Raw genomic sequence first — 57,023 nt, 5'->3', positions numbered from 1 at the left:
GGTGCTGTCGGTGACGCGGTAGTGGACGTCGAGGTCCGTGCCGGCGCCGGAGGCCCGAAGGTCGTAGGCCACATGGGCGGTGAAGGCGACGGTGCCGTCGGGAAGCAGCGGCGAGAGCCGGTAGACCAGGCGCTCACCGGGCCGCACCTCGTCGACGACGCCCTCGGCGCGTCCGGCGACCACGTCCGACGCGTCCGTGTCCTCGACGTCCCGGTACTCCTGGACGATCCGCGCACCGGGACGCGCGTCGAAGACGAGCTCGGAGACGCGGAGGTCCTCGGGCGTCCACCACTGCGCGAGCAGCGACGCCTCGGTCAGATGACGCCACACCAGGTCGGTGCCGCCTTCGAGCGACCGGAGGAACCGGAACGAACGGCCGTCGGCCCACCCTGGCTCCTCGGCGGCGAGCCGCTCGGCCTCGAGGGCGATGCCGTAGCGGTCGAACGTCGAACGCAGCCCCCCGATCGCATCGGCGGCGTCGGCGAGCCGGGTGAGCGCCGCCGCCAGGTCCCGGAGCGAATCGGGCCGGAGTGCGTAGATGCGGCGCTGGCCGGTGCGCTGGGAGACGGCGATCCCGGCGCGTTCGAGGTGCTGAAGGTGCTTGGTCGTCTGCGGCTGGCGCGCATCGGCGAGCCGGGCCAGGATGCCGACCGGGCGGGGCCGCTCGGCCAGGAGGTTCACGAGCCGCCAGCGGACCGGGTCGGCCAGCGCTGCGAGGATGTCGTCCATGACGAAAGTATTCCACGAGACGAATATTCGTGTCAAGGAATATGTGGCCGCGTTTTCTCCGGCTCGTTCTGCGATGGGAGGCTTGCGGCCTTGACCTGGGCTCACGCAGGTGCGGGCGGCCCTGCCGGATGCGGTCGGCGTCCTCCGCTGAACGGCGAAAGGCCCCCTCGCGATACGAGGGGGCCCTGTGTGTCGGACTCAGTGCGTGATCACTCGCCCGAGGGCGCCGCGATGACGACTCCGTTCGGCAGCGGGGTGCCGAAGTTCGGGGTGCCGTTCGGGTTCCAGGTGATGGGCTGGACGCGGGTCTCGCGGGTCGAACCGCAGCCTTGGCTGGAGGTCCGGTTGCCGTGGTAGACCAGCCATTCCTCGGTGCCGTCGGGGGAGGTGAAGAAGCCGTTGTGGCCGGGGCCGAAGACGCCGCCGCCCTGCTGGAGGACCGGCGTCGAGGTCTTGGTCCACGACGACGCCGACAGCGGGTTGGAGCCGGTCAGCTCCAGCAGCCCGAGCTTGTAGTCCGGGGTGTTGCAGGAGGAGGCGGAGTAGGTCACGAAGGTGCGGCCGTTGTGCTGGAGGACCGCCGGGGCCTCGTTCGTCCGGCCGCCCTGGATCTCCCAGCTGTAGGTGGGCCGGGAGATGGTGACGTGCGAGCCGGTCACGGTCCACGGGTTCGACATCGCGGCGATCCGGATCGACTGGTCGGCGCCGACCCACTCCGACCACATGAGGTACAGCTGGCCGTTGACCTGCAGGTACGAGCCGTCGATGTTCCACTGGTTGGGGAGCGGCGTCGCCATGAACTCGTACGGCCCCATCGGGGTCGAGGAGGTGGATCGGAGGACGTGGAGCTTCTGGCCGTCGAAGTTCGTCTGCGAGTTCCCCGAGGTGTACATGAGGTACCAGGTCCCGTTGATGCGGTGGAACTCCGGCGCCCAGTGCGAGCAGCAGCGGCTCGCGTTGCCGGCGTCGTTCCAGACCACGGTGTCCGAGGCCGTCTTGAGGCCGTTCAGCGTCGTCGAGCGGCGCATGATCACAGTGGAGTCCCACGTGGTGGTGGACATGTAGTAGTACCCGTTCCAGTACTCGATCCACGGGTCGGCGCCGTTGGAGCGCAGCGGGTTCGAGACCGTGGGCTCCCCGGAGGCGGGGACGGCGGCGAGGCGCCACTTCTGGGCGTTCAGGCCGTTGTAGGTGTACTGCGAGATGCGGGCGCCGGCGGTCGTGGACCACTCCCACAGGTCGAGCGCCTTGCCGGAGTGGCGGTTGATGAAGCTGAAGGTGCCGTCGGCGTGCTCGGTGACCGACCACTGCTGGTTGGTGCCGCCGAGGTCGGTCCACTGGGCGATCGTGGCGCCGTCGGCGGTGCTCCGCTCGTACACCTCGATGACCTGGTTCGAGTGGCGGGCCAGGATCTTGTAGTAGCCGCTCCCGACGGAGACGAACTGGAACTGCTGGCAGGTGCACTGGTTCGGCGTGTACTGGTTGAGCAGGGCGCCCGCGGTGGTCGAGGCGTTCTGGACGTCGAGCGCGAGGCCCGAGTGGGCGCTCGTGACGGTGAACCAGGTGCCGGTCGGGATCGCGGCCTTGGCGGGCTTCGCGGTCGCGATCGACAGTCCGAAGGCCGCGAGGGCGGCTATGAGGGCGAATGCGACGAACGCGCGTGCGCGTGTGAGGGTCGTGCTGGACATGGTGCGCTCCAAGCGGAGTGATGTTCGGTGTGAGGGAGGGGCGCACCGGTGGGGGTGCGCCCCGGATGCAGCCGGGGTCGGCTGCCGTTCAGGCGGGCGGCCGGGCCGCGACGGTGGTCGCGGCCCGGCGCCGGCTCCCGACTCCGGTCGAGTCCGGGTCTCCGGCTTTCGACCGCGGTCGGGATCGCGTCGGGGATCCTCAACCGCTGTCGAGTCCGGGCTTCCGGTGCTCGACCGCCGTCGAGGCCGTACGTCTGGTTCTCAACTGCCGTCGAGGACGGGCCAGCCCGACGAGTTCCATTGGATCTGTTCGATATCGAGGGCGAAGCCGCCGTTCGATCCGTAGGCGTGGTACGCCATCAATCCCCTGTGGATCGACTGGCCTCCGGCGGCGACGTTGCTGCCGTAGGCGCCGAGGACGACGGTGCCGCCGCCGTTGCGCATGTCCACGCCCGCGGCGTCGAGGAACGGACCGGTCGGCGAGGTCGAGCGGCCGACCGTGATCTTGTAGGTCGAGCTCGCCCCGGCGCAGCAGGTGCCGATCGAGGTGAACAGGTAGTAGTAGCCGTTGCGGTACATCATCGACGGGCCTTCGATGCCGCCGCCCTTGGTGGCCAGGCGGATCGGGGTCGCTCCGGCCTTGGGTTTGCCGGAGGGCCAGTCGAGTTCGATGGTGTGGATGCCCTGCTGCCAGGATCCGAAGACCATCCAGTGCCTGCCGGAGGCGTCGACGATGATGTTCGCGTCGATCGCGTTGTAGGCGTTGCCGTTGTAGGACTGGAGGACGACGCCCTTGTCGGTCCAGCCGAAGCCGGGCGCGGACGGGTCGAGGGTCGGGCTGGTGGCCAGGCCGATCGCCGAGCGCTGGGACCCGAACGTCGAGACCGAGTAATAGAGGTAGTACAGGCCCTGGCCGGCGTCGTAGTGGATCTCTGGCGCCCAGACGTTCTCGACTCCGGGGATCTGCTGCCTGGTCCATGCGGGCTTGGTGCTCCACATGTAGCCGGCGTGCTGCCAGGTCTGCCCGCCGTTGGTGGAGCGCAGGATCGGGACGTTGCCGTCGCTGAAGCGGATGTCGCCGGTGGCGTAGACGAACCACGGCTGGCCGGCGCATCCGGCCCACAGAGCCGGGTCGTGGGCGCCCAGGCTGCCGCTCAGGTTCGGCGGCTGGGCGGGGGTGCACTCCGACGGGTTGCCGGTGGTCGGCGGATCGGTCGGGTTCGCGCCGGCCGGCGTGAGGCGCCACTGCTGGTTCGCGGCGCCCGTGGGGTCGTACTGCGAGATGCGGGCGCCGGGCGAGGTCGAGTGCTCCCACACGTCGAGGCTCTTGGCGGAGAAGCGGTTCGTGAAGGTGTAGTAGTCGCCGCTCGCGGTCGCCTGCCACTGCTGGTTGGTGCCGTTCAGGTCTGTCCACTGCGCGATCGTGGCGCCGTTGTCGGCGTTCCACTCGTAGACGTCGAGCACGAGGTTCGAGTGGCGGGCCTGGATGCGGTAGTAGCCGCCGCCGGCGTCGATGAACCGGAACTGCTGGCTGGTCGCGCCCGTGGGGGTCTGCTGGACCAGCCGCGCGCCCGTCGCCGTGGAGGCGCCTTCGACGCCGAGCACGAGCCCGGAGTGGCGGGAGGTGATGGTGTACCAGGTGCCGGTCGTGATGGCGGCCTGGGCGTTCGCGGTGACGAGCATGAACGTCGCCGCCGTGGTCAGCGCCGCGACGAGCACGGCGAGCACCGCCGTGAGGCGGCGCCTCCTTCGCTTGCGGCCAAGGGTCTCGGATTGCATGGTCGGCCTCCTCTGCCCCTCCTCACTGAGGGGCGGTCGGGAGCCGAGAGCGGTGCCGGGTGCTCTCGGCGATCATGGACTGGTGAATCGGGATATTTGCGAATATCGATGGACTTGACACGTAGCCTAGCCGAGTATTACCGATAACACAACGGGGGATCACAACGTTGTAGAAAATTCCCCGCTCGCGCCGGTCCCCAGACGGTCGGCCCCGATGCGACGGCCGCCCGCCGAGTCGGCACTCGGCGGGCGGCAGCGTGTCAGGCGGCAGGTGGCAGGTGGCATGGTGTCGGACGGCCGGGGTCTCGGCGGTGGCGGGCCCACAGGTCGCGAAACGCGCCGGCCCCGGTGATCGCCGGCCGCCCGTGCGATCACGTAGAGCCGGCGGATGAGACGCCCGTCGCGGTGCGGGTGTCAGCGGAACGCGGCGGCGTTCCGCCTCGCCCAGTCCGCGAACGGGGTCGCGGGCCGGCCGAGGAGGCGTTCGACCTCGGGGCTGATCCGCTGCTCGGCCGCATTCGGGCTGCCCATGACGTCGAGGGAGCCCTCGACGACGTCGGCGGGCCAGAACGCGAGGAGCTGCTCGAACGCCTCTTCGCGGGTCTGCTCGACGAACGCGACCGGCTCGCCGATCGCCGCGCCGATCGCCGCGGCCTGCCCGCGCGGAGACACGAGTTCCGGCCCGCTCAGCATGTAGGCGCGGCCGTCGTGGCCGTCCTCGGTGAGCACTGCGGCGGCGACCTCGGCGATGTCGAGCGGGTCGATCAGCGGCAGCCCGACGTCGCCGAACGGCGCGGTGATCTCGCGCCGCTTCCGGACGGGGTCGGCCCACAGGAACGCGTTGCTGTCGAAGCCGCCGGGGCGAAGGATGGTCCAGTCGAACCCGCTTGCGGTGAGGGCGTTCTCGTACGCCTGGGTCTCGGGGCTCGGCCTGGTCGCGGCGCGCTCGGAGGAGAGGAGGACGACCCGGCCGATGCCGGCCGCCTCGGCGGCCTTGAGCACGGGCGCGATGTCGATCCCGTGGTCGCGGGTGAGCAGGAAGAGCCGGTCGGCGCCGGCGAAGGCGGCGTCGAGCGTCTCGGGCAGCGCGAGGTCGGCCCGGCGGTGGGCGACGCCGGCCGTGAAGCCGGCTTCGCCGCGGGATACGGCGGTCACCGGTGCTCCCTTGGCGACCAGCGCTTCGACGAGCGGGCGTCCGACGTTTCCCGTGGCTCCGGTGATGACGATCATTTCGGGTTCCTTTCGTGGTGGCGAGTGCAGAACCCAAGGTAGGAGCGAAACTTACTTCTGGGAAGGGCGTACCTCGAGGTAAGCTCATGACATGCCGGAAGGAAAACAGGCCGTCGTATGGGGACCGCCGGACGGGAGTGAGGTCTTTCACTCCAACTGCCCCGCAAGGCAGGTGCTCGACCACATCACCAGCCGCTGGGGCATCTGGGTCCTGCTCGCCCTGCGCGAGAGCGACCTCCGCTTCTTCGAACTGCGCGAGCGCATCGAGGGCATCAGCGAGAAGATGCTGTCCCAGACGCTGCGCACCCTCGTGCGCGACGGCCTCGTCTGGCGGCAGGTCGAACCGTCGACCCCGCCGAAGGTCACTTACGGCCTCAACGAGGTCGGACGCGGCACCAGCGAGCGCCTCGTGGACATGTTCGACTGGATCAAGCACAACGCCGAAGACATCTGCGTCAACCAGAACGAATTCGACGGCGCCGCCTGAGCCGCACTTTGGTCGGGAGTCGTTGCAGCGCACCATCTCGACCGTTCATAAGCGGCGCGCCGCGTCGAGCCGCCTGAGCGGCCGGACTAAGGGGAACCGACCACCCCAATGGCATCTGCCGCGTTTCGAGCCGAACGAGCCCGCTACGAGCGTGAACCGTTGCCTGCCCGAACCGGCCCCGGGCCCTCCTCCAAATCGCCCCGCGTGTGAACGTCCCGGCCCGCGAATCGGTCCTGCTCGGCGGCGGTGACGGCCCCGAGATCCAGGTCGCCCGCACTTGAGCGAGCCGGCTCAGAACCCGGCCTGTTCGAGCCGTAGAGCGCCCTTATTGTCGCCCGAACGGCACTGTTGACCCGGGGGCGCTCGGGAGCGCCGTCCCATGCGTCATGCCCGCGATTCGAGTCCCGCGCCCGACGAAAGTATCGGCTGGTCGATACCGGCGCCGCACTTCCGGATACCGGCGGCCGATGCGCCGCAACGGCATCCGCTCATACCGTCGGAACATGGACCACACCGCGCCCGCACCACCCGCTCCCCGGGCCGCCGTTCGCCGCCTCGCACCCGCGTTCGCCCTCGTGCTCCTCGCGCCCGTGTGCGCCGAGATGCTCTCCGGATACGACGTCACCACCGGCGACCCGGCCGGCATCCTCGCCACCATCCTCTTCGGAGCCGCCCTGTACGGCGCCCCGGCGCTCCTCATCCGGGAGACCGCCCGCCGCGCGGGCCTCGGATGGCCCGGGGTCCTGCTCCTCGCGGCCGCGCTCGGCATCGTCCAGGCCGGCATCATCGACCAGTCGCTGTTCTCCACCGGCTACCGCGGCATCGACTATTGGGACGACATGACCGTCCCCACCTGGATCGACCCGCTCGGCATCAGCGCCGCCGCGGCGCTGACCTTCGTCGGAGGGCACGTCCTGTGGAGCTTCACCGCCCCCATCGTCCTCGTCGAGGCGATCGACGCCCCTGGGAGGCAACGCCCCTGGCTCCGCGTCCCCGGCCTCGCAGCCACCTCGCTGCTCTACTTCGCCGCCGGCGCGATGGTCCTCAGGGACCATCTCAGGAGCGAAAGCGACCACGCCTCCCCGGCGCAGCTCGCCGGCGCCGCAGCCGCGGCCGCGGTCCTGATCGCCCTCGCGTTCATGTCGGCCCGTCGGCCGCCCCGCAGCACCGACCGGCGCGTACCGCCGCCCGCGGTCCTCATCCCCGCCACGGCCGCCGCCCTCTTCGCCGCGTCCGTGTCGCCCACCTGGACCGGGTTCGCCGTCGCCGCCGCGCTGGTCCTCGCCGGCGGGGCCGCGATCGCGCACTGGTCCCGCTCCCGGCGATGGAGCCGCCGCCACGACGTCGCGCTCGCCGCGGGCGCGCTTCTCGCCGTCGTCCTCCCCAGCTTCCTCACCGACCCCCTCGGGGAGACCGACCCGGTCGCGAAATACGGCCACAATCTCGCCATGACCGCACTCGTCGCCGCCCTCTCCTGGTGGGCGATGCGCCGTGCGGCGGCGCTCGCTCCACCGCGCTAGAGTCGGCCCGGAACCGACCGAAGGAGCACCGAATGGCACGCACCGCAGTGGTCAGCGGCGGCGGCACCGGCATCGGCCTCGCCGTCGCCGAACGCCTTGCCGCCCAAGGCGACGACGTGATCCTCGTCGGCCGCCGCGAGGACGTCCTCGCCGGCGCCGCGGAGCGGATCGGCGAGCGCGCCTCGTTCTGCGCCGCCGACCTCGAGACCGTCGAAGGCGCCCACGACGTCCTCCAGCACGCCTCCGAACGCGCCGGCCGCATCGACGTGATCGCCGCCGTCGCGGGCGGCAACGTCGCCGCCAAAGCCCCCGAGGACCTCCCCAAGGGACTCGAGCGCACCTCCTGGTCCTGGACCGCGAACCTGCGCCTCAACGTGATGACCGCCGTCCACCTCGTCGAGGGGCTCAAGCCGATCCTCAACGACGGCGGCCGCATCCTCCTGTTCAGCTCCATCGCCGCGTTCCGGGGCTCCGGCAGCGGCAGCTACGGCGCCTCCAAGGCCGCCATGCACCCGTACGCGGTCGACCTCTCCGCCGAGCTCGGCGCCCGGGGCATCACCGCGAACGTCATCGCGCCCGGGTACATCGAGGACACCGAGTTCTTCGGCACCGCGATGACCGAGCAGCGGCGCACCATGCTCATCGGCCAGACGCACAATCAGCGGCCCGGCAGGCCCGACGACGTCGCCGCCCTCGCGGCCTGGCTCGCCTCGCCCGAGGCCGGGCACGTCACCGCCCAGATCATCCAGGCCAACGGCGGCGCCCTGGCGGGGCGCTGACGTGGCCGCACTGTGGTCGATCGTCCCGGACATCGCGATCCCGGTCGGCTTCACCGTCCTGCACGCCTACCTGTGGCTGCGGCTGTTCCGCGACACCACCCGCCGGGGGTCGCCCTGGCGCCGCGTCGGCGCGGTGGTCCTCGCGGTCCTCGGCGCGGCCGGGATGCTCGCCCAGTGGTTCTCGCCGTCCGTCCACGCTCCATTGTGGTTCCAGGAGGCGGTCGGCTGGCCGGGCTGGATCTGGTTCGGCATCATGATGTACCTGTCGGGAGTCCTGATCCTGTCGGAGCCGGTGCGATGGTTCCTTCTGCGCCGCAAGAAGAGCGAGCGCGCCGAGCGCACGGAGCCGCGCGGGCCGTCCGACGCCGGCGATGCGCCTGCGGCGGCAGGGCCGGCCGGCTCCGGAAACGCGCCCGCGGCGGCAGGGTCGGCGCGGCCGGAGCAGGCCCCCAGGCAGGTCGAAGCCGCCGGAGCCGACGAGCGGAAGGGCGGCCTGGCCGGCAAGGCCGCCGGCCTCGCGCGCAGGGCGGTGGCCGAACCCGGCGACGGTGATATGTCACATGGCACGGGCCTGTCCCGCCGCATGGTCGTCTCGCGGGCGATCGGGCTCGGCGCGACGGCCGTCGCGCTCGGCACCGTCGGCCACGGCCTCTACGAGGGCTACCGCACGCCGCAGTTGAAGGCCGTGACCGTGACGCTGCCGCGCCTCGACCGCGCGTTCGACGGCTACCGCATCGCGATCGTCGGCGACACCCACTTCTCGGCGATCCGCGGCCGCGGCTACTGCGAGCGCGTCGTGGAGCGCATCAACGGCGCCCAGGCCGACCTCATCGCGTTCGTCGGCGACCTCGCGAGCAACGAGGCCGACCAGATCCGCGACGCCACCGACCCCCTCGCGTGCCTCGCCGCCCGCGACGGCGCGTTCTTCGTCGCCGGGAACGCCGAGCACTACGTGGGCGCCGACGCCTGGTACGAGCGCGTCGAGGAGCTCGGCATGACCGGCCTGCCGAACACGCGCGTCGAGCTCCCCGGCTTCGACCTCGCCGGCGTCAACGACCTCATCGTCGAGCAGCGCGACATGCACGACATCGAGACCGGCCCCGACTTCGAAGCGGCCCTGGGCGACCGCGACCCCTCCCGCCCGGTCGTCCTCCTCGCCCACCAGCCCGCCGCCGTCGACCGCATCGCCGGCTACGGCGTCGACCTCCAGCTCTCCGGCCACACCCACGGCGGCCAGATGTGGCCCGTCCACTACCTCTCCCGGCTCCGCAGCGGCCAGCTCGACGGCCTCGAGACCCACGGCGGCACCCAGGTGTACGTCACGAACGGTGCCGGCACCAACGGCCCCCCGATCCGGGTGGGCGCCGACGCCGACATCACCGTGATGACCCTCCGCGCCGCCTGAACCGGCGCCGTCTGAACCAGCGCGGTCTGAACCCGGCCGTTCGACCCGTGAACGCCGGCCGCGGCGGGTACGTTCGTCCGCGACGACGAAGGGATCAGTGTCATGTCGCAGAACACCGACACCGTCGACCGGTACCTGGACGGGTTCCGCAGGAGCGACCACGAGCAGATCCTCGCCTGCCTGACCGACGACATCGAGTGGACCGTCTACGGGGCCTTCCGCCTGACCGGCAAGTCCGCGTACGACGCCGCCATCGAGGGGCCCGGCTTCATCGGGCCGCCGCGGCTCGACGTGGTCCGCATGGTCGAGCAGGACGACGTGGTCATGGCCGAACTGACCGGCACCGCCACGCGCGACAACGGCGAGGAGATGCGCATGTCGATGGCCGAGGTCTTCGTGATGCGAGACGGCCTCATCTGCGAGCGCCGCGCGTGGGTCGTCGAGCTGAAGGAGAACGACTTCCGCTGACGACCGAACCGGTCCGGGCTGTCGGTCCCGGCCGCTAGGGTCTGGGGCATGGACATCATTCTCATCCCCGGATTCTGGCTCGACGCGTCCTCTTGGGACGACATCACTCCCGCGCTGGAGAAGGCCGGGCACCGGACCCACCCGCTGACGCTGCCCGGCATGGAGTCCGCCGACGCGGACCGCTCCGGCATCGGCCTGCGCGACCACATCGACTACGTGGTCGGGGAGGTCGACAAGCTCGACGGCCCGGTCGTCCTCGTCGGCCACTCCGGCGGCGGCGCGGTCGCCCACGCCGTCGCCGACGCCCGCCCCGACCGCATCGCCCGCGTCGTCTACGTCGACTCGGCCCCCCTCGGCCCCGGCGGCGTCATCAACGACGAGCTCCCGGTCGTCGACGGCGAGATCCCCCTGCCCGACTGGAACGTGTTCGAGGACGAGGACCTCGTCGACCTCACCCCAGAACTCCGCGACGCCTTCCGCGCCCGCGCCGTCCCCACCCCCAAGGGCGTCGCCTTCGACAAGCAGGTCCTCTCGGACGACCGCCGCTTCGACGTCCCCGTCACCGTCATCTGCTGCGAGTTCTCCAGCGCCATGGTCCGCGCCTGGGTCGAGCAGGACATCCCCTTCGCCAAGGAGCTCGCCGCCGTCAAGGACACCGCCTACATCGACCTCCCCACCGGCCACTGGCCCCAGCTCACCAAGCCGGCGGAGCTCGCGGACGCGATCGTCTCGGCGGTCGGCAAGGCCTGACGACAGCGACCGCGTTTCGGCGCCGGCGGCTCCTCCGCTGCCGGCGGCGCCGAGGTCACTCGCGCTGCTCCCCGAGCCTCGCGTCCCGGTACTCGGCGGCGATCCGCGAGAACGCCTCGAGCCCATCGACCTCGAGCCCGGGGCAGGCGGCGAGGAAGGACAGGTCCTCGATGAAGTCCAACGCCGCGGCGGCGGTCGGACCCGACAGCAGCACCGCATCGAGGGCGGTCGCCGCTTCCTCCGTCCGACCGAGCACCAGGAGGTAGACGACCAGGCTGAACCGATCCTGGACGTCCTCGGGATCAGACTCCGTCAGCGCGAGATCGACTGCGGCCAGCAGGTCGGCCATGCCCTCCGCTTCGCGCCGAACAGACTTGAGCACGATCGCCTTCAAGAACCGGTACCAGTGATTGGAGGGGTCCAGAGCCAGTGCCCGGTCGAGGTCGGCGATCGCCGCCTCCGCGTTCCCCATCAGGTGATGCACCGCGCTGCGCTGTGACAGGTTCCAGACGTCGTCGGGGGCGAGCGCGACGGCCCGATCGAGATCGGCGAGTGCGGGCTCGAGGTCGCCGAGCTGACGGTTGACCTCGCCGCGGTAGGCGAGGGCCGGCTCGTTGTCGGGGAGCAGCCGGACGGCGTTTCCGAACGCGGTCCGCGCCTCCTCGTAACGCCCCAGGCCACGTAGGGCTCTCCCGCGAAGCAGGTGCGTCCACGCGTCGTCGGAGTCGATGCGGACGGCTCGTTCGAAGTCGCGGAGGCCCAGGTCGTGCCGTTCCATCGCGATGTACGTCAAGCCTCGCTGGCACAGCGCCGCGTCCCGGTCGGGAGCCGAACCGATCGCGCGGTCGAGGTCGGCCAGGGCCTCCTCGTGGCGCCCCATGACCCTGAGCGTCGCTCCGCGCTCCATGAGGTCCCAGTACGGATCCGGCGCGAGCTCCAATGCGCGACCGAAGTCGGTTAGCGCCTCCTCGTAGCGCCCGAGGGAACGGTAGGCCAGCGCCCGCTGGGTGATCCTCCAGTCGTTCGCGGGGTCGAGTTCGATGGCGCGGTCGAAGTCGGCGAGTGCTTCTCGGTGGCGTCCGAGGACCTGGAGGGTCTTCGCCCGCTGCATGATCGTCCAGCCGTCCGCGGGATTGAGCTCGATCGCGCGGTCGAAGTCGGCGAGCGCCGCCTCCTGCCGGTCGGTGTCGCGGAGCACCGCCCCTCGCTGCGAGAGCGCCCACTGGTAGTCCGGGTCGAGCTCGATCGCACGACCGAAGCCGGCGATCGCCTGTTCATGCCTGTCCAACGCGCGACAGGTCGCCGCCCGCTCCGCGATCACCCACTCATTGTCGGGGTTGAGTTCGATCGCCCGGTCGAGGTCGGCGAGCGCTTCCTCGTACCGGCTCAGGGACCGGTATGCGCTCCCTCGCAGCGCATACGTCCATGACTGGTCGCCGTCGATCGCGATCGCCCGGCCGAAGTCGGCGAACGCCTCGTCGTGGCGTCCCATGAGGTGGCGGGTGTATCCGCGCTCCGCGAAACCGCCTTCGTCCGCCGGGTCGAGTTCGATGGCGCGGTCGAGGTCGGCGAGCGACTCCTCGTACCGCTCCGCGAGCTGGAAGGTGACTCCGCGCAGTCGGAAATTGGCGGCCTCGGCGGGGTCTAGCGCTATGGCGCGGCCGAGATCGGCGAGCGACTCCTCGTACCGTCCGGCGATCTGGTAGGTGATGCCGCGCTGTGCGTAGTACCAGTCGTTCTCGGGTTCGAGTTCGATGGCCCGGCCGAGGTCGGCGAAGGCTTCCTCGTCGCGGCCCATCAGCCGGTAGGTGACGCCCCGCTGCGCGAACGCCTGCGCCGAGGACTGGTCGAGATCGATCGATCGAGTGAGGTCGGCGACCGCGTCGTCGTACCGGCGCATGGCCTGGAAGGTGAGGCCCCGCCAACGATGGAACCGCGGCTGCTCCGGCCGCAGTTCCAGTGCCCGGTCGAGGTCGGCGATCGACTGCTCGTACCGTTTCCGGCTGCGATGCGAGTCCCCTCTCACCGCGAGGGCGTTCGCGAGGTGCTCGGAGCCGAGCTCGCCGCTGTCGATGAGCGCGGTGAGGAACGCCGAATCGTCGTCCTGGTCCTTCAGAAGATCGGTGAGTCGTCCTCCCCAGGAGCGCAGCCGCTCGGCGCCGGCGGCGCTTCCGGCTTCGCTGAGCATGGCCGACCACCGGCGAGCCAGGGCGACGCTCGCTTCGGCGGCCTCGACCGCCTTTTCGAGCGCGTGCGGCAGCGCGGCCCCCGGTGCGGCGCACAGCCGGTGGTACGTCTCCTCCAGGGCGAGCGCCTGCCAGTCCGGATCGGACCATCGCAGGCCGTCCGCGAGCCCGAGTGCGGCCTGCTCCGCGGCGAAGTGCGCGGCGAGCGCCAGGTGCTGGTCGCGCCACCGCTGGGGCGAGGTGATGCGGGCCAGCCGCAGCATCGGATCGCGGACGGCGTCGTGGTAGCGCCAGTGGTCGGTGGTGCGGGAGACGAACGGCAGGCGCCGGAGCCAGTCGAACAGCTCGTCGGCGTCGCTCGCGTCGGGCATGGCGCGCAAGACGTCGCGGTTGAACCGGCGGGGGAGGGCGGCGGCCTTCGCGAGGTCGCGCCGGTGATCGTCGGGCTCCCACTTGAGGAACCGCTCGACCGCGTCCTCGCTCGGGTCGGGGATCGCGCCCGGGTCCCGGGGGTTGCTCTCGGCGAGCGTCGCCAGCCACATGGGGACGCTCCCGGAGAGCGGCAGGATCACCTTGACGACCGCTTCGTCGGTGACGCCGCGCTGCGTGAGGAAGTCGCGGGCCTCCGCTTCTGTGAACGGTTCGAGCGGGTGGGATGCGATGAGACTGCGCAGCGGGGACCAGCGGTTGTCCGCGAGGGCGAGCTGACCGGCGATCGCGGTCACGACCTCGGCCGAGAGCCCGCCGAACTTGCCGGTGAAGAGGTCGAGGAGCCAGCTCTCCAGATACGGTGCGGTGCGCTCGAACGTGTCGAAGAACAGCACCACCGGCCGCTCCGCCGCGAGGCGGTCGACCGAACCGACGAACGAGCGGGTCAGGACCTCGATCGGCGCCAGCAGCAGATCGATGTCCGACTTCTTGCCGAACCGCTGCACCAAATAGGCGCGGAACCGGTTGGCCTGCGCCGCCACCGCGTCCGGGTCGACGAACTCGGCGACGGCGCCGGCGACCGGGACCGACTTCGCCAGCGCGACCCCCGCGCGGACCGTCGTCGTCGTGATCATGTCCCCAAGGGGCGCATTCGGGTCGCTCTCGAGCTCGCGGCGGCGCTGGCGGTAGGTCGCGAGCTGCGCCTCGAACTCGGTGAGGCGCGCGCCCTGCCCGCTGAGATCGGCGGCGAGCGCGGACATGGTCTCGACGATGTCGAAGTAGTCCTCGTTCACGAGCGCGCAGGCGGCGCCCTCGGCTTGCGCGATGCGCCGGAACTGCTGGAGGAGGAACGACTTGCCGACTCCCGCGATGCCGTGGATGTTCACGATGAAGCGGCGTCCGGGGTCCGTGGCCGGGAGGCGGAGGTTGTGCCTGAACTCCGCGATCCGCGAGTCCCGGCCCACGAACGTGTCCTGCTGCCGCAGCCGGAGGATGTCCTGCAGGCTCGGTGCCGCGCCGTCCAAGATGATCACTCCTGCGGGGCGATGGGGGACAGTGAAGGTCGCCTTCAAGAGTAGGGCGGCGCCGCCGCTCGGAGCCGCCTTCGAACAGGCGGCCGGGAGGGCGGAACTTGCCCGCTGAACTGCGGGAACCGGTGCCTCCGGAGGTCCCGGAAATGTCGTACCCAGCACATATGATCGAAGGGATCGGATCGCAGGACAGCCCTTGGAAGCCGCCAAGGGCGCACTCCCGAGAACGGAGCCGAACATGCTCGAATCCGCCCCCGTTCAGCAGCCCGCCGCCGCAGACGCGCGGGACGCCATGCCGCACCTCGGATACCGCGCCTGGCAGCGCTACCAGGACGCCGCGCAGACCGCCGTCGTCCTCCGCGGGATCGCCGCCGACGTCGCCGTCGCGCCCGTGCCGGTCGCCGACCCGGAAGACCTCGACGAGATCGAAGTGGCGCGCCGGTACCTGGCCGCGCTCGAAGCCAAGCGGCGCTTGCAGATCAAGCTCGCCGACCTCGCGCCGGCCGCCGCCTCGTGGGAGGTCCTCGCCTCCGGGCGCGGCGACTACTCGGTCGGTGACGCCGCGAAGATCCTCTCCCGGGACCCGTCGATCGAGATCGGACAGAACCGCCTCTTCGCCGCGCTCGCCGACATCGGCTGGACCTACCGCCAGCGGAGCGACAACGGCTGGCGCGTCTACCAGTCCGCGATCGCGGCCGGGCGCCTCTCCGAGATCCCCCAGTCCCACACGCACCCGCGGACGGGCGAGCGGATCGTCGATCCGCCGCAGATCCGCGTCACCGCGAAGGGCCTCGCAGAGCTGCGCGAACGGCTCGGCGGCGGCCGCACCGAAGTGCTCGTGGAACTCCCGCGCCGGGTCCCCGGTGCGGCGCTCGCGGAGATCGAGGCCGCCCGCGAGTGAACCCCGGTGCAGGGCGGCCGCGGAAGCGGCCGCCCTGACACGCGCTCCCGGGGAGCTCGGCGTCGGCGACGCGCCGAGATCGAAGCGGCGGCACCGGAACTCGCGATCCCGGCCGGGCACCGTCCCGGACGCCTCGCGGTAGGTGCAGCTCCACTTCTGCGAGTGCCGAGCACGGCCCTCGCCGAGATCAGCCCGTCCGCGTGCAACACGGGAACCGCGCCGGCAGACGCCGTGAGCGCCTTCGTGTCCGGCGGCTCAGGGGGACTGTCGTACCCGTCCGGCATCGTTGTCTCGGGGCGGCTCGTTCGCCCCGTCCTCCGCAGCCTGCCTGAGAACCGCCCCTTGGCCGGGCGGCCGCTTCCGCGGTCGCCCGGCGGCGGGACGGTCAGAAGTCGAAGTCGTCGATGTTGTCCGCGTTGAAGCGCGTCGGCGGGCCGAGCGTCACCACGCCGTCGGCGCCCACGGTGTACTCGCCGAGGTCGCCGGCGGTGAAGACCTCGCCTTCCGCGCCGGTGATGATGCCCGACGCGGCGGCCGCGCCCGTGTACGCGGCCAGCTCGCCCAGCGCGGTCGGGTCCCAGAGCGCGAACTCGGTGACCGTGCCGTCCTGGACGAACTCCCGCATCTGGTTCGGCGTGCCGAGCCCGGTCAGCGCCACCTGCCCCTTGTACTCCGAACCGGAGAGGTACCGGGCCGCCGCGGCGATGCCGACGGTGGTGGGGGAGATGATCGCCTTGAGGTCCGGGTGGGCCTGGAGCAGGCCCTGCGTCTCGGAGAACGACTTCTCGTCCTCGTCGTCGCCGTACACGACGTCGACCAGCTCCATGTCCGCGTAGCTCGTGTTCGACTCGAGCTCGGCCTCCATGACGTCGATCCACGCGTTCTGGTTGGTGGCGTTGGCCGTCGCCGACAGGATCGCGATCTCTCCGGTCGCGTCGATCTGCTCGGCGGCCATCTCCAGCAGCGCGAGCCCGACTTCGGCGCTGTCGACCTGCGACACGAACAGGTCCCGGCACGCCGGATCCACATCGGAGTCGAACGTGACGACGACCGTGCCGCCCGCGCGGGCCTGCTCCAGGGAGGAGCACAGCGCGTTCGGGTCGTTGGCGGACAGCAGGAGCACGTCGGTGGCCTGCTGGCTGAGCGTGTCGATATAGCTGACCTGCGACGACGCCGATGCGTCGGACGGCCCGGTGTACTCGAACTCGCCGCCGAGGGCGTTCACGGCCGCTTCGGCGCCGGCGCTGGACGCCTCGAAGTACGGGTTGTTCACCGACTTCGGGAGCATCGCGTAGGTCAGGCCGGTCTCGAAGTCGGCGTTCGGGTCGGCGCTGGCGCCGCCGGCGGGGCCGCCGCCGTCGTCCTCGCCCTGGGTGGTGCCGCCGCACGCGGCGAGCATGGCGGCGGCCAGGACGGGGGTGGTCAGCAGGGTGAGGCGTCTGCGGTTCATGGGCTTGCTGCCTTTCATGCGGTTCGGCCGGTTGCGGTGGTGCGGCGTCTGCGGAGTGCGGTCCGCAAGGCGCCCAGGGCATTCGGTGCGAGGACGGCGACGATGAGGAGGGAGCCGGTGACGACGGTCAGCGCCTCGGTGGAGACGTGGGCCAGGCGCAGCGCGTTCTGCACCGACACCAGCAGGACCACGGCGGCGAGGACACCCGGCAGGGCCCCCTTGCCGCCGAAGATCGAGACGCCGCCGAGGAGCACGACCGCGATCACCGTGAGCTCGAGTCCGGCCGCGTTGTCGGCTCGCGCCGACGAGTACCGCAGCGTCCACAGGACGCCGACGAGCCCGGCCATCGCGCCGGAGGCGACGTACAGCCAGAACTTCAAGCGCCCGACGGCGATCCCGGCGTAGGACGCGGCGATCGGGTTCGCCCCGGCGGCGTAGATCGAGCGACCGACCGGAGTCGCGTGCAGGAGTACGCCGCAGATCACTGCGAGGACGGCCATCGGGACGAGCACGTTCGGGATCGCGCTGTCGCCGATCCGCCCGAGCGTCCACCCGGTGAACAGCCGCGGCCAGTCCGCGACCGCCGTGTCGCCGAGGAGTACGTACGCCAGGCCCCGGTACAGCGCCAGCGTGCCGATCGTGACCGCGAGCGACGGCAGCCCGAAACCGGTGACGAACAGCCCGTTCACCGCCCCGAGCGCCGCGCCGAGCAGGACCGCGACCGGCATGATCGTCTCCAGCGCCATGCCGCCGTTCCACATCACGCCCATCGCCGCGCTGGTGAGGCCCACGGTGCTCGCCACGGACAGGTCGATCTCGCCGGTGGTGACGATGAGCGTCATCGTGAGCGCCAGCAGCAGGATCGGCGCCAGGTCGAGGATGATGTACCCGGCGTTGCGGGCGGTCCCGAAGTGCTCCACGGTCATCGAGGCGACCACGAGGAACCCGACCGTGACCGCGACGACGCCGAAGTCCCAGGTGGCCAGTGCCCGCGCGGCCTCGCGCAGCCGCAGTCCCGCGTCCCCGGCCGGTCCGGCAGGCAGTGCCCTCGCCGGAGGCTTCCCGGTCGATTCCCTCTCGCTCGGGCGCGCCTCGCCCAGACGGGCATCATCAGACATGGGACCCCTTCCGTCGCAGTGCCCGTGCGGCCCTGACGCTCACGAGCCGGTCGAGGGCGATCGCCGCCAGGATGAGCGCGCCGACGATCGCCTGCTGCCAGAACTGGTCGATGCGCAGCACCGGCAGCGCGTTGTCGATGACGGTGAGCAGCAGCGCCCCCAGGCCGGCGCCGAGCGTCGTCCCGGAGCCGCCGAAGATCGCGACGCCGCCGACCACGACCGCGGCCACCACGTCGAGCTCCATCCCGTACCCGGCCGAGGCGTCCACGGTCCCGAACCGGGCCGCGTACAGCACCCCGCCGAGCCCGGCGAGCGCACCGGAGAGGACGTACGCCGTCATCAGCCGCCGTCCCGCGGGCACGCCCGCGAGCCGCGCCGCCTCCGGGTTCGACCCGAGCGCGTACAGGTCCCGCCCGGCCCGGTACCGCCCCAGGAACACCCCGACCGCGGCCAGGACCAGCACCGACACCGCGAACAGGTACGGGACGCCGAGCACGTCGCCGCTCCCGAAGTCGAGGAACCCGGGCGGCAGGTCGGAGGCGTTGATCCGGGAGCCGCCCGCCGCGAAGTACACCACCCCGCGGAGCACGTACAGCGTCCCGAGTGTCGCCACCAGCGGCGGCACGCGTCCGAAGTGGATGATCGCGCCGTTGAGCGTCCCGCACGCCGCGCCGACCGCCAGGCCGAGCGGCAGCGCGAACACCGTCGGCATCCCGGTGGCGCTCAACGCGCTCCCGGTCACGTACGCGGAGAGCCCGAGGACCGAGCCCACGGACAGGTCGATCCCGCGCGTCAGCACCACGACCGTCATCCCGCACGCGAGCAGCAGGGTGACCGCCGCGGCGAACAGCAGGTCCCGCACCGACTGCCCGCTCAGGAACCGGGGGTTCAGCGCCGTCGTGACCCCCACGAGCGCGACGAGCGCGACGATCAGCCCGAGCGCCCGGAACCGCAGTACCAGGTCGAGCCAGGTCGACCCGGTCCGGGAATCCACTGTGGTCATGCCGCCGCCTCCTGCCCGGTCGCCAGGCGCATCACGGCCTCCTCGGTCGCCTCGGCGCGCCCGAGCTCGCCGGCGATCCGGCCCTCGCGCATCACCAGGACCCGGTCGGCCATGCCGAGCACCTCGAGCAGCTCGGAGGAGACCATGAGGACCGCGACCCCGTCCGCGGCGAGCGCCGACAGCAGCCGGTGCACCTCGGCCTTCGTGCCCACGTCGATGCCGCGCGTCGGCTCGTCGACGACGAGCACCTTCGGGTCGGTCGCCAGCCACTTCGCGAGCACGACCTTCTGCTGGTTCCCGCCCGAGAGCGTCCCGGCGGGGTCCTGGAGCCGCCCGTACTTGACGTTCAGCCGCGCGCTCCAGTCCCGCGCCGCCCGCCGCTCCGCACCTCCGACGAGGAACCCGAAGCGCGACAAGCGGTTCCGACGCGTGATCGTCGCATTCCGCATGATGGACAGATCGAGGAGCAGCCCCTGCCCGCGCCGGTCCTCCGGGACCAGCGCCACCCCGGCGCGCATGGCCGCCCGCGGATTCCCCGACGGGAGTCCGCGGCCGCCAACCCGCACCTGCCCGGCATCCCGGGCCTCGATCCCGAACACCGCCTGGACGACCTCGCTGCGGCCCGCGCCGACGAGCCCGGCGAGCGCCACGATCTCCCCGGCGCGCACCGTGAACGACACGTCCCGGCACAGGCCCTCGCGGGTCAGCCCCTCGACCTCCAGCACGACCGGGCCCGGCTCGACCACCTGCTTGGGGAACATGGCGCCGAGCTCGCGTCCCACCATGCGCCTGACCAGCTCCTCGACGGTGACATCGGCCAGCAGGTCGGTGGAGACGTGCGCGCCGTCGCGCATCACGGTGACGCGCTGGCACAGCGCCTCGACCTCGTCGAAGCGGTGGGAGATGAACAGGACCGCGGCGCCGTCCTCGCGGAGGGAGCGGACGACGCCGAAGAGCCGCTCGACCTCGACGCCGGAGAGCGCGGCGGTCGGCTCGTCCATGACGAGGACGCGGGCGCGCCGGGAGAGGGCCTTGGCGATCTCGACGAGCTGCTGGTCGGCGATGGACAGGCCCTTGGCGGGCCGGTCGGGATCGACGTGGACGCCCAGGCGCGCGAACAGCGCGGCCGCCTCCCGGTTCATCACGGCGCGGTCGATGAGGCCGAAGCGGCCCTTGGGCTGGCGGCCGATGAAGAGGTTCTCGGCGACGGTGAGGTCGCCGAAGAGGGCGGGCTCCTGGTAGATGACGGCGATCCCGGCGTCGATCGCGGCGGCGGTGTCGGCGAAGGCGACCGGGCGGCCGTCGAGTTCGACCGTGCCGGCGTCGGGTCGGTGCACGCCCGCCAGCACTTTGATCAATGTGGATTTGCCGGCGCCGTTCTCGCCCACGAGCGCATGCGCTTCGCCTGCATGGAGGTCCAGCTTCGCATCGCGCAGGGCGCGGACGGCGCCGAAGGACTTGGCCACGCCGGTCAGCGAGACGACGGGCGGCGGAGGATCGGGATCGCGGGCGAGAGCGGACAAGTGGCCCCCAGGGAATGAATCGTTTCAATACATCGATCTATTCGGTACTCTACAAACCCGAACACCCGCAGGTCAAGACCTCGTGCTCACCGGCCGTGCCGGAAGCGCTCCATGGGGTGCGGCAAGCGCTCTGCCGGGTTCGCCCCTTTGATCTCTTAACAAACCGTGTTAATGTCTGCAAATTCCTCGATATCCGAACATTCGGAGGTACCTCGATGGTCTCCCGCAGATCCATGATCACCCTGACCGCGGCCGCAGGGGCCGTCGCCGCAAGCTCGCCGTGGTGGCGCACCTTCGCCGCCCCGACCGCCGAAGCGGCCCCCGCCACCTGCGAACTCGCGCTCGCCAACGACACCGACACCAGCGCCGTCTACGCCTACGTCACCGGACGCGAATTCGGCACCGACCGCATGATGCTCCTTCGCGGCGGCGGCCAGGGCCCCTACTACATCGAACAGCCCGGCGCCACCAACACGCCGCTCCCCGTCGACTGCGCGATCCCGCTGAACGCCCCCGGCGCCGGCCCGGCCGTCGTGACCCTGCCGCGCATGTACGGCGCCCGCGTCTACTTCGTCCGCGAGTCCAAACTCGACTTCTACGTCAACCCGGGGCCGGCGCTCGTCGAGCCCGCGCTCCACAACCCCGCCGACTCCAACTACGGCAAGATCGTCTCGTTCTGCGAGTTCACGTTCAACGACGTGCAGCTCTTCGTGAACGTCAGCTACGTCGACCTCGTCACCGCGCTCCCCATCGGACTGCTCCTCCAAGGCGACGGCGACCACACGGTCGCGGCGCTCGACAACGGCGCCGTCGAGGCCATCGCCGCCGACCTCGAAGCCCAGGCCGCCGCCGACGGCCAGCCCTGGGACGACCTCGTCATGCGCGGCGACCGCGGCATCCTCCGCGTCGTGTCGCCGCAGAACATCATGGCCCCACACTTCGGACAGCCGAACATGCCGTTCGCGAACTACTGGTCCGGCTACGCCGACCAGGTCTGGGAGCACTACCGCCACAACGACCTCCGCATCGACCTCCAAGGCGGCCGCGGAATCCTCACCGGCCGGGTCCAAGGCGACACGCTCGTCTTCGACGACGGCTCGACCTTCGCGAAACCGGACTCCCGCGACGTCTTCACCTGCAACCACGGGCCGTTCGCCAACAACCCGTCCGACTCCGACGCCAAGAAGGCCGCGCTCGCGCGCCTCGCGGCCGCCTTCAACCGCAGCACCATCCACAGCCACGCCGACCAGCCCAACGGGGCCGGCGTCGCCGACTTCTACGCCAACGAGGTCACCAACCACTACGCGCGCGCCGTCCACGAGCACTCGCCGATCGGCTACGCGTTCCCGTACGACGACGTCACCCCCGACGGCGTCCCCGACCAGTCCGGCGTCGCCTTCGACGGCAACCCGACCCGCCTCACCCTGACCGTCACCTGACCGCCACTGAGAAGCACCGGCGCGGGAATATGTGACATTGCAGAGAGCGCTCTCTCGATTCGCTTCCGGGACGGCCGACTTCCTCCGCCGGGTCTTTCGCGGGCGCGGCACCCCGCGCCCGCGAAAGACCCCGACAGAGCCCAGGGTCTGCCCCGGCAGCGGCCCTCGCGAGAACCGGCGATGCTTCCGCAATCTCACCGCGACCGGCCGTCACGCCACCCGCGATACGGCTCGCCCGGACCGCGCCCCACCACCGGATCGGCGGCCCGGACGCCGTTCGCCCGCCACCGCCGGACCCGCGGCACTCCGCGACATCATGCTCCCGGACCGCCGCCTCAGCGCCCCTTCGCTTGCAGCAGGCCCCGTTCATAGGCGACGGCCACCGCGGCCGCCCGGTCGTTGACCTCGAGTTTCGCGTACACGTGCATGAGATGCGTCTTCACCGTCGCCTCGCTGATGAACAGCTCGGCCGCCGTCTCCCGATTGCTGCGGCCCTTGGCGATGAGCGCCAGCACCTCCAGCTCCCGGTCGCTCAGCGGCCCCTGCGTCGCCGCCGCGGGCCGGCGCACCTGGGCCATCAGCACCGACGCCACCGACGGCGCCAGGACCGTCCCGCCCTCGTGCGCGGCGCGGATCGCCCGGCGCAGCTCATCCGGCGACGCGTCCTTCAGCAGATACCCGCTCGCACCCGCCTCGATCGCCGGCAGCACATCCGAATCCGTGTCGTACGTGGTCAGCACCAGCACCTTCGCCGCCGCTCCCCGCGCGGCCAGCTCCCGGATCGCGGTCACCCCGTCGGTCCCCGGCATCCGCAGGTCCATCAGCACCACGTCCGGGACGAGCGCCAGGGCCCGGTCCACCGCCTCCCGGCCGTCGGACGCCTCGCCCACGACCTCGATGTCACCGCCGCCCGCGAACATGCCGCGCAGCCCGTCCCGGACCACCGGGTGGTCGTCCGCGATCAGCACCCGGATCGGCTCAAGCGGCATCGGCCACCGCCTGCGGCACCGCCGGGACGATCGCCGAGACCACCGTGCCCCGGCCCGGCTCCGACTCGATCGACAGGCTCCCCGCGATCCGGCCCACGCGCTGGCGCATGGCCGACAGCCCGTAACCGCCCTTGCTGCCCGGCTTCGCCCGGGCGGGCTCGAACCCGACCCCGTCGTCCCGCACGTCCAACGCCAACTGATCCTCCATATAGGAAAGAGTGATGCCGACCCGGCCCGCCTGGGCGTGCTTCGCGGCGTTCGTGAGCGCCTCCTGCGTCACCCGCAGCAGCGTCACCTCGACCTCCGGGTGCATCGGCCGGGCCTCACCGGTCGTCACCAGCTCCACCGGAACCTCATGGGTCGCCGACCACTTCGCCGACACTTCGGCGAGCGCCTCCGGGAGCTGCGCGGTGTCGAGCGTCGGCGGCCCGATCGCCTGCACGGTGCGCCGCGCCTCGGCCAGGCTCTCGCGCGCCAGCTCCACCGCGCTGTCGAGGTGGCGGCGGCGCTGCGCCTCGTCGTCCGTCGCGTCCACGGCCCGGAGCTGCGCGATGATCCCCGCGAGGCCCTGGGCGACGGTGTCGTGGATCTCGCGGGCCATGCGCTGGCGCTCGTCGAGAACGCCGGCCTCGCGGGCCTGCGTCATGAGCTGCATGTGCAGGCCGGCGTTCTCCTCCATGGCCGCCTCCCGGGCCTCGAAGGCGTCCTCGCGCTGGGTGCGGAGCTGCTCCATCTTGTCGTTCAGCAGGAAACCGGAGCTGATCGCGGCGGTCTGGACCAGGACGATCACGACGTAGACCGCGATGCCCTGCGGCGTCGCGCCCTCCGTGACCGTCGAGTTCACGACCATCGAGGTGACGCCGATCCCGGCGATGATCGCCCACAGGGGGCGCATCAGGCCCGAGTGGAAGAACCCGGTGATGACGAAGATGAAGAACAGCATGTCGAAGCGCATGAGCGCGGCCCCGAACGCGGTGAGCCCGATGAAGTAGACCGCCATCCGCTTCGGGGTGGCGTCCGGTTTCGGCACCCGCGTGTAGCCGAGGTACACCCAGAGCACCGCCGCGCCGACCAGGGTCATGGTGACGGCCCGGTCGGCGGCGGAGAGGTCGGAGATCATCCAGCTCAGGACGGTGCTGATCGCGAGCGTCACGTACGGGATCCACTCCAGGAACCGCACGTACAGCTCTTCGATCCGGGACTGGCGCGCGCGGATCTCGGCGGGGGTCTGCGGCGCCGGTGCCATGATCGTTACTCCCACTTGAAGATTCGAGCCGAGGTCGCGCCCGCGGCCACGGCGACCACCGCCATGACCAGGAGCGGCAGGGCGGCAGGCGTCTCGCCGTTCCAGCTGTCGAGCAGCGTCTGCACGCCCGGCGGCACGTAGTCGCCGATGCGCGCGACCGCGTCCGGCAGCATGAACCGGGGGAGGTACACGCCGCCGAAGAACATGGCCGACATGAACAGCACCGTCGCGATCCCGGAGGCGGCGCGGGCGGTGGGTGCGACGGCCGCGACCAGCATACCGAGGGCGAAGACCGCGGTGATGCCGAGGACGAACGCCAGTGCGAACCAGAGCGGGCTCTCCGGCAGCGGGATCCCGTAGACGATCCGGCCCGAGGCCACGACGAGCAGCGATGCGACCAGTGCCGCGACGAGGTTGACGATGAGCTGCGCCGCGAGGAGCTTCGCGGGGTGGACCGGCGTGGCCCGCATCCGCCGGAGGATGCCGCGTTCGCGGTAGCCGGCCATGACCGTCGGCAGGTTCGTCAGGCCGATGGTGCCGACGGACATGACGATCAGCGACGGCGCGAAGTAGTCGATGAAGCGGATGCCGTCCATGTCCGCGGACGGTTCGCGCAGGATCGGGACCGCACCGAGCCCGAGGAGGATGATCATGGGAAGGGTGAGGCCGACGACGACGGAGGTCGTGTCGCGGGCGAACAGCCGCGCCTCGGTCTGGACGAGCTTGGCGAGAGACATCAGGGGGACTTCCTGTTCTGTTGCGGGGGCTTAGTTCTCGATGGACTTGCCGGTGAGGGCGACGAACGCGTCGTCCAGGCTCACCTGCTCGACGCGCAGGTCGGCGGCGACGATGTGGTTGCGCGCCAGGACCGATGCGACGGCCTGGAGCAGGTTCCCGCCGCCGGAGACGACGACCTGGGCGCCGTTGCGCTCCACGGCCGACACCTCGGGCAGGTCGAGCAGGAGCGCGTCGGCGAACTCCGCGGAGGGCCGGAAGCGGACGCGCTGCTCCGCGCTGACGCGGGCGGTGAGCCCCGACGGGGTGTCGACGGCGACGATCTTGCCGGAGTCGATGACGGCGAGGCGGTCGCAGAGCCGCTCGGCCTCGTCCATGAAGTGCGTGACCAGGATGATCGTGACGCCGGAGTCGCGGACCTGTTCGATGAGGTCCCACGTGTCGCGCCGCGCCTGCGGGTCGAGCCCGGTGGTGAGCTCGTCGAGGACGGCCACACGCGGGTTGCCGACGAGGGCGAGCGCGATCGAGAGGCGCTGCTGCTGGCCGCCGGAGAGCTTCCCGAAGGGCGTCTTTCGCTTGCCGCCCAGGCCGAGCGATTCGATGAGCCGCTCGGGGTCGGCGGGGTTCCGGTAGAAGGACCGGTAGAGGTCGAGGGCCTCGCCGACGCGGAGCCGGTCGGGCAGACGGCTCTCCTGGAGCTGGATGCCGAGGACCTGCTTGAGCTCCTTGGCGTCGCGCTCGGGGTCGAGGCCCATGACCGAGACGGAGCCCGAGTCGCGGGTCCGCAGCCCTTCGATGCACTCGACGGTGGTGGTCTTGCCGGCGCCGTTCGGGCCGAGGATCCCGAAGATCTCTCCTTCGTCCACTGTGAACGAGATGCCGTCGGCGGCCCGTTGACTCCCGTAGTGCTTGACCAGGTCTTTGACCTCGATGATCGCCATGACGGCCTCCTTGCTTCGTGTGAGACCAAGATTCGCAAGAAACGCGCCGCGCCGCATCGACCGCGAAGTTGAGCGCGCGGTTGATCGCGCCGATCAACCGATCGGTGGATGCGCTCAGCCGCGGTCGGGGCTTCGGTCCGGTTCGCCGGATAACTCAGGGTTGCAAGGAATATATACCGACGTCGCTGCTTATGGTGGGGTGCGGGTGGGTGGGGCCGCGCGCCGCGCGCTGCCACACCGACGGCGCAGGGCCACCGACTGCGCGAAACGAGGCCGGTGCCGGAGAACGGAAGGTGTCGCGGGGGAACGGGCACGGTGGTGCGAAGCCGCTCAACCCGCGGACCGTGAACGCGCGGATCGCGCCGGAAGCGGTCGCCGGTTTCCGAGCCGTCTCTCAGGACGGTGATGTCGATTTCCGGCCAGACGGAAAGCGACACGGCTGCTTTGATTGCTGCATGACGAACGAACTGGCGCAGCGCTTCCGCACCCTCCACACCACCCCGCCCCTGCTCCTCCCGAACTGCTGGGACGCCGCGAGCGCCGCGGTCATCGCCGACGCCGGCGCCCGCGCGATCGCCACCACGAGCGCCGGCGTCGCCTGGAGCCTCGGTCGGCCCGATGGCGACGCCCTCGAGCGGGATGCCGCCATCGCGGCGATCGAACGGGTGGTGCGCGCGGTGGACGTGCCGGTCACGGCCGACATCGAGTCCGGTTTCGGGGCGACGGCGAAGGACGTGGGGGAGACGCTGGCGGCAGTGGCCGCGGCCGGCGCGGTCGGGGTCAACATCGAGGACACGGTCGCCGAACCCCCAGGCTCGCTGCGACCGGTGGAAGAGCAGGTCGAACGACTGGCCGCCGCCCGCGAGGGCGCCGGCCCGGACCTGTTCATCAACGCCCGCATCGACATCTACCTCGCCGGCATCGGCGAGGAGTCGACCCGCCTCGAAGCGACGATCGAACGCGCGACGGCCTACGCCGAAGCGGGCGCCGACGGCATCTTCGTACCCGGCACCACCGACCCGGATACGGTTGCAGCCCTGGTGAAAGCGATCCGCCTGCCGCTGAACGTCATGGCCGGCCCGGGATCGCCGGCCCCCTCAGCGCTCGGCCGGCTCGGCGTTTCGCGGATCAGCCTCGGCCCGCAGCTCGCCTCCGCGGCCTACGCGGCGGCCCGCCGCGCCACGATCGCCCTGCTCGACTCGGACTCGTACGACGCCGTCGTAGGCGGCCTCGACTACGGCACCATGCAGGGCCTTCTCAGCAACGCATGACACATGACATGTGACATTCCAATACCGCGGGGAGGCTGCGACGCGCCCGCAGCCTCCCCGCGCCTTTGAGAAGATTCGCGATGTGGCGCCTAGGTCGAATGTCGGACCGACCATGCACTATCGAACCGGGGGCGCCTCGCAGTGTCCGAAATGCGGAGACTCGCCGCGGCTCGCCCAACTCGGCCAACGCGGCGCGGTCGGGGGCCGCAGGCGGAAGGCACAGTCCGACCGGTCGGGTATGGCCGTGGCTCAGGCGGACTCATGCGGCGGTGCCGCTCTGGGGCCGACCGCAATCGGTGGTTGCGACTACTCCGGCTTCGGGGCGTCGCGGATCATGCAGGTGAGCCGGCCGGTGCAGATGCGGCGGTCGTCCTCGTCGCTGACGATGATCTCGTAGGTCGCGGTCGAGCGGCCGCGGTGGATCGGGGTCGCGACGCCGGTGACCGTGCCGGAGCGGACCGCGCGGTGGTGGGTCACGTTGAGGTCCACGCCGACCGCGATGCGGTCGGGCCCGGCGTGGAGCATCGAGCCGATCGACCCGAGCGTCTCGGCGAGCACCGCCGAGGCGCCGCCGTGGAGGAGCCCGTACGGCTGCCGGTTCCCCTCGACGGCCATCGTCGCGACGACCCGCTCGGGCGCCGCCTCGAGCACCGCGATGCCCATGCGCGCGCCCAGCTCCCCGGCGGAGAACAGCTCCTGGAGGTCCATCCCCGCACCGGCGAACCGGTCGAGGACCTCGGGCGGAAACTCGGTCATGTCCGGCGGCTCCAATCGTCGTCCCGCGGCCGAGCGCCAGTGCCCGACCCGCGTCCGTGCCGCGCCCCGGCCCGGGGCCGCGGCGCCAGGACAGTCTAGGACGGGCCCCCGATTTCGCGGAGCCGTCACCTCCCACCGCTCGATGCCGACTCGCCCCGCCGGTCATCAAGGGCGCCTCGCTGGTACGACAAGTTCGTCCTGGTTGGACGCGTTCGGGTGCCGGGCGGCGCCGCCGCCCGGCACCCGAACGCGTCGGGGGTGCGGATCAAGCAGGTGTGCAGGTGACCGTCGGCGTGGCCGGTGTGCCGGTGCCGATGAAGCCCCAAGCCGAGGTCTTGGTCTGGCCGGCGGCGACGGAGCCGTTCCAGTCGACGTCGGTCGCGGTCACGGTGGATCCGCTCGAGGTGACCGTGGCGTTCCAGTGGCTCGTGATCGCCTGTCCCGCTGGCCAGGTCCAGGTCAGGCGCCAGCCGGAGATCGCCGAGGCGCCCGCGGTGACGTCGACGTTGGCCTGCCAGCCGGAGTTCCAGGAGCTGACGACCTTGACGACCGCCGAGCACCCGCCCGGGCCTCCCGTGGGCGTCGTGGCCGGGTCGGTCGGCGAGACCGACGTCGTGGGGTCCACGTCGGTGTCGTAGCCGAAGAACTCCAGCGCCCGCGCGGCCATGCCCCACGCGTACAGGTTGTGCCCGGTCCCCTGGAGGCTGATCGCCTCGACCGCGGCCTGCGCGCCGGTGCCGCCGTAGCGGGTCCGGTTCCAGTTCGTCTGCGGCGTGTCGGAGCGGTCCGGGGTCTGGTCGGTGCCGTGGACGTTCGTCCACTGGTCGACCTGCTCCTGGAAGTTCTGGTAGAACAGCACGTCGTCGTTGGTGCCGTGCCAGATCTGCATCCGCGGCCACTCGCCGGTGTAGCCCGCGTTGACGGCCCTGACCGCGTCGCCCCACTGCTGCGGGGTCCGGTTGAGCTGCCCCTGGGAGCACTGCGAGTTCCACTCCGAGCCGTCCGCGGTCGCGAAGCACGTGAACGGCACGCCCGAGAACGACGCCCCGGCCTCGAACACGTCCGGGTAGTTCGCGAGCATCACGTTGGTCATCATCGCGCCCGAGGAGACGCCGGTCGAGTACACCTGCTCGCGGTTCACGTCGTAGTTCGCGAACACCCAGTCGATCATGGACTTGATGCCCACCGAGTCCGAGCCGGTCCCGTTGAGGGACGCCTGGGACGCGACGTCCCAGCACTTGCTCGACCGCGTCACCGACGGGTACAGCACGATGAACCCGTGCTGGTCGGCGAGCTGCGCCCATTCGGTGCCGGAGTGGAACGCGGGCCCCGACCCGGTGCACCAGTGGATCCCGACCACCAGGGCCGGTTCGGGGTCGACGTTGTCCGGGACGTACAGGTACATCTGGAGATTGCTCGGGTTGTTCCCGAAGTTCGTGATCTCGGTGAGGCTCGCCGCGCTGGCGGGCCTGGGCATCATGACCGCGATGATCGCGGCCGCCGCGACGAAGGCGGCGGCCGCGGCCGCGATCAGCCCTCTTCGCATGCGGTGGACGGTGAGTGCTGGCATGGAGACCTCTCTGGACGCTGCCGGGGCGTCGTTGCGGCCCGTGCACGGGCCGCGTGAGCCGGAGAAAGTACGAGGGATCGCGGTGAGGACTCACACTATATATCCACGTTCGTCAATATGCAAGCGCTCCCAACGGCATTGGACGCACCCGCTCGGACGGAGCCGCCCGCGCGCCGCCTGGAACGGCGGCCGCAAGCGCGACGTCAGGCCCGTTCGCCCGCGGCGGCCGCGATGCCGAGGCCGATCATCGCGGTGCCGCCCGCCCGGCCGATGACCAGTTTCGCTCGGGGCCGGCGCAGCACGTCGCGCGCCGCCGACGCCACGATGCTCCAGCCCGTGTCGCACAACGCCGCGAGCAGCGCGAACACGGCGCCGAGCACGAGCATCTGCGCCGTCGCGGAGCCTTCGCCGGCGTTGATGAACTGCGGCAGGATCGCCAGGTAGAACAGGATCGTCTTCGGATTGAGCAGGCCGACCATGAACCCCTCGGCCATGGTCACCAGCGCCCGCTTCGGCGTCGCCTCGTCCTCGCCGGCCGCCGCCATCAGGCCCTTGCGATCGCGGAACGCCTTGACGCCCAAGTAGACCAGGTACGCCGCTCCCGCGTACTTGACGACCGCGAACGCGATCGCCGACTCCTGGATCAGCGCCCCGAGCCCGACCGCGGCGAGCGCGGCGGCGCAGAAACCGCCGATCGCGTTGCCCCACGCGGTGAGCATGGCCCGCGTGCGGCCGTAGGCGAGCGCCCGGCCGACCACGAACATGACGGACGGGCCGGGGATGAGGATGACGACGAGCGAGGTGGCGACGAACGCCAGGAACTGCGCGGTGCTAAGCATCCCCCGATCCAAGCACCGCCGCCCCGGACGGGCAACCGCGTTACCGGCACGCCCGTGGAGCCGCGCCGGCGGCGTAGTGGCGATCGGCGGCGCGAATCGCGCACCATCCCCGCGCAGACCGCGTCCACGCCCCCGGCGGTGGGAACACTCAGGCGCCGACCGCCCCGCGCGCGAGCCTGCCGTCCGAGTCGGGGATCCGCGTCCCGAGGTAGGAGACGGTAGGCCGAGAGGTCACGTCAGGGGGAGCCGGGCGGCCGGCGCGCCCCACAGGCAGCCCTGCCAGGTTTCAGCGCCTCGGACGATGCGAGTCGCGCTCACGCCCGAGCCGCGCCTCGGCCCGCCTCCCGTGCCTCGAACGACGCGAACCCCGCCCCGCGGATTCGCCGTCCGCACTCAACCCGCGTCGCCCGCGCCTCCAGACGAACTCGTCCCGTTCGTCTCGGCACAATCGCGACTGGTCGCACTCCGTGCACATCCGCCTCCGCCGCAACATGACCGCGCGCCTCGCCCGGATGTCCACGTGGTACAGAGTTCTCTTACATCCCTCATCCATCGCAGGAGCCCGCATGGTCCTTCAGCCTGGGGCGGGGACGCCGCCCCCGGACGACCCCACCCTCGCCATCCGACAAGCCCGACCGGTCTGGCCCCTCCCGCCGCCCCCGGCCAACCAGTTCACCGGCCCGCAGATCCAGCCCCGCACCGACGCCGCAAGGGTCGCCGGCGGCATCGGGCTGCTGGTCGTGCCCATCGTCGCGTTCGTGCTCGCCTATCTCGTCCCCACGTTCCGCACGATCGCGCTCAGCCGCGCCGAAGGCTCCCGGATCTTCGACGAGGAGCAGTCGATCGGCCCCGCCAACTACGAGGAGGTCTTCAGCGAGGGTCTTTTCTTCGACGGCATCGCCCACCTCGCGGGCCCGATCGCGGTCATCGTCTTCGCCGGGGCCGTCCTGGCACCGTTCCTGGCCTGGCTCGTCCACCGATCCGGCGCGGGCGTCCGGGGCGTCTCCCGCGTGCTCTGGGCGCTCGCGGCCGTGTCGTTCACGCCCGCAGCGCTTTCGACCGCGTGGCTGATCGAGCGCGTCGTCTCCGAGAGCAGCCGCGAGGCGAGCGTCTACGACTGGACCGGCCTCATCGCCGGCGTGGTCCTCGGCCTCGGCGTCCTCGCCGGGCTCGCCGCCCAGCGGGCCGGGGACGGCCGGCGCACCGGCCCGGTCCTGGTCGTCGCGGGCCTGTCCGCGATCGTGCTCGTCGCGACCGGGCTCCAGACGTTCGCGTTCGGCTCGCTCAGCGGCCTCCCGGCCGGTGCCCCGACCCCGGTGGCCCAAATCCTCGACGGTATCCACTTCGGACTCAGTGAGGGGGTCGCGATCGCGAAAGGCGTGCTGCTGCTGTGCATCCTCGCCGTGCTCGGCCTCGGTGCCGCGGTCCTGTTCGCCGCCGCCCGACTGCGGATCGACGTGGAACCCGGCCCGGACGGGCCGGCCCGCCCCGCGGCCGCCGTCGCCGCCGTGGTCCTGCTCATCGCCGCACTCGCCGTCATCGGCTCCTTCCTGTCCCCGTGGCTGTCCCGACTCGGCGAAGGCGGGGAGGGGGAGACCGACTGGTGGTTCCTCATCCGGCACGCGTGGGGCCGGCCGCTCGCGGCCTCCGCGATCGGCGTCGGCACCGCGCTCATCGGCGGGTTCGCCCTCGGCGCGCTGCGCCCGTTCGGCGCGGCCTCGCGCTGGGCGCTGCTGGCGTTCGCACCGTGGCTGCTTGTCGGCTCGGCGCCGCTCGCGGCCGCGCACCTCGACGCGATCTCCCCGGAGCCGGGCGAATTCCTGGTGATCGGCTGGTACATGCCGCGGGTGTGGATCGCGATCCCGGCGCTGTTCCTGTTCACCGCCCTGTTCTGGGGCCTGGAGGACCGCCGCCGCGCCGCGCTCGCGCAGGGCGCCCCGCCGCGCGCGGCCCGCGCCGCGTTCATCAAGGCCGCGTGGCCGTTCGCGGTGCTGCTGCTCCTCGCGGCCTTGCTCGTCAACGCCAACGACCTCGTCTGGCAGCAGGCGACCTGGCAGGACCTCGCCGGGAGCGCGATGGCGTTCGCCTTGGAGGAACCGGACTTCGAGCACTCGGGCGTCGCGCTCGGCTACCCCGTGCCGGTCCTCGCCGGGTACGCGCTCGCGGCCGCGGCCCTCGCGATCTGGTACCTGCCGCGGCTGGTGGTGCGCACCGGCCGGTCCTGAAGACGCGGAACGGGGGCCGACTCGCCTCGGCCCCCGTTCGCGCTCCGCCTCAGTTCCTTCAGTTCCTGACGAACTCGATGTCGTGGAAGCGGCCGGCCGCCGAGTCGTAGTGGAGCCGTGCGCCCTCCATGTACCCGAACAGCGGCCCCCACTCGTCGTGGTCGGCCTCCGGGAACAGCGCCACGAGGCCGCATTCGATGTGGCCGCCATGGCCGATGACCAGCGCCGCGTCCCCCGGACCGAGGGGCGCGAGAAGTTCGGACCACTGCCGGGCGAGCGCGTGGGCGTAGTCGCTGACGGCACTGCCGCGGCGGGCGACCAGGCGCGCGAGCCGGGTGAACGGGGCGCCGACGTCGTACGAGGCCGCCTGCGACTCCTGCAGGAACGCGTTGACATTGTGGAGGGTCGGGAGTTCGACGGTGACCGCGAACCCCATGGCGATGGCCGTCTCCCTCGCCCGCGGGGCGACGCTGGTAGCCACGGTCTGGAAGGGGCCCATGAGGGTGCCGGACCAGCGTGCCAGTTCGACCCCCTCCTGCGAGAGGTGGACGGCCTCGTCGCCGTTGCGCTTGCTGTGCCGTCGGATCTCGAGCATGGGCATGGGCGGGTCTCTTCTCTTCTCGAACACGCTGCACAGCGGGTGGAGCGTGTGGTGCGCCGGCGGTCCGAAACGAGCCTACGCGGCCCGGACGAACCCGGGCGAAGGTGGCTGCGTGACCTAGATTAAGAGTCGGTTCGGGTTGGGGCGCAGGTGCCCTCAGGGTTTCACGGCGATCGCGGCCATCTGTGTCAGCTCGTACGGTTCGAGGTCGGCGACCTCGGGCACGGCCCGTTCGGGATCCTCCGGGTACCAGCGGGAGACGAAGTCCAGTCCCGGCGGGACCAGGGGCATTCCGAGGAAGTGCCGCTCGATGCGCTCGACGGGCCGGCACCAGCCGCTCCCGAGGGTCTCCAGGCACGCCCGCGACAGCGCGTGCTGGGCCGGGTCGCCGGTGTCGGGCCAGGTGGTGATGAACAGGTGGGAGCCGGGCGCGAGCGGCGCCATCAGGGCCGCGATGCAGTCGTCGGGCCGCTCGGACTCGGCGATCTGCATCATCACGCCGGCGAGCATGAGCCCGATCGGCCGGTCGAAGTCGAGCGCGGCCCGCACGTCCGGGTTCGAGAGGATCCCCTCGGGGTCGCGGGCGTCGGCGGTGACGACGGTGGTGGTCCGGTCGTCGGCGAGCAGGGCCCGGCCGTGGGAGAGCACCATCGGGTCGTTGTCGACGTAGACGACGCGCGCGTCCGGGTCGATCTCCTGCGCCGCCTCGTGCGTGTTCTGCTGGGTCGGGAGGCCGCAGCCGATGTCGAGGAACTGGTCGACCCCCGCGCGGACCATGTACCGGACGCCCCGCAGCGAGGCCGCGCGGTTGAGGAGGACGGCCTCGCGCGCCTGGGGGAGGTGCCACATGAGGACCTCGGCGGCCTCCCGGTCGGCCTTGAAGTTGTCCTTGCCGCCGAGGATGGCGTCGTAGACCCGGGCGGTCGAGGGCACGTCGGGGTCGATCCCGCGCGGGGGTTCGGGAGCGGCTTCGTTCACGGCTCTCCAATCAACGCTGAATTGGCTGGTCACGGGAGGGACAGACGCGTCGCGGCGGGCTGGGCGCGGCGCAGCCGGGGAAGGTCGGGGCACGGACCTCGGACGGTCCCGCCGCCGGTGCGGGACGTCACCCAAGCCTAAGCCATCGCCTCCGGAACCACGAGGGACGCTCCTCAAGGGGACGTCGGGAATCGGGGTCCGGCGCGGGCCCGCGCCGCCGGTGTCCGACGACACCGCCACCGGCCCTGGCCTCGCAGTATGCTTGGGCGATGGAGGAATACGCGGGCGAACCGATGGGCATGGGCACCGCGCTGGTGCGCACGGCGTTCCTCGTCGACGCCGTCTACGCCGACTCCGTCCGCCACTTCGACCTCACGGTTCAGCAGGCCCAGCTCATCTGCATCCTCATGGCCCGGCCTTACGGCATGTTCGAGCTCGCGAAGACCCTCGGCCTCGCCAAGTCGAGCATCACCGGCCTCGTCGACCGGTGCGAGAAGCGCGACCTGGTGCGCCGCGAACCCGACCCGGGCGACGGCCGGGCCTCCCGGGTCGCGCTTACCGCCAAGGGCGCCCAGCTCGCCGACGAGTTCCACGACGAGACCACCCGCCGCATCGCCGAGCTGCCGCTGGCCCTGTCCGAGAGCGAGCGCGCCACCCTCGTGGCCCTCCTGTCGAAGGTCGTCACCGACAACCGGGTCCCGGTCGTCTTCACCGACGGCCAATGCCCGTCCTCCCAGGACTGCGCGTCCTGACACGGCGAAGCCCCCGCCGCGGGAGTGCGACGGGGGCCCCGGCCGCGCCGGCCTGATGACGATCAGACGGCCGCGCGGCCGAGCCTCTCGGTCCGGTGCGCTCGGGCCCGGCGCCGAACCGACGGCGGCCGGGCCGGTCCCGGTCCCGGTCCTCCTAGGCGACGCCGAAGATCTCGGCGAACTTCCCGTACATGAGGTCGCGGCCCTTCCAGTCGGCGACCGCGGCGGCGTCGAGCATCGCCGGGCCCTCGTCCGAGGGGATCTGGCCGACCCCGTGCTCGGGGCCGAGCGGGAGCAGCACCACCGGGATCGCCAGCGGCCGGTACTCCTGCGCCGGCTCCTCGCCGTTGACCTGCGCGATGATGTTGGCGGCCACCACTTCCGCGTGCTGCATGGCGTACCCGGCGCGCTTGTCCTCGGCCACGTCGGTGACGTCGCCGACCGCGTACACGTGCGTGTGCCCGTCCACATTGAGCTTGGGGGTGACGGGAAGCTGCCCGCGGCGGTTCAGCGGCGCGAGGCCGTCGCCGAGGTACCCGGAGTTGACGCTGACCCCGTACGCGCGGTACCAGATGTCGGCCTCGACCTTCTCGCCCGCGATGCCGACGCGGACGTCTCCGGCCCGGCCCGGCTCCACGTCGGGCTCGGCGTCGAACGCGGCGCCCAGGCGCACCTCGATCCCGAGCGCCTCGAGCTGCCGGTGCAGTTCGGCCCGCAGCTCTCCGGCGTACCCGGGCAGCAGCTCCGGCGCGGGGTCGACGACGGTGATCCGCTTGTCGGCCCACACGTCCCGGATCTCGCCGGCCAGCTCGAGGCCCACCGGTCCGGCCCCGGCGATGAGCACCCGCTCGGCGCCGGCCAGTTCGGCGTGGGACTCCTTGAAGTGGGCCACGGCCTCCGCGGTCGAGTCGGTGCGGGTCTTGGCCGGGTACGGATAGCCCGAGCCGGTCGCGAGCACGATGTAGTCGGCTTCGACGCGCTCGCCTGAGGCGAGGGTGACGCCGCGGGCGTCGACGTTCGCGGCGTATTCGCGCAGGTGACTGCCGCGCTTGAGGAGCCCGTCGTAGGGGAAGAAGATGCGTTCGGCCCATTCGTCGGGGCGGGTGAGGGCGCGGAGCGAGCCGGCCGCGTTGACGAACGCGTCCTTGGGTTCGATGAGCACGACGTCGGCGTGCTCGTCCAGGGCCTTGGCGACGGCGGCGCCGCCGTAGCCTCCGCCGACGACCGCCACGGTACGACCTTGCTGAGTCATGGTTCCTCTTCCGATCAAGTAGTTCGTACTACGAACCATAATAGTTCGTAGTACGAACTACAAGAGGAGGGCCGGGCGGAGGTCCGTGACCCCGGCCACCCCTGAAGAACCCACGCGGACAAGGTGACACGGCGGCAGAACTCCGATACCGTCTGTGCATGAGCGCCAACACCATCGCCTCGAACGACCTTCCCGGCAACCCGCTCCGGGAGCTCACCCTCGACCAGCTCCGCCAGCGCACGAGCCAGAAATGGCGCCGATACGACCCCGACGTGCTGCCCCTGTTCGTCGCCGAGATGGACGTCCACCTCGCCGAACCGATCGCCAAGGCCGTCACCGACGCCCTCGCCGCCGGCGACACCGGCTACCCCCACGGGACCGGCTACGCCGACGCCGTGGCCTCCTTCGCGGCCGAGCGCTGGAACTGGACCGACCTCGACCGCGACCGCATCCGGACCGTGCCCGACATCATGATCGGCGTGGTCGAGATGATCAAGGCCCTGACCGGGCCCGGCGACGCCGTGGTCGTCAACAGCCCCGTCTACCCGCCGTTCCACCGGTTCCCCGTGTTCAACGGCCGCAAGGTGGTCGAGGCCCCGCTCGGCGCCGACCAGCGCATCGACTTCGCCGCGCTGGCCGCGGCCTTCGAGCTGGCCCTCGGGCGCGGCGGGTGCGCGGTGTACCTGCTGTGCAGCCCGCACAACCCGACCGGGACCGTCCACACCGGAACCGAGCTGGAGCGGGTGGCGCGCCTGGCCGCCGACTACGGGGTGCGGGTCGTCGCCGACGAGGCCCACGCGCCGCTGGTCGCCCCCGGCGTCGAGTTCGTCCCCTACCTCACCGTGCGCGGGGGCGCGAACGGCCTGGCCGTGACCTCGGCGGCCAAGGCATGGAACCTTCCGGGCCTGCGCGGCGCCGTCGCGATCGCCGGGGCCGGGGCGGCCGCCGACCTCGCGCGCATGCCCGAGGAGATGGCCTCCAGCATCAGCCACATCGGCGCGATCGCCCACGCCGCGGCGTTCCGCGAAGGCGGCCGGTGGCTCGACGCGCTCCTGGCCGGCCTCGCCGACAACCGCCGCCTGCTCGCCGCGCTCGTGGCCGAGCGGCTCCCGCAGGTGCGCTACCGGCCCGAGCCCGGTTCGTACCTCGCGTGGCTCGACTGCCGCGCAACGGGTCTCGGGGACGACCCGGCCGCGGTGTTCCTCGAGCGCGGCCGCGTCGCCGTCAACTCCGGGCTTCCGTTCGGGACCGGCGGCAAGGGCCACGTGCGCCTCAACTACGCCACGTCGCCGGAGATCCTCACGGAGGCGGTCGATCGGATGGCGGCGTCGCTGTGAAGACCTCCCAAAACTGACAACGCAGACCAGCTTCACATTACTGTTCGGTAACGGTACTCTCCTGTCTACGGGCCATTGACGGCCATCCATGTTTCCGAACAGGAGACTCCCATGTCCAACCCCCGGAGACGATGGGCCGCAGCGATTGCCGCTGCGGCTCTCACCACCCTCACCCTGTCCACGGCGGTTCCGGCCCAGGCCCAGGAACGCCCCGACATCGTCCCGCTCCCGGCCGACCTCGAGGCGATCCGCGCCGCCGAGGCCGTCGAACTCTACGGCGACCCGGCCGTGCGCCCGCTCGAGGACCGCCAGACCTCCCTGGTCGCCATGGGCGACAGCGAGATCTCCGGCGAAGGCGTCGGCAACTACGACCCGGACACGCACCGGGACGGCAACTGGTGCGACCGCTCCTACGACCAGGCGCTGTTCCGCGCCGGCATCGAGAGCGACGTCCAGTACAACGTCTCGTGCTCCGGAGGCGCCTCGCCGCACCTCGTCGAGGGCTCGGGCCAGCACCAGTGGGACGAGCTCAACCAGGGCGACAACCTCGCGATCAAGGCCCGCAACACCCACGTCAAACTGGTGTGGATCGTGGTGGGCGCCAACGACGTAGGCGGCATCGAGTTCGGGCCGACCGCCACGGAGTGCGTCGCCGCCCGCATCCTCTTCACCGGCCCCTGCTGGCCCGACCACACCGAGGACTGGGAGGCCCGCGTCGAGGTCACCGAGGACGGGGTGGAGACCGCGATCGACGCGGTCCGCCAGACCATGACCGACGCGGGCTACCTCGCCTCGGACTACGACATGGTCGTCATGTCCTACCCCAGCCCCGGCGGCCCCGACGTCGAGGACAACCCCGACTTCCCGGGCTGGTACGCGGGCGGCTGCCTGCTCTACCTCGCCGACGCCGCGTTCGCGCGCAACAAGGCCGTGCCGCTGTTCGAGGACGGCATCCGCGACGCCGCGCTCGGCAAGGGCGTGCGGTACCTCAACGCCCAGCGCCTGTTCGACGGCCACGGCGTGTGCGAGGAGCAGCCGTGGGCGCGCGGCGTGTACGTCGAGGTCGGCGTCCTGCCGTCGGAGCACGCGTTCCGGCAGTCGCTGCACCCCAACTACCTCGGGCACGGCGCGTTCGCCGAGTGCATCACCGACTTCTACGAGCATCCCGACTGGGAGACGGCGACCTGTGTGGACCCGGCGAGCACGGACGACGCGGTGCTCTACGAAGGACTGTTCGAGTTCCAGGACCTCCGGAACACCGCGACCGGGCTCTGCGTCGACGCCGAGGGCTACGACTCGCGCAACGGCACCGCCCTGGTCTCCTGGACCTGCCACGGCGGCCGCAACCAGGGCTTCTGGTACGACGAGGAGCGGCGCTCGCTCCACGTCGAGCTCACCCACGACCGCTGCCTCGACGTCGAGGGCGGACGCATGCGGGCCGGCACCCCGCTCGTCCTCTGGGACTGCCACGGCGGCCTCAACCAGGAGTTCGTCACCGGCGCCGCCGGCATCCACCCGGCCGGGCACTCGAACCTCTGCATCGGCTTCAACGCCACCGCGACCGGGTCGCCCCTGGTCCTGACCTCCTGCGGCACGAACGCGAGCGCCATCGCCCTCGCCGACCGGAACTACGCCGACCCGGTCGGCTACGGCTACGACGACTGGATCGGCTCGAGTGTCTACTAAGGACTGACGTCTGCTGGGGACTGGCGCCCCCGCCGCGCGCTGCGCGGCGGGGGCGCCAGTGCGCGGGCGGTCCTTCGGTGACGGCTCCAACCCATTGCGGCGCAACCGGCGCGGCGGCGCCGGCGACCGAGCGGCACGGCGACGCGACCGATGCGGCGAGGTCTCACGCGCAGCGCTAGCGCGCGGTGTCGACCGGCGCGGCGGCGTCGTACTCCTCGCGGTTGGCGAGCACGTCGTCGACGTGCGCCTCGGCCCACGCCTTGAGGACGCGCACCGTCCGGTGCAGCGACAGGCCCAGGCCGGTGAGCTCGTAGGTGACCGTGACGGGCACGGTCGGCGTCACGGTCCGGGAGACCAGGCCGTCGCGCTCCAGGGACCGCAGCGTCTGGGTGAGCATCTTCTGGCTGACGCCGGCCACCTGCCGGGACAGCTCGGAGTAGCGCATGGGCCGCGGCTCGCCGGCGCCGTCCGCGCCCGGGCCGGCGTGGCCGCCGGCCAGCGCGCACAGGACCAGCGTGACCCACTTGTCCGTGATCCGGTCGAGCAGCTTCCGGCTCGGGCACGCCGCCAGGAACGCGTCGTACTCGGCCTTCGCCAGCGCCCGCCGCTGCGCCGCAGTCCTCGTCGTCATCGGCCACTCCTCTCCAACGGAAACTTACGCACTTTCAGGTGCCTACTTCCCGAAAGGAAGCTACTCCGCCACCATGGAGCAGGCAACCCGGGCAAGGGCCCGGCTCCTCTTGAAAGGCAACGACATGAGCACTGCACTCCCCGGCGGCACCTGGAATCTCGGCGACCGGCCCGTCACCAGGTTCGGCTACGGCGCCATGCAGCTCGCCGGCCCCGGCGTCATGGGCCCGCCGCGCGACCCCGACGGCGCGCTCGCCGTCCTCCGCGAGGCCGTCGACCTCGGCATCACGCACATCGACACCAGCGACGCCTACGGGCCTCGCGTCACCAACGAACTCATCCGCAAGGCCCTGCGGCCGTATCCGGACGCGCTGCGCATCGCCACCAAGGTCGGCGCCACCCGCGACCGGGACGGCGGCTGGCCGCCCGCGCGGCGCCCCGACGACATCCGCCGGGCCGTCCACGAGAACCTCGAGTCGCTCGGCCTCGACGAGCTCGACCTGGTCTACCTGCGGCTCGGCGATGCCCAAGGGCCGCAGCCGGGTTCACTCGCGGAGCCGTTCGAGACGCTCGTCGAGCTCCGGCAGCAGGGCCTGATCCGGCACCTCGGCGTCAGCAACGCGACCGCGGACCAGGTCGCCGAGGCGCGGGCGATCGCGCCGATCGCATCCGTGCAGAACCTCTACAACCTCGCGCACCGCCACGACGACGGCCTCATCGACGCGCTCGCCGAAGCCGGCATCGCGTACGTGCCGTTCTTCCCGCTCGGCGGCTTCAGCCCGCTCCAGTCCTCGGCGCTCGCCGGCGTCGCCGACCGCCTGGAGACGACGCCCGTGTCGGTGGCCCTCGCCTGGCTCCTCCAGCGGTCGCCGAACCTCCTGCTGATCCCCGGGACGTCGTCGGTGGCGCACCTGCGCGAGAACGCCGCCGGGGCCGGACTCGCGCTCGCGGAGAAGGACCTCGAGGAACTGGACCGGATCGGCCGCTGAACCGGGCCGCTTGCGGACTGTACATACTAGTTGTTACAGTGAAGGCATGAGTTCGCGAGACCAGTTGACGGGCGCCATGGCGGAGTTGCTATGGGAACGCGGGTACGCCGCGACGAGTCCGCGCGACGTGATGGCGCGCGCCGGGGTCGGCCAGGGCAGCATGTACCACCACTTCGGCGGCAAGCACGAGCTCGCCGTCGAGGCGCTGTCGTCCGTCGTCGGGAAGGTGACGGGCGAGTCCTCGGTGCTCGAAGGCGAGGGCTCGCCGCTGGAGCGGATCAAGCGGTACCTGACGGCGCCGCGCCCGGGGACGCGCGGGTGCCGGGTGGGCCGGATGACCCAGGACCCGCAGGTGGTGGCCGACGCGGAGCTCATCTCGATCGTCGCGAGCGCCTTCGACACCGTGCTGGACCGCTGGGAGCGGGCGATCACCGCCGCCATTGAAGCGGGGGAGCTGCCCGACACCGTCGTCCCGGCCGATCTCGCGCGAACGCTGGCCGCGATCATCCAGGGCGGCTACGTCCTCGCCCGCGCCAAGGGCGAGCAGGAGCCGATGGACGCGGCGATCCGAGGAGCGGTCGCCATGCTCGATGCCGCGCACGCGTCCGTCCGCGACCACGACTGACAATCCGAGAAGGAGACACCCATGACCGTTCGGATCGGCATCAACGGGTTCGGCCGCATCGGCCGCAGCTATCTGCGCGCCGCCCTCCGCAGCGGCGCCGGCGTCGAAGTCGTCGCCGTCAACGACATCGCCGACGCCAGGACGCTCGCCTCGCTGCTGGAGTGGGACTCGCTCACCGGGCACCTCGACGGCGTGCAGGCCGAGGAGGGCGCGATCCTGGTCGACGGCGCCCGCATCCGCGTCACCTCCGAACGCGAGCCCGACCGGATCCCTTGGGGCGACGAGCATGTCGACGTCGTCATCGAGTCCACCGGCCGGCTCGCGGACGCGGCGAGCGCGCGGCGGCACCTCGCCGCGGGGGCCCGCAAGGTCGTCATCTCCGCGCCCGCCGACGCCGACGTCCCGGCGGTCGTGCTCGGCGTCAACGACGACGCGATCGACCTGGACGGGGACGTGTTCTCGAACGGCTCCTGCACCACCAACTGCCTCGCCCCCATGGCGAAGGTGCTGCACGAGGCGTTCGGCATCGAGTCCGGGCTCATGACCACGGTCCACGCGTACACCAGCGACCAACGCCTCCAAGACGCCCCGCACGGCGACCTCCGGCGCGCCCGCGCCGCCGCCGTGTCCACGATCCCGACCTCGTCGGGCGCGGCCCGCACCATCGGCCGGATCATCCCCGAGCTCGACGGGAGGCTCACCGGTCTCGCACTGCGCGTTCCCGTCCCGGTCGGGTCCATCACGGACCTCACCGCCCGCCTCGCGCGGCCGGCGTCCGCCGAGGAGGTCAACGCGGCGTTCCGCGCCGCCGCGCAGAGCCCGGGGCTGTCGCCCTACCTCGCGTACTCGGAAGCGCCGCTCGTGTCGGCCGACATCGTCGGCAACCCGTCCTCGGCGGTCTTCGACGCGCCGCTGACGCAGGTCGTCGGCGACCAGGTCAAGATCTTCGCCTGGTACGACAACGAATGGGGCTTCTCGAACCGGCTCGTGGAGCTGTCGGAGCGCATCGGCTCGTGACGGGCCGAACGGGGCGGCCGCCCCGGATTCGACGCGCGGGTGCGCCGCCGGTCATGCCCCGGCGGCGCACCCTGGCCGGCATCGGCCGCGGAGCCGGAACGGCGGCTCCGCGGCCGATGCGGTCGCTCCCCAGAGCGTCGAGGAGGGCCTAGTCAGTGATGTCGCCGTAGATGAGTCCGCGGCCGTTGGTGGCGATGTAGACGCGGCCGTACACGTCGGGGTCGCCGGTGACGGCCTTGCCGGTCCAGGCCCACTGGTGGGCGTCGTCGTTGATGCGGACCCAGTTGCGGCCCTCGTCGGTGGAGCGCCAAATGCCGCGCACACCACCGGCTTTCGCGGAGGTGTAGATCGTCGGGTAGCCGTGCCGGTTGCGGGCCCTGCCGAAGCCGACCGCGTCGGCCTCCTCGAAGTCGCGCACCCGCCGCCAGGTCTTGCCGCCGTCGGTGGAGCGCCACATCCCGTAGATCGCATCGGCCTTCCCGCCGGCCAGCCAGAGCTGGGCGCGCTTGCCGGGCACGGCCCGGAGGTCGACGGGACCCTCGGCCGGCAGGCCGGTCGCTCCGGTCGCGGTGAAGGCGAGGCCGCCGTTGGTGCTCGCGTAGCACTGGCCGGCGGCGAACGCGTAGAACCGGTCCGGGTTCACCCGGTCGCCGCGCACGATCGCCCCCGCGGGGAGCCCTTCGACCGGCGTCCAGGTCTGGCCGTTGTCGGTGCTGAACACCGGTGCGGTGGTGCCGTTCCCGGGGGACCAGACGATGACCGAGCCGTCGGCGCTGACGGTGACGGTGCCGCCGTTCCCGCCGCCCGCGACGCCTTCGAGCCGGGCCGTGGTCAGCCAGGTCGCGCCGCCGTCGGTCGACACGCCGACGTGCCCGTCGGTCTCGCCTTCGACATCGCCGGTGCCGACGACGATGTCGGGGTTCAGGCCCGCGAAGTCCAGGCCCCGGCCCGACGTCCAGTTCGGACGCCGGATCTGCACCCCCGCCTTGTCCAGATCGGTCTGGACGAACCCGCCGAGGTCGCCCATGGCCGAGACCAGGGTCCCGCCGAGCGCCGCGATGTCCTGCACCGCGGTCTCCTCGAGGCCCTCGGCCCGCACCGCGACGGTGAACGGGTCGACCGGCAGTGCGATCTGGTGCCCCGCTTCGGAGTCCCAGCCGACGAGCGCGCCCTGCGAATCCCATTGCGTCAGCGCCTCGGTGCCCCAGATCGTGGCGCCGGTACCCCACATGATCCGGTCCGAGTCGTGCGGGTCAATCGCGAGCGCGTCGATCATCCAGCCGTGCTTGACGGCGTACGCGGGCCCGTCGGTGACGTTCCCGAACGACAGCCATTCGCTTCCGGCCGGGTCCATCGTGAACCGGTCGGTGCGCTCCGGGGGCCACGACCAGTTCGCGTCCCACACGTAGTCCCAGCTCGTCTCCCAGGTGGCTCCGGAGTCGGTGGAGCGGTAGAGGATCTCGTCGGGCCACCAGTTGTTCTGGGTCGCGACCATGAGCGTGCCGGGGCGCTTCCGGTCGACGGTGAGGCCGCCGAACCCGGGGATGGTACCGATCGGGTTGTAGGCCGGCGTCACGTCGGTCCATTCGCCGGTCGCGAGCGAGAGCCGCTGGACCGAGCCGCCCCGGCCCGTCGCGGGCGCGCCGTTGTAGGGGCCGGGGTCCCAGCCGGTGACGATGAACAGGTGCCCGTTCTCGTGGTCGAACGACGCCTGCTTCGGGATGGTCCGGTTGCCGTCGGCCGTTCCGAGCGCGGCGGCCGCGCCGGGGACGGGCTGCCAGGTCCGCCCGCGGTCGGCGGAGACGTAGAGCGGGTCGTCGGGGTCGGCGACGCCGACGAAGATCCGGTCGCCGGCCAGGTCGAAGTCGATCCAGATGACGCCCTGGTTGTCGTCGGAGTAGTCGCTGGAGGGGTCCTGGACGAAGTCGCCCGCGTTCGGGAACGCCTCGACCGCGGCCCAGGTGCGGCCGTGGTCGAGCGAGCGCCACAGCCCGTTGCCGTTCGGGGTGCCGAGGTACAGGACCGCGTTGTCGACCGGGTCGACGGCGAGGCGCTCGCCCATGCCGCGGCCGGGCATGTTGCCGCCCTGCTTGAACGGCAGCTCGGCGACGCCCCACGTGTCGCCGTAGTCGTCGGAGTAGAGGACCGCGCCGCTGTTGGGGTCCCAGTCGTTCGTGTAGGTCCCGACGGCCGCGTAGACGCGGTTCGGTTCGACCGGGTCGCTCGCGACGGAGACGACGCCGGTGTAGCCCCACAGGTCCCACCCGACCCAGTCGAGCAGCGGCTTCCAGGTCTGCGTTTCCTCCTGCCAGCGGTAGAGACCGCCGATGTCGGTGCGGGCGTAGATGAGGTTCGCCTCGGTCTCGTTGAAGACGATGCCGGGAACGTAGCCGCCGCCGTTGACCACGGCGTTGCGCCAGGCGTAGGCGTCCTCGCATCGCCCGCCGGCTTTCGCTGCGGCAGTGCCGGGAACGGCCGCAGCCGCCACGGCGGCAGCGCCGAGCGAAGCGGCGAAAGTGCGTCGTCGCACGTGTGCTCCTTGAGGGTCACCGGGGCACCGGGCCCGACCGGGCGACCGGCCCCGAGGGGTTAGTTTGGAGACCCAACATAACAGCCTCGGCCGGTCAGGGCAACCACCGCCGACGCCGAACCGCCGCGACCGCCGGCACGCCCGAACCACAGGCATTCGCCCCTGCCTCAAGAACCTCCGTCCAAATCGGTCGAATCGCCCGGCGCTTCCGGCGCCGCGGCGCCAACCGGCGCAAAGCGTCTCAGCGGCCACCTGAAACCCTCCCCTCCCATGGACGTGGGAGCGCTCTTCAGTTACCGTGGAGCGAGGTTGGGCCTGTCCACTCACTGACCCCTCGAGGAGCCGACCCATGGGCGCGAGCCTGCCCGTACTCTTCCGTCGTCCCGCGATCCTCTGGTCCGCGCTGGCCGTCGCGGTCGCCGCCGCCGTCGTCACCGTCCTGCTCGTCGTGCCCGGCGCCGACGACGGGCCGGCCGACGGCCACGGCGACTATCTCGACGCGAGCCTGCCGATCGACGAGCGCGTCGCCGACCTGGTGGACCGCATGACGATCGAGGAGAAGATCGGCCAGATGACACAGGTCGCCGTGCCCGCGATCGAGGCGAACCCTGCCCACGTGCGCGAGTACGGCATCGGCTCCCTCCTCAACGGCGGATCCGAGGCCCTCCACGAGACCCCCGAAGCATGGGCTGCGATGATCGACGGCTACCAGGCCGAAGCCCTCGACACGCGCCTCGGCATCCCGCTCATGTACGGCATCGACGCCGTCCACGGCAACACCGCGATCCCGAGTGCCGTCGTCTTCCCCCACAACATCGGGCTCGGCGCCGCCCACGACCCCGAGCTCGCCGGCCGCGCCGCCGAGGTCACCGCCGCCGAGACCCGCGCCGCCGGGATCCACTGGACCTTCGCCCCGTGCGTCTGCGTCGCCCGCGACAACCGCTGGGGCCGCACCTACGAGTCCTACGGCGAGGACCCCGGCATCGCCTTCGAGTACGCCGGACCCGTCGTCGAGGGCTACCAGGGCGACGACCTGACCGCGAACACCAGCGTCCTCGCCACCGCCAAGCACTACGTCGGCGACGGCGGCACCGCCTACACCTCCTCCACCACCGACGACTACCTCATCGACCAGGGCGTCACCACCCTCACCGAGGACGAGCTCCGCACACTCCACCTGGCGCCCTTCCGCGCCGCGGTCGACGCGGGCGTCGGATCCGTCATGGCCTCGTTCTCCTCCACCGACCTGGGCGACGGCCCGCTCAAAGTCCACGCCGACGAGTACCTCCTCACCGACGTCCTCAAAGGCGAACTCGGCTTCGACGGGTTCGTCGTCTCCGACTGGCAGGGAGTCGACCAGATCAGCGACGACCACGCCGAAGCCGTCCGCGCCGCGATCAACGCCGGCATCGACATGGTCATGGTGCCCTTCGAATACCAGCGCTTCACCTCGACGCTCCTCTCCGAAGTGGAGTCCGGCGGCGTGAGCGAGGACCGCATCGACGACGCCGTCTCCCGCATCCTCACCCAGAAGTTCGCCCTCGGCCTCTTCGAGCAGCCCTACGCCGACACCTCGGGCGCCGCCGAGGTCGGCTCCGACGCGCACCGCGAGGTCGCCCGCGAAGCCGCGGCCGCCTCGCAGACCCTCCTGCGCAACGACGGCGACCTCCTCCCGCTCACCGGCCAGGAGTCGATCTACGTCGCCGGCTCGGGCGCCGACTCCATCGGCCGCCAGGCCGGCGGCTGGACCGCCTCCTGGCAGGGCTCGATCGACCCGCCCACCCACGGCACCACGATCCTCGCCGGCATCGAGGAAGTCGCCCCCGACGCGGCGGTCACCTTCAGCGAAGACGCCTCCGCGCCCGTTGACGGCGCCGACGTCGGCATCGTCGTGGTCGCCGAAGACCCCTACGCCGAAGGCGTCGGCGACGCCGGTGCCGGCGAGCACGACATGACCGTGTCCGAAGCGGACGCGGCCGCCGTCGACACCGTCTGCGGCGCGATCGACTGCGTGGTCATCGTCGTCTCAGGACGGCCGATCGACATCGAACCCCACCTCGACGGCGTCGACGCGCTCGTCGCCGCCTGGCTCCCCGGCAGCGAGGGCGCGGGCGTGGCCGACCCCCTCTTCGGCGCGGTCCCCTACGACGGCCGCCTCCCCGTGAGCTGGCCGCGCCAGCTCGAAGACGAACCCCTCAACGTCGGCGATCCAGACTACGACCCCCTCTTCGCATACGGCTTCGGCCTGCAGACCGCCTGAGACGCACCCGCGCCGCCCTCCGGCCAGACCCGGCCGGAGGGCCCGGCCGCTGGACGGGCCACGGGCGGTGGACGGGCGGTCCCCGCCGGCCCGCTCGCCCTGCCTGCGGCCGGGCTCGGCCGCAGGCAGAGCGATGCCAATGGGCTGACCCCAGGCGGTGCGTGCTGTCAGACCTTGACGACCGTTCGTCCCGGCCCAATGCGCTGGACGGGCCCCGGGCGGTGGACGGGCGGTCCCCGCCGGCCCGCTCGCCCTACCCGCGGCCCGGCCCGGGCGGCGCCGCTACTTCCCGGCGCTCGCGTCCTCAAGCCTGCCAGCGAGGTCCGACAGTCCGGACGCCTCCGAATCCGAGTCCAGAGGTTCGCCGTTCAGCAGCAGCGGATGCACGACCTCCTGGAACACCCGGCTGTAGCGCGTGTACCGCGTGACCGCCGGCCGGTGCCCCGGCGGCGCCACCTCGCTCTCGTCCGGCAGCCACGGCACACTCCCCGTCAGCGCCTTGAACAGCTGCGCGGCGTCGCCGCGCGGACCGGTGCCGTCGTCGCAGCCGACCGCCTCCTCGAGGCCCGCGGTCTGCGCGGCCGCGTCGTAGAACGGCTCGTCCCGGGTCGCCGCGAAGCCGCCGCGCTCGAACAGGAGCTGCTGCGCCGCCGGGCCGGTCAGGAACTCGATCAGCCGCCGCGTCGCGTTCGGCGCCCGCGACGCGGCGCTCACCGCGAGGTTCTGCCCGCCCAGCACCCGGCCCGGCATCGGCACCGCCCCCACGGTGAAACCCAGCTCGCACGAGCTGAGCACCCGGTACGCCCGGGGCCAGTGGCGCAGGAACGGCGTCCGCCCCTCGCGGAACGCCGCCAGCGACGCGTCCTCACCGAACCGCAGCGAATCCCACAGGATCACCGGCGGCCCGTCCCCCTCCGGGCGCAGGTCCTCCCAGAGCCGCCCCAGGTAGGCGACCGCCCGACCGTCCTCCGCGAAGTCCATCGCGCCGTCGTCCACGTCGGGCTCGACACCATTGGCCAGCAAGTACTCCCACACGTTCACGGTGAAGCCCTCATACGCGTCCAACTGCATCGCGATGCCGCCGTCGAACCCGCCGGACAACGCCATGCCCGCCGCCAGGCGCCGCAGCTCCGCCCAGTCCGTGATCGCCTCGGCGTCCTCGGGGCGGAGCTCCCCGGCCGTCGGATCCTCGCCGACCCGGTAGTACAGCATCCCCACATCGGTGTTGAACGGCAGCGCCAGCAGCCTCCCGTCGATGCGGCCCGCCTCGAGCGGACCATCGAGGAACCCGTCGGTGTCCACGCGTTCCAGCTCCCGCAGGTAGCCGGCCTCGGCGAACTCCGCGATCCACGCGATGTCCAGGTTCACCGCGTCCACATTCGGATCGCCGGACTGGAGCGCCGCATGCATCGCGCTGTACTGCAGATCCGCGACACCGGGCAACTCCACGACCTCCACCTGGTGCCGGGGGTGCAGGAGGTTCCACTGGTCCACCAGCAGCCCGCGCTGGCCGTTCGCGGTGTCGTCGCGGCCGGTGAGGAGGCGCAGCCTGCCGCCGCCGAGGTCCTCCATGTCGTCGTCGGGGCGCCATCGGCCGAGGACGTACCCGGTGCCCAGGAGCACCCCGCCGATGAGCCCGGCGCCGCCGTGGACCAGCGCCCGGCGGCCGATGGTCCTGTGCGCCGCGTGACCAGGACCCCGGCGGCCTCTGGTCCTGCCCGCCGCTTGTCTAGGAAGAGGCATCGCCGCTCCACAAGGTGTCGAAGAGGCCGTCGAAGGTCGCGGTGATCCGGTCCTCTTGGGCCTCAAGGCAGGTCACGAGCCCGTTCGAGGTGAGGTCGCGGAAGGCCGCCGACCGGCATGAGGCGTCGCCGACGGCGATCAGGTACAGGCGCACGTCCGAGTCGCCGAGAGCCGCCAGGACGTCCTCAGTGGTCGTCGTCGAGGTGTCCCGGTCGGCGCCGTCGGTCAGCACCACCATCGCGCTGACCCGGCTCTCGGTCGCCGCGTCCGCGTCGCCTTCGGCGATCTGCGCGAGCGCCGCCGCGCCGGCGACGATCGTCCGGTGGAGTTCCACGCCCTGGCTCACCTCGGCGCCCTTCAGGAGCTCGTCCGCCCGGCCGGGGTCCTCTCCGATGCCGAGGTGCTGCGTGTACGGGTCGGATCCCTCCCCTGGGAAGGTCCACAGCCCGGCCCGGTCCTGCTCGCCGAGGTACCGCAGGGCCGCATCGACGCCCGCGGTCGCCAGCTCGAAGCGGGTGGACCCGCCGCTGGTGTCGTTCATCGTCTCCGAGCGGTCGATGGCCAGCAGCACGTCGGTCGGGGGCCGGTTCTGGTCGTACGCCTCCCGAAGCGACTCGTACAGAGCGGTGTCGATCGGTTCGGCCGCGACGGTGTACTCGGGGACGAGGTGCTCGACCCCGCCGTCGAGGAGTTCGCCGCCGCTGTATTCCGGGCCGCGCACGCCGATGTGCTCCGGGCGCCAGCGGCCTTCGCCTGCGAGCCAGTCCTGGAGCTCCGCCGCGACCCGGGAGCGCTCCCCGCTCCCCGGATCGTCGGGCCAGGTCAGGCGTGCCGCCTGGTAGTCGAGCGCACCGAACCCGTCGCTGTAGACGGGCACGAGGTGCGAGCTCCCGTCGCCTCCGGTGCAGCCCTCGCCGTGCGGTTCGCCGTCGTTGTACCGGGCCACCGCCGCCTCGGTGGTGAGCACCGCCAGCAGATCCTCCTGTTTGGACACCTCGCAGAGCAGTTCGGTGTCGCTGGCCGGCGGCGCGATCCCCGCGTCGGCGGCGGCGTCGGCGAGCTGGTTCTCCAGCCGCGCCGCGGCCGCGCCTTGCTGGGCGTCGTTTCCGTAGAGCGCCCTGAGGAACAGCAGGCCGCTGTGCGTCGCCGTCGGCTCCGACCGCAGCACCGGGACGTCGTGCTCGGTGGTGAGCGCGTCGATGAGTTGCGGCAGCGGGATCGTCGTCTCCTGCTCCGTGCCGTAGAAACCGCTGTCGGACACCTCCTCGGGGACGGCGAGCACGAGCGGCGTGGTCCCGACCGGCACGGCCTCGCCCGTGTCGAGCACGCCGCCCGCCCCGGCCTCCAGAAAGCGCTCGGCCGCCACCTCGACCTGCGTCCGCGACTCCGCGATCCACAGGTCCGGACGCGGGCCGATGTCCCGCAGCGGCTGGATCGGGATCTCGGTCTCCTCGCCCGCCTCGCCGACCACCGGGCCCTGCTGCGATTCCTCGCGGACGAGCGGCCACCCGAGGTCCATTGCCTTCTCCACTGAGGACCAGTCGGCCGAGTAGGCGGTGACGTCGGCGCGGCGGCACCCTTCGGAGTCGGTGTACGAGGCGTTGAAGTCGGCCACGGCCCGCGCGAAGCCGTCCGCGCCGTCGACGGGCAGGAGCACGGTGAGCGCCACCGGGTCCTTGCATCCGCCTCGGTCGTCGTACCACTGCGCGACCGCCGGCCACGCGAGCACCGCCGACGGGAGCAGGCAGACGGTCGCGCAGACCGCCAACCGGACCCGCAGCCCGGGCGTGTTCCGGGTCGCCCGCAGGTACGCGACCGAGGCGAGGAGCATGCCCGCGAAGGCCAGCACCATCTTGGACGGCAGAGCGGCCACTTCGAGGACGAACTGGATGCAGACGAGCGCGAGCCCGACGCCGCCCATCATCGAGTCGAACGGGAGGGCGCGGCCGGCCGCGGCGCGGGCGTCTTCGAAGTCGTCGGGATCGTCGGCGTCGTCGGGACTGTCAAGGTCTTCGGAGTGTTCCGGGGGTGCGTGCGATCCGTCGTGGGGCACAGAGCGGCTCCGGGGGTGTTGCGCGGAAATGACTTCCGTGTATCGATTCAGGGGGGAATCGTGAACAGTATGCCCTACCGGGGCGACCGGCAGGGGCGCTCGAAGCCGTTCCGGGCGGCCGGGCCGCGCCGATCAGGAGCGGCCCGAGGTCTCCGCGGTGATCCACTCCAGATAGTCCGGGTTCCCGGCCGTGATCGGCAGCATCACGACCTCGGGGACCTCGTAGCCGTGGCCGGCCTTGATGTGGGCCTCCAGGTCGGCGTAGGCGGCGGCGGTCGTCTTCAGGACCACCCGCCACTCCTGCGCGGTGTCGACCTTGCCCTCCCACCAGTACACGCTGCACAGCGGCCCGAAGACCTGCGCGCACGCGGCGAGCCGGCGCTCGACGGCCGTGCGCGCCAACATGGTCGCGGACTCGGCCGAATCGGTGGTGGTGACAACTTGGACGTGCTCGAACTCGGTCATGACCGCCTCCAAACCGCTTTGAGCGAGCCTATCGCTCATCGGGGCCGGTGGCGGGAAAATTATTCGCCGGCGGTGCAGGGGACCGAGTCGGGCAGCTCGAAGTGGTCGTCGATCTCGGCCTGGAAACCGGCCACGGCGTCCTCGCCCGGGTCGAGCCTGCCGTTCCAGTCCTCCGACGCGAACCGGTCGTGGCCGATGTCAGTCATGTTCCAGTGGTGGTAGACGTCCATGTCGCGCAGGTCGAGGTCGATCTCCCAGTACTCGAGGCGCTCCTCGCCGGTGTTGACCACCTCGACCGTGACCTCGATCGAGTCATCCCAGTCGTTCCTTAGGGAGAGGTTCGCGACGCAGGCGGCGCCGTCGGCGGGCCCCTCCTCCGCTTCGGGCTCTTCAGGATCGGACGAGGGAGCCTCGGTGGAGGCGGTCCCGGAGGGGGTGGGCGACGGCGTCGCCGAGGCCGATTCCGAAGGGGTGGCGGAGGCGGCGGCGGTCGTCTCGGCCGCGGTCGTCGCGCTCGAGCTCTCTGCGGCCGCCGACGGCCACTCGGTCGTCGCCCCGTCGACCGCGCTCACCGGCTCGCGGTCCGAACCGCCGCCGAAGACCCCGAGCTGCCACATGGCGATGAGCGCGACGACGCCCGAGACCGCTCCGAGGATCTGGAGCAGCCGGCCGTGCAGGCGCCCGCCACCCGGTGGCTCCGGTTCCGTCCTGTGCACTCCAACCGCCTTCCATTGAGGACTGACGCGCCGCACTGCAGTGGATGACGCGCGCCGATCCGCACGGCTTACCCTACCTGGAGCCGGGTCCCCGAACGGTCCGCGCTGATTCGCCCGATACCCGATGAACTGGGATTTCATCCGCTCTCATGCCGATTCGTCACTCCCGCACCGGGCACCTCGGACCGTCCTGGAGGCGTGAACTGCGGTGGGTGAAATCCCCGTGGCAGGGGTGGCGGGGTGGGGCGGCGGTGGGCGGTTGGGCGCCTGCACACTCGCGATGAACGCCGACCCGCTCGGCGAGCGCCCCAGTGCATGCGGCCGTACCCGCGCAATGAGCGCCGACCCGTTCGGCGAGCGCCTGAGCGCACGGTGCAGCCCGCCCTCCCTCGCAGCGAACCGCAGTCGTCGAATTCCTCGCGGGCGACTGGGGCGGTGGAGCGGCTCGGCGAGCGCCTCAGTGCTCTGTTCGGTCCGCCTCTCTCGACGCGCACAGGGCGCGCGCAGATCGGCGAAGCCCCGCCTCGGAGTCGTCCGATCGGCGAGGCTCCCGCCCTGGCGTCCCGATCCGCGCAGTCAGGGCCCGGCCTCGTCCGGGCGGTGGGCGCCGCCGCCCGGCCTACACTGGCCCGATGAGCAAGGCTCCCGAGACCGACCCCGCCCAGGACTCGCCCAGTGTCCGCCGCCCGCAGGACCACTCGGTCGGCCTGCCCGCCGTCGTCAATTCGGTCCGGGTCGTCGGTGCCCACGTGGGGATCAAACGCGGACTGCCGCTCCTGCGCAACGTCAACCAGACCGACGGCTTCGACTGCCCCGGCTGCGCCTGGCCCGAGCCCCTCCACCGGCACCCCGCCGAGTTCTGCGAGAACGGTGCCAAGGCCGTCGCCGAAGAGGCCACCCGCCAGCGCGTCGACCCCGACTTCTTCGCCGCCCATCCCGTCGCCGAGCTCGCCGACAAGTCCGGCTACTGGCTCGGGCAGCAGGGCCGTCTCACCGAACCCGTGTACCTCGCCGAAGGCGCCACCCACTACGCGCCGGTCACCTGGGACGACGCCTTCGCGATCATCGCCGGGGAACTCAAGGCGCTCGGCAGCCCCGATGAGGCCGCGTTCTACACCTCCGGCCGCACGAGCAACGAGGCCGCGTTCCTCTACCAGCTCTTCGCCCGCAAGGTCGGCACGAACAACCTTCCGGACTGCTCGAACATGTGCCACGAGTCCTCGGGCTCGGCGCTGGCCGAGACCATCGGGATCGGCAAGGGCAGCGTCCTCCTCGACGACCTGTACCAGGCGGACCTGATCATCGTCGCCGGCCAGAACCCCGGCACCAACCATCCCCGGATGCTCACGGCCCTCGAGAAGGCCAAGCGCGCCGGGGCGCGGATCGTGACCGTCAACCCCCTTCCCGAGGCCGGCCTCCAGCGCTTCAAGAACCCGCAGACCGCGCGCGGACTCGCCGGGCGCGGGACCGACCTCACCGACCTGTTCCTGCAGATCAAGGTCGGCGGCGACCTCGCCCTGTTCAGCCTCCTCAACCGGATGCTGCTGCGCGCCGAGGCCGACGCCCCCGGCGCCATCGACCGCGACTTCATCGAGCGGTACACGCACGGCTTCGACGAGTTCGCCGCCCACCACGCCGAGGGCGACGACATGGCCGTCCTCGCCGAGACGACCCGCCGCACCGGCCTGTCGCTCGACGAGCTCGAACGCCTGATGGCGATGGTCCTGGCCGCCGACAAGATCGTCGTCTGCTGGGCGATGGGCCTGACCCAGCACCGGCACGCGGTCCCCACGATCCGCGAGATCGTCTCCTTCCTCCTGCTGCGCGGCAACATCGGCCGCCCCGGCGCCGGCGTCTGCCCGGTGCGCGGACACTCCAACGTGCAGGGCGACCGCACGATGGGCATTTGGGAGCGGGTGCCCGACCGCTTCCTCGACGCCCTCGGCACCGAGTTCGACTTCGCGCCGCCGCGCGACCACGGCCTCGACACGGTCGACACCATCCGCGCGATGCGCGACGGCCGCGTCAAGGTCTTCTTCGCCATGGGCGGCAACTTCGTCGCCGCCACCCCGGACACGGCCGCGACCGAGGACGCCATGCGCGGCTGCCGCCTCACCGTGCACGTCTCCACGAAGCTCAACCGCTCGCACGTGGTCACCGGCGCCCGCGCGCTCATCCTCCCCGCGCTCGGCCGCACGGACGTCGATTCGACCGGCGGCCGCGAGCAGTTCGTGACCGTCGAGGACTCGATGGGCATCGTCCACTCGTCCCGCGGCACCGTCGCGCCGCTCAGCCCGCACATGCGCAGTGAAGTCGCGATCGTCACCGGCCTCGCCCGCGCCGTCTTCGGCGACGCCGACGACGTCCCCTGGGAGGACTTCGCCGCCGACTACGACCGCATCCGCGACCGCATCGAACGAGTCGTCCCCGGTTTCACCGACTACAACGCCCGCGCCCGGGTGCCCGGAGGGTTCGCCCTCCCGCACGCGCCGCGCGACGAACGGGTCTTCCCGACGGCCACCGGCAAGGCCAACTTCACCGTCAACCCGGTGACCTCGCCTGAGGCCGGTCCGGGCCGCCTGCTGCTCCAGACCCTGCGCAGCCACGACCAGTTCAACACCACCATCTACGGGCTCGACGACCGCTACCGCGGCATCCGCGACGGCCGCCGCGTCGTCCTCGTCAACCCTGACGACGCCGCCGAACTGGGCTTGCGCGACGGCGACTACTGCGACCTCGTCAGCGAATGGTCCGACGGGGACCGCCGCGCCCCGCATTTCAAGATCGTCCACTACCCGACCGCCCGCGGCTGCGCCGCCGCGTACTTCCCCGAGACGAACGTGCTGGTCCCGCTCGACTCGGTGGCCGAATTCAGCAACACCCCCACTTCCAAATCCATCGTCGTCCGCTTCGAACCCGACAGCACCGCGACGAACAGTGCCGCCGGCAGCGCCTCTGGCGGAGCCGCCGAGCGCGCCCCCGCAGGCGCCTCGAGCAGCGGCGCCGACGGCGCTTCCCCAGCAGCCCCGGCCTGAGCCGCCGCCTGAACTGCCCGCGCGGTCCCTGCCCGCCCCGCCGCCGACGGTGAGTTTCGGCGGTGAACCTTGCGGCTGCGGCACTCGCCGAGCTATGCAGGCAAGTAGACCACCGCCAACCTGAACCCAGGCTGAAGTCACCTGAAGGGAAGCTGAAGCACCTACATGGGCCGCGTCACCGTTCGCCGAAAGACCACCCGCCTCACCGACGGCCACCGGGCCGAGCGGATCGACACCCTCGTCGTCGAGGAACCGCTCGAACTGCGCGTCGGCGGCGAATCCCTCCAGGTCACCATGCGCACCCCCGGAGACGACTTCGACCTCGCCGCCGGGTTCCTCCTGTCCGAAGGCGTGATCGCCAAGCCGTCCGACATCGTGAGCATGCGCTACTGCGCCGGCGTGGACGCCGACGGCGAGCAGACCTACAACCTCCTCGACATCGCGCTCGCCAAGGGCGTCGAGCCGCCGACGAAGGCCGCCAAGCGCAATTTCACCGTCACGTCCGCCTGCGGCGTCTGCGGCAAGGACAGCCTCGAAGACGTCCGCACCAAGGCGATCTGGGACCTCGCCGAAGACGGGACGACCGTCGACCCCGCGGTCCTCGCCGACCTCCCCGCCCGGCTGCGCGAGTCCCAGAAGATCTTCGACAAGACCGGCGGCCTCCACGCCGCGGCGCTCTTCACCGCCGCCGGCGAACTCCTCGCGGCCAAAGAGGACGTCGGCCGCCACAACGCCGTCGACAAGGTCGTCGGCTGGGTCCTCCAGCAGGGCCGGCTCCCGCTCCGCGGCACCGTCCTCGCCGTCTCCGGCCGGGCCTCCTTCGAACTCGTCCAGAAGGCCGTGATGGCCGGAATCCCGGTCCTCGCAGCGGTATCGGCCCCGTCCTCGCTCGCCGCCGACCTCGCCGACGAATCCGGCCTCACCCTCGCCGGCTTCGTCCGCGGGGACACCATGAACCTCTACACCCACCCCGACCGCGTCCGCTGACGGCGTGTCGCCGCCGGAAACTACCGGCTGGTAACTAATCTCTCCCGCAGGACCGCACCTGAACGGGGGACACCTATGTGCCAGCCGCAGAACCGCACCCGAGTCGTTCTCGACGAATCGGAGATCCAGCGCCGCCTGACTCGGCCCAAGCCGCCCACCCTGGCCGAGCGCTACGCCCAGGCCGCCACTCCGGCCGAACGCGACCGTCTCTACGACAACGGGAACCGTCGCACCGAACCCGAGCCCGGACCGTCCCGAAACGGTCGCCCGCCTTCGACCGTCTGGATCACCAAGCCGATCCTGCGGACCCGAGGCTGGACCGACGCCGCCATCCGCGAATTCCTGCCCCGCCCCGAACGCCACTACTCCAACCCGCACACCGAGGGCCGCAGCCCGATGCCGCTGTGGAGCGCCCGCACCGTCGGCCGCGTCGAAGCGACCGACGAATGGCAGCGCTGGCTCGCCCGATCCTTGGACCGCCGCGGCATCACGCTGCAGGACCTCACCGAGTCGATCCGCGGCGACGCCTTCCGCCGACGGTTCCAGACCGCCGACAAGGCGATCGCCCACTACCAGCGGGCCCGGTTCCGGACCCGATAAGTCGCCGGGCAAGGGGCGCAGTCCGATTGAACTGCTCCCCGGAAGTTGGACTGAGAATTCGGTTCCGCTTCCGGGGAGTTGTTGTTTGCATCCGTATAGTTCGTTGACCGAGCAGGAGCGTGCTGCTGCGGTGTCGCTGTTCGAGGCCGGTCACGGCCATATGAGCGCGGCTTCCCTGCTGGGGGTCGGGCATCAGGGAGTACGTAACCTGTTCGACCGGTGGAAGATCCATGGTCGAGAGGTGCTGGTGGAGAAGCGGACCAAACGGCGGTTCTCGTTC

At 71.6% G+C, this 57,023-nt stretch carries 45 protein-coding genes (1 of these 45 running past the window's edge); 20 read left to right on the top strand and 25 right to left on the bottom strand.

Annotated elements, in window-relative coordinates:
* From GFD30_RS10410 to GFD30_RS10395, 4 genes are all read right to left on the bottom strand, one after another.
* Nucleotides 1–729 carry the 5' portion of a metalloregulator ArsR/SmtB family transcription factor gene (locus GFD30_RS10410; RefSeq protein ID WP_153025129.1) on the bottom strand. 126 nt of this gene lie to the left of the window's left edge, so 729 of the gene's 855 nt are visible here — the first part of the coding sequence; its start codon is at nucleotides 727–729; its stop codon lies off the left edge, out of view.
* Between the two features lie 209 nt (nucleotides 730–938).
* Nucleotides 939–2,417, bottom strand: coding sequence for a family 43 glycosylhydrolase (locus tag GFD30_RS10405; protein ID WP_153025128.1), 1,479 nt, complete (start codon nucleotides 2,415–2,417; stop codon nucleotides 939–941).
* Between the two features lie 261 nt (nucleotides 2,418–2,678).
* On the bottom strand, nucleotides 2,679–4,196 hold the full coding sequence (locus GFD30_RS10400) for an RICIN domain-containing protein (RefSeq protein WP_153025127.1): 1,518 nt from the start codon (nucleotides 4,194–4,196) through the stop codon (nucleotides 2,679–2,681).
* 414 nt (nucleotides 4,197–4,610) lie between these two features.
* Nucleotides 4,611–5,426, bottom strand: a complete 816-nt coding sequence (locus GFD30_RS10395; protein ID WP_153025126.1) for an NAD(P)H-binding protein — start codon at nucleotides 5,424–5,426, stop codon at nucleotides 4,611–4,613.
* 91 nt (nucleotides 5,427–5,517) lie between these two features.
* Here GFD30_RS10395 and GFD30_RS10390 point away from each other — a divergent pair, with 91 nt between their 5' ends.
* The 6 genes from GFD30_RS10390 (at nucleotide 5,518) to GFD30_RS10365 (ending at nucleotide 10,835) form a co-directional block, all read left to right on the top strand.
* Nucleotides 5,518–5,913, top strand: a complete 396-nt coding sequence (locus GFD30_RS10390) for a winged helix-turn-helix transcriptional regulator (protein ID WP_153025125.1) — start codon at nucleotides 5,518–5,520, stop codon at nucleotides 5,911–5,913.
* 503 nt (nucleotides 5,914–6,416) lie between these two features.
* Entirely contained in the window at nucleotides 6,417–7,433 is a 1,017-nt protein-coding gene (locus GFD30_RS10385) for a hypothetical protein (protein WP_153025124.1), read from the top strand.
* 32 nt (nucleotides 7,434–7,465) lie between these two features.
* Complete coding sequence (locus tag GFD30_RS10380) at nucleotides 7,466–8,212, top strand: SDR family NAD(P)-dependent oxidoreductase (protein ID WP_153025123.1); 747 nt, start codon at nucleotides 7,466–7,468, stop codon at nucleotides 8,210–8,212.
* A 1-nt stretch (nucleotide 8,213) separates the two neighbouring features.
* Nucleotides 8,214–9,617, top strand: coding sequence for a metallophosphoesterase (locus GFD30_RS10375; RefSeq protein WP_153025122.1), 1,404 nt, complete (start codon nucleotides 8,214–8,216; stop codon nucleotides 9,615–9,617).
* A gap of 102 nt (nucleotides 9,618–9,719) precedes the next feature.
* Nucleotides 9,720–10,085: a nuclear transport factor 2 family protein gene (locus GFD30_RS10370; RefSeq protein ID WP_153025121.1), complete on the top strand. Its 366-nt coding sequence runs from the start codon at nucleotides 9,720–9,722 to the stop codon at nucleotides 10,083–10,085.
* Between the two features lie 48 nt (nucleotides 10,086–10,133).
* A complete protein-coding gene (locus GFD30_RS10365) occupies nucleotides 10,134–10,835 on the top strand; it encodes an alpha/beta fold hydrolase (RefSeq protein ID WP_153025120.1) in 702 nt (233 codons plus the stop codon).
* Nucleotides 10,836–10,890: 55 nt separating this feature from the next.
* Here the strand turns inward: GFD30_RS10365 and GFD30_RS10360 are convergent, their stop codons facing one another.
* Nucleotides 10,891–14,475, bottom strand: a complete 3,585-nt coding sequence (locus tag GFD30_RS10360) for an ATP-binding protein (RefSeq protein ID WP_194201919.1) — start codon at nucleotides 14,473–14,475, stop codon at nucleotides 10,891–10,893.
* Between the two features lie 244 nt (nucleotides 14,476–14,719).
* Between GFD30_RS10360 and GFD30_RS10355 the strand changes: the two genes are divergently transcribed.
* The gene (locus tag GFD30_RS10355; RefSeq protein ID WP_194201918.1) at nucleotides 14,720–15,382 is read left to right on the top strand and encodes a phage antirepressor KilAC domain-containing protein; all 663 of its coding nucleotides are present in this window, start codon (nucleotides 14,720–14,722) and stop codon (nucleotides 15,380–15,382) included.
* A 385-nt stretch (nucleotides 15,383–15,767) separates the two neighbouring features.
* On the opposite strand, the gene rhaS is transcribed toward GFD30_RS10355, so the two are convergent.
* From rhaS to GFD30_RS10335, 4 genes are read right to left on the bottom strand one after another with little or no spacing between them, the layout of a single operon-like run.
* Nucleotides 15,768–16,832 carry a rhamnose ABC transporter substrate-binding protein gene (rhaS, locus tag GFD30_RS10350; protein WP_153025118.1) on the bottom strand — a complete coding sequence of 355 codons (1,065 nt, stop codon included), beginning with the start codon at nucleotides 16,830–16,832 and terminating at the stop codon, nucleotides 15,768–15,770.
* Nucleotides 16,833–16,846: 14 nt separating this feature from the next.
* Nucleotides 16,847–17,950, bottom strand: a complete 1,104-nt coding sequence (locus tag GFD30_RS10345; RefSeq protein WP_153025117.1) for an ABC transporter permease — start codon at nucleotides 17,948–17,950, stop codon at nucleotides 16,847–16,849.
* Nucleotides 17,943–18,953: an ABC transporter permease gene (locus GFD30_RS10340; RefSeq protein WP_153025116.1), complete on the bottom strand. Its 1,011-nt coding sequence runs from the start codon at nucleotides 18,951–18,953 to the stop codon at nucleotides 17,943–17,945. Before GFD30_RS10340 ends, GFD30_RS10345 begins: the two co-directional genes overlap by 8 nt.
* Complete coding sequence (locus GFD30_RS10335) at nucleotides 18,950–20,476, bottom strand: sugar ABC transporter ATP-binding protein (RefSeq protein ID WP_153025115.1); 1,527 nt, start codon at nucleotides 20,474–20,476, stop codon at nucleotides 18,950–18,952. Before GFD30_RS10335 ends, GFD30_RS10340 begins: the two co-directional genes overlap by 4 nt.
* A 215-nt stretch (nucleotides 20,477–20,691) precedes the next feature.
* On the opposite strand from GFD30_RS10335, the gene GFD30_RS10330 reads away from it, so the two are divergent.
* Nucleotides 20,692–21,915 (top strand): beta-1,3-glucanase family protein, encoded by a 1,224-nt coding sequence (locus tag GFD30_RS10330; protein WP_153025114.1) that lies wholly within the window; start codon nucleotides 20,692–20,694, stop codon nucleotides 21,913–21,915.
* A 335-nt stretch (nucleotides 21,916–22,250) separates the two neighbouring features.
* On the opposite strand, the gene GFD30_RS10325 is transcribed toward GFD30_RS10330, so the two are convergent.
* The 4 genes from GFD30_RS10325 to GFD30_RS10310 are packed head-to-tail and all read right to left on the bottom strand — an operon-like array spanning nucleotide 22,251 to nucleotide 25,826.
* Nucleotides 22,251–22,904, bottom strand: a complete 654-nt coding sequence (locus GFD30_RS10325) for a response regulator (RefSeq protein ID WP_153025113.1) — start codon at nucleotides 22,902–22,904, stop codon at nucleotides 22,251–22,253.
* On the bottom strand, nucleotides 22,894–24,165 hold the full coding sequence (locus GFD30_RS27885) for a sensor histidine kinase (protein WP_322633135.1): 1,272 nt from the start codon (nucleotides 24,163–24,165) through the stop codon (nucleotides 22,894–22,896). Before GFD30_RS27885 ends, GFD30_RS10325 begins: the two co-directional genes overlap by 11 nt.
* Nucleotides 24,156–24,887 (bottom strand): ABC transporter permease, encoded by a 732-nt coding sequence (locus tag GFD30_RS10315; RefSeq protein ID WP_227996050.1) that lies wholly within the window; start codon nucleotides 24,885–24,887, stop codon nucleotides 24,156–24,158. The genes GFD30_RS27885 and GFD30_RS10315 overlap by 10 nt, the downstream gene beginning before the upstream one ends.
* Nucleotides 24,888–24,917: 30 nt before the next feature.
* Complete coding sequence (locus tag GFD30_RS10310; protein ID WP_153025111.1) at nucleotides 24,918–25,826, bottom strand: ABC transporter ATP-binding protein; 909 nt, start codon at nucleotides 25,824–25,826, stop codon at nucleotides 24,918–24,920.
* A gap of 455 nt (nucleotides 25,827–26,281) precedes the next feature.
* On the opposite strand from GFD30_RS10310, the gene GFD30_RS10305 reads away from it, so the two are divergent.
* A complete protein-coding gene (locus tag GFD30_RS10305) occupies nucleotides 26,282–27,097 on the top strand; it encodes an isocitrate lyase/PEP mutase family protein (protein WP_153025110.1) in 816 nt (271 codons plus the stop codon).
* Between the two features lie 306 nt (nucleotides 27,098–27,403).
* Here the strand turns inward: GFD30_RS10305 and GFD30_RS10300 are convergent, their stop codons facing one another.
* The 3 genes from GFD30_RS10300 to GFD30_RS10290 form a co-directional block, all read right to left on the bottom strand.
* Nucleotides 27,404–27,853 carry a PaaI family thioesterase gene (locus tag GFD30_RS10300; protein ID WP_153025109.1) on the bottom strand — a complete coding sequence of 150 codons (450 nt, stop codon included), beginning with the start codon at nucleotides 27,851–27,853 and terminating at the stop codon, nucleotides 27,404–27,406.
* Nucleotides 27,854–28,118: 265 nt separating this feature from the next.
* The gene (locus tag GFD30_RS10295) at nucleotides 28,119–29,423 is read right to left on the bottom strand and encodes an extracellular catalytic domain type 1 short-chain-length polyhydroxyalkanoate depolymerase (RefSeq protein WP_153025108.1); all 1,305 of its coding nucleotides are present in this window, start codon (nucleotides 29,421–29,423) and stop codon (nucleotides 28,119–28,121) included.
* A 203-nt stretch (nucleotides 29,424–29,626) separates the two neighbouring features.
* A complete protein-coding gene (locus GFD30_RS10290; RefSeq protein WP_153025107.1) occupies nucleotides 29,627–30,262 on the bottom strand; it encodes a LysE family translocator in 636 nt (211 codons plus the stop codon).
* 566 nt (nucleotides 30,263–30,828) lie between these two features.
* Between GFD30_RS10290 and GFD30_RS10285 the strand changes: the two genes are divergently transcribed.
* Nucleotides 30,829–32,487 carry a sugar ABC transporter permease gene (locus GFD30_RS10285; RefSeq protein ID WP_153025106.1) on the top strand — a complete coding sequence of 553 codons (1,659 nt, stop codon included), beginning with the start codon at nucleotides 30,829–30,831 and terminating at the stop codon, nucleotides 32,485–32,487.
* 58 nt (nucleotides 32,488–32,545) lie between these two features.
* On the opposite strand, the gene GFD30_RS10280 is transcribed toward GFD30_RS10285, so the two are convergent.
* On the bottom strand, nucleotides 32,546–33,088 hold the full coding sequence (locus GFD30_RS10280; protein WP_153025105.1) for a histidine phosphatase family protein: 543 nt from the start codon (nucleotides 33,086–33,088) through the stop codon (nucleotides 32,546–32,548).
* A gap of 156 nt (nucleotides 33,089–33,244) precedes the next feature.
* Complete coding sequence (locus tag GFD30_RS10275; RefSeq protein ID WP_322633134.1) at nucleotides 33,245–34,066, bottom strand: SAM-dependent methyltransferase; 822 nt, start codon at nucleotides 34,064–34,066, stop codon at nucleotides 33,245–33,247.
* A gap of 269 nt (nucleotides 34,067–34,335) precedes the next feature.
* Here GFD30_RS10275 and GFD30_RS10270 point away from each other — a divergent pair, with 269 nt between their 5' ends.
* Nucleotides 34,336–34,818, top strand: coding sequence for a MarR family winged helix-turn-helix transcriptional regulator (locus tag GFD30_RS10270; RefSeq protein WP_227996047.1), 483 nt, complete (start codon nucleotides 34,336–34,338; stop codon nucleotides 34,816–34,818).
* Nucleotides 34,819–34,972: 154 nt separating this feature from the next.
* Here the strand turns inward: GFD30_RS10270 and GFD30_RS10265 are convergent, their stop codons facing one another.
* Complete coding sequence (locus GFD30_RS10265; RefSeq protein ID WP_153025103.1) at nucleotides 34,973–36,070, bottom strand: NAD(P)/FAD-dependent oxidoreductase; 1,098 nt, start codon at nucleotides 36,068–36,070, stop codon at nucleotides 34,973–34,975.
* Nucleotides 36,071–36,228: 158 nt separating this feature from the next.
* Between GFD30_RS10265 and GFD30_RS10260 the strand changes: the two genes are divergently transcribed.
* Together GFD30_RS10260 and GFD30_RS10255 are read left to right on the top strand one after the other, a co-directional pair.
* Entirely contained in the window at nucleotides 36,229–37,407 is a 1,179-nt protein-coding gene (locus tag GFD30_RS10260; protein ID WP_153025102.1) for a MalY/PatB family protein, read from the top strand.
* A 111-nt stretch (nucleotides 37,408–37,518) separates the two neighbouring features.
* The gene (locus GFD30_RS10255; protein ID WP_153025101.1) at nucleotides 37,519–39,093 is read left to right on the top strand and encodes a ricin-type beta-trefoil lectin domain protein; all 1,575 of its coding nucleotides are present in this window, start codon (nucleotides 37,519–37,521) and stop codon (nucleotides 39,091–39,093) included.
* Between the two features lie 175 nt (nucleotides 39,094–39,268).
* On the opposite strand, the gene GFD30_RS10250 is transcribed toward GFD30_RS10255, so the two are convergent.
* Nucleotides 39,269–39,724 (bottom strand): winged helix-turn-helix transcriptional regulator, encoded by a 456-nt coding sequence (locus tag GFD30_RS10250; protein ID WP_153025100.1) that lies wholly within the window; start codon nucleotides 39,722–39,724, stop codon nucleotides 39,269–39,271.
* 124 nt (nucleotides 39,725–39,848) lie between these two features.
* Here GFD30_RS10250 and GFD30_RS10245 point away from each other — a divergent pair, with 124 nt between their 5' ends.
* From GFD30_RS10245 to gap, 3 genes are read left to right on the top strand one after another with little or no spacing between them, the layout of a single operon-like run.
* Nucleotides 39,849–40,712 carry an oxidoreductase gene (locus tag GFD30_RS10245; RefSeq protein ID WP_153025099.1) on the top strand — a complete coding sequence of 288 codons (864 nt, stop codon included), beginning with the start codon at nucleotides 39,849–39,851 and terminating at the stop codon, nucleotides 40,710–40,712.
* A gap of 46 nt (nucleotides 40,713–40,758) precedes the next feature.
* The gene (locus GFD30_RS10240) at nucleotides 40,759–41,337 is read left to right on the top strand and encodes a TetR/AcrR family transcriptional regulator (RefSeq protein ID WP_153025098.1); all 579 of its coding nucleotides are present in this window, start codon (nucleotides 40,759–40,761) and stop codon (nucleotides 41,335–41,337) included.
* Between the two features lie 21 nt (nucleotides 41,338–41,358).
* Complete coding sequence (gene gap / locus GFD30_RS10235) at nucleotides 41,359–42,354, top strand: type I glyceraldehyde-3-phosphate dehydrogenase (RefSeq protein WP_153025097.1); 996 nt, start codon at nucleotides 41,359–41,361, stop codon at nucleotides 42,352–42,354.
* A gap of 148 nt (nucleotides 42,355–42,502) precedes the next feature.
* On the opposite strand, the gene GFD30_RS10230 is transcribed toward gap, so the two are convergent.
* Nucleotides 42,503–44,884, bottom strand: a complete 2,382-nt coding sequence (locus GFD30_RS10230) for a xyloglucanase (protein ID WP_153025096.1) — start codon at nucleotides 44,882–44,884, stop codon at nucleotides 42,503–42,505.
* Nucleotides 44,885–45,233: 349 nt separating this feature from the next.
* Here GFD30_RS10230 and GFD30_RS10225 point away from each other — a divergent pair, with 349 nt between their 5' ends.
* Entirely contained in the window at nucleotides 45,234–47,144 is a 1,911-nt protein-coding gene (locus GFD30_RS10225) for a glycoside hydrolase family 3 protein (protein ID WP_153025095.1), read from the top strand.
* Between the two features lie 282 nt (nucleotides 47,145–47,426).
* On the opposite strand, the gene GFD30_RS10220 is transcribed toward GFD30_RS10225, so the two are convergent.
* From GFD30_RS10220 to GFD30_RS10205, 4 genes are all read right to left on the bottom strand, one after another.
* Entirely contained in the window at nucleotides 47,427–48,887 is a 1,461-nt protein-coding gene (locus tag GFD30_RS10220) for an extracellular solute-binding protein (RefSeq protein WP_153025094.1), read from the bottom strand.
* Nucleotides 48,874–50,940 (bottom strand): vWA domain-containing protein, encoded by a 2,067-nt coding sequence (locus tag GFD30_RS10215; RefSeq protein ID WP_153025093.1) that lies wholly within the window; start codon nucleotides 50,938–50,940, stop codon nucleotides 48,874–48,876. The genes GFD30_RS10220 and GFD30_RS10215 overlap by 14 nt, the downstream gene beginning before the upstream one ends.
* Before the next feature lie 132 nt (nucleotides 50,941–51,072).
* Nucleotides 51,073–51,405, bottom strand: a complete 333-nt coding sequence (gene cutA / locus GFD30_RS10210) for a divalent-cation tolerance protein CutA (protein ID WP_153025092.1) — start codon at nucleotides 51,403–51,405, stop codon at nucleotides 51,073–51,075.
* Between the two features lie 59 nt (nucleotides 51,406–51,464).
* Entirely contained in the window at nucleotides 51,465–52,121 is a 657-nt protein-coding gene (locus tag GFD30_RS10205) for a cellulose binding domain-containing protein (RefSeq protein WP_153025091.1), read from the bottom strand.
* A 632-nt stretch (nucleotides 52,122–52,753) separates the two neighbouring features.
* Here GFD30_RS10205 and GFD30_RS10200 point away from each other — a divergent pair.
* The 3 genes from GFD30_RS10200 to GFD30_RS10190 all read left to right on the top strand — a co-directional run bounded on the left by GFD30_RS10200 (nucleotide 52,754) and on the right by GFD30_RS10190 (nucleotide 56,743).
* Nucleotides 52,754–55,156, top strand: a complete 2,403-nt coding sequence (locus GFD30_RS10200) for an FdhF/YdeP family oxidoreductase (RefSeq protein WP_153025090.1) — start codon at nucleotides 52,754–52,756, stop codon at nucleotides 55,154–55,156.
* A 165-nt stretch (nucleotides 55,157–55,321) separates the two neighbouring features.
* Entirely contained in the window at nucleotides 55,322–56,143 is an 822-nt protein-coding gene (fdhD, locus tag GFD30_RS10195) for a formate dehydrogenase accessory sulfurtransferase FdhD (protein WP_153025089.1), read from the top strand.
* Nucleotides 56,144–56,218: 75 nt separating this feature from the next.
* Nucleotides 56,219–56,743, top strand: coding sequence for a hypothetical protein (locus GFD30_RS10190; RefSeq protein WP_153025088.1), 525 nt, complete (start codon nucleotides 56,219–56,221; stop codon nucleotides 56,741–56,743).
* The last annotated feature ends 280 nt before the right edge of the window (nucleotides 56,744–57,023 follow it).

Origin of the sequence: Glycomyces albidus (genome assembly GCF_009451885.1) — a bacterium.
GTDB lineage: Bacteria > Actinomycetota > Actinomycetes > Mycobacteriales > Micromonosporaceae > Glycomyces > Glycomyces albidus.
The sequence above is the reverse complement of the archived record's forward strand: the minus strand, read 5'-3'. Positions and strand labels throughout refer to the sequence as shown.

Excerpts from the sequence above, each read along its gene's own strand:
- GFD30_RS10405 (WP_153025128.1), bottom strand. The coding sequence starts at position 2,417 with ATGTCCAGCACGACCCTCACACGCGCACGCGCGTTCGTCGCATTCGCC.
- GFD30_RS10400 (WP_153025127.1), bottom strand. The coding sequence starts at position 4,196 with ATGCAATCCGAGACCCTTGGCCGCAAGCGAAGGAGGCGCCGCCTCACG.
- GFD30_RS10395 (WP_153025126.1), bottom strand. The coding sequence starts at position 5,426 with ATGATCGTCATCACCGGAGCCACGGGAAACGTCGGACGCCCGCTCGTC.
- GFD30_RS10390 (WP_153025125.1), top strand. The coding sequence starts at position 5,518 with ATGCCGGAAGGAAAACAGGCCGTCGTATGGGGACCGCCGGACGGGAGT.
- GFD30_RS10385 (WP_153025124.1), top strand. The coding sequence starts at position 6,417 with ATGGACCACACCGCGCCCGCACCACCCGCTCCCCGGGCCGCCGTTCGC.
- GFD30_RS10380 (WP_153025123.1), top strand. The coding sequence starts at position 7,466 with ATGGCACGCACCGCAGTGGTCAGCGGCGGCGGCACCGGCATCGGCCTC.
- GFD30_RS10370 (WP_153025121.1), top strand. The coding sequence starts at position 9,720 with ATGTCGCAGAACACCGACACCGTCGACCGGTACCTGGACGGGTTCCGC.
- GFD30_RS10365 (WP_153025120.1), top strand. The coding sequence starts at position 10,134 with ATGGACATCATTCTCATCCCCGGATTCTGGCTCGACGCGTCCTCTTGG.
- GFD30_RS10355 (WP_194201918.1), top strand. The coding sequence starts at position 14,720 with ATGCTCGAATCCGCCCCCGTTCAGCAGCCCGCCGCCGCAGACGCGCGG.
- rhaS (WP_153025118.1), bottom strand. The coding sequence starts at position 16,832 with ATGAACCGCAGACGCCTCACCCTGCTGACCACCCCCGTCCTGGCCGCC.
- GFD30_RS10345 (WP_153025117.1), bottom strand. The coding sequence starts at position 17,950 with ATGTCTGATGATGCCCGTCTGGGCGAGGCGCGCCCGAGCGAGAGGGAA.
- GFD30_RS10340 (WP_153025116.1), bottom strand. The coding sequence starts at position 18,953 with ATGACCACAGTGGATTCCCGGACCGGGTCGACCTGGCTCGACCTGGTA.
- GFD30_RS10330 (WP_153025114.1), top strand. The coding sequence starts at position 20,692 with ATGGTCTCCCGCAGATCCATGATCACCCTGACCGCGGCCGCAGGGGCC.
- GFD30_RS10325 (WP_153025113.1), bottom strand. The coding sequence starts at position 22,904 with ATGCCGCTTGAGCCGATCCGGGTGCTGATCGCGGACGACCACCCGGTG.
- GFD30_RS10315 (WP_227996050.1), bottom strand. The coding sequence starts at position 24,887 with ATGTCTCTCGCCAAGCTCGTCCAGACCGAGGCGCGGCTGTTCGCCCGC.
- GFD30_RS10310 (WP_153025111.1), bottom strand. The coding sequence starts at position 25,826 with ATGGCGATCATCGAGGTCAAAGACCTGGTCAAGCACTACGGGAGTCAA.
- GFD30_RS10305 (WP_153025110.1), top strand. The coding sequence starts at position 26,282 with ATGACGAACGAACTGGCGCAGCGCTTCCGCACCCTCCACACCACCCCG.
- GFD30_RS10300 (WP_153025109.1), bottom strand. The coding sequence starts at position 27,853 with ATGACCGAGTTTCCGCCCGAGGTCCTCGACCGGTTCGCCGGTGCGGGG.
- GFD30_RS10295 (WP_153025108.1), bottom strand. The coding sequence starts at position 29,423 with ATGCCAGCACTCACCGTCCACCGCATGCGAAGAGGGCTGATCGCGGCC.
- GFD30_RS10290 (WP_153025107.1), bottom strand. The coding sequence starts at position 30,262 with ATGCTTAGCACCGCGCAGTTCCTGGCGTTCGTCGCCACCTCGCTCGTC.
- GFD30_RS10285 (WP_153025106.1), top strand. The coding sequence starts at position 30,829 with ATGGTCCTTCAGCCTGGGGCGGGGACGCCGCCCCCGGACGACCCCACC.
- GFD30_RS10280 (WP_153025105.1), bottom strand. The coding sequence starts at position 33,088 with ATGCCCATGCTCGAGATCCGACGGCACAGCAAGCGCAACGGCGACGAG.
- GFD30_RS10270 (WP_227996047.1), top strand. The coding sequence starts at position 34,336 with ATGGAGGAATACGCGGGCGAACCGATGGGCATGGGCACCGCGCTGGTG.
- GFD30_RS10265 (WP_153025103.1), bottom strand. The coding sequence starts at position 36,070 with ATGACTCAGCAAGGTCGTACCGTGGCGGTCGTCGGCGGAGGCTACGGC.
- GFD30_RS10260 (WP_153025102.1), top strand. The coding sequence starts at position 36,229 with ATGAGCGCCAACACCATCGCCTCGAACGACCTTCCCGGCAACCCGCTC.
- GFD30_RS10255 (WP_153025101.1), top strand. The coding sequence starts at position 37,519 with ATGTCCAACCCCCGGAGACGATGGGCCGCAGCGATTGCCGCTGCGGCT.
- GFD30_RS10250 (WP_153025100.1), bottom strand. The coding sequence starts at position 39,724 with ATGACGACGAGGACTGCGGCGCAGCGGCGGGCGCTGGCGAAGGCCGAG.
- GFD30_RS10245 (WP_153025099.1), top strand. The coding sequence starts at position 39,849 with ATGAGCACTGCACTCCCCGGCGGCACCTGGAATCTCGGCGACCGGCCC.
- GFD30_RS10240 (WP_153025098.1), top strand. The coding sequence starts at position 40,759 with ATGAGTTCGCGAGACCAGTTGACGGGCGCCATGGCGGAGTTGCTATGG.
- gap (WP_153025097.1), top strand. The coding sequence starts at position 41,359 with ATGACCGTTCGGATCGGCATCAACGGGTTCGGCCGCATCGGCCGCAGC.
- GFD30_RS10225 (WP_153025095.1), top strand. The coding sequence starts at position 45,234 with ATGGGCGCGAGCCTGCCCGTACTCTTCCGTCGTCCCGCGATCCTCTGG.
- GFD30_RS10220 (WP_153025094.1), bottom strand. The coding sequence starts at position 48,887 with ATGCCTCTTCCTAGACAAGCGGCGGGCAGGACCAGAGGCCGCCGGGGT.
- cutA (WP_153025092.1), bottom strand. The coding sequence starts at position 51,405 with ATGACCGAGTTCGAGCACGTCCAAGTTGTCACCACCACCGATTCGGCC.
- GFD30_RS10200 (WP_153025090.1), top strand. The coding sequence starts at position 52,754 with ATGAGCAAGGCTCCCGAGACCGACCCCGCCCAGGACTCGCCCAGTGTC.
- fdhD (WP_153025089.1), top strand. The coding sequence starts at position 55,322 with ATGGGCCGCGTCACCGTTCGCCGAAAGACCACCCGCCTCACCGACGGC.
- GFD30_RS10190 (WP_153025088.1), top strand. The coding sequence starts at position 56,219 with ATGTGCCAGCCGCAGAACCGCACCCGAGTCGTTCTCGACGAATCGGAG.